This window comes from Lactococcus sp. KTH0-1S, assembly GCF_052544945.1.
Genome location: NZ_CP195165.1, coordinates 115,344 through 173,014 on the forward strand (window position 1 = coordinate 115,344; position 57,671 = coordinate 173,014).

53 protein-coding genes and 1 tRNA gene (2 of these 54 cut by a window edge) are annotated in these 57,671 nt (G+C 34.0%); 44 read left to right on the top strand and 10 right to left on the bottom strand.

The window, feature by feature from the left end:
* Positions 1-1,126 carry the 5' portion of an alpha-amylase family glycosyl hydrolase gene (locus ACRYLU_RS00610; protein ID WP_412005725.1) on the bottom strand. It extends 821 nt beyond the left edge of the window, so 1,126 of the gene's 1,947 nt are visible here — the first part of the coding sequence; the start codon lies at positions 1,124-1,126; its stop codon lies beyond the left edge, outside the window.
* Positions 1,127-1,252: 126 nt separating this feature from the next.
* Positions 1,253-1,573, bottom strand: coding sequence for a hypothetical protein (locus ACRYLU_RS00615; protein WP_038598561.1), 321 nt, complete (start codon positions 1,571-1,573; stop codon positions 1,253-1,255).
* Positions 1,574-2,044: 471 nt separating this feature from the next.
* Here ACRYLU_RS00615 and ACRYLU_RS00620 point away from each other — a divergent pair, with 471 nt between their 5' ends.
* The 15 genes from ACRYLU_RS00620 to ACRYLU_RS00690 all read left to right on the top strand — a co-directional run bounded on the left by ACRYLU_RS00620 (position 2,045) and on the right by ACRYLU_RS00690 (position 22,298).
* Positions 2,045-7,996, top strand: coding sequence for a SpaA isopeptide-forming pilin-related protein (locus ACRYLU_RS00620; protein ID WP_445081057.1), 5,952 nt, complete (start codon positions 2,045-2,047; stop codon positions 7,994-7,996).
* 116 nt (positions 7,997-8,112) lie between these two features.
* Complete coding sequence (locus ACRYLU_RS00625; protein ID WP_143466200.1) at positions 8,113-8,334, top strand: hypothetical protein; 222 nt, start codon at positions 8,113-8,115, stop codon at positions 8,332-8,334.
* Between the two features lie 2,768 nt (positions 8,335-11,102).
* Entirely contained in the window at positions 11,103-11,909 is an 807-nt protein-coding gene (locus ACRYLU_RS00630; RefSeq protein WP_445081058.1) for an SGNH/GDSL hydrolase family protein, read from the top strand.
* 39 nt (positions 11,910-11,948) lie between these two features.
* Positions 11,949-12,728 carry a Wzz/FepE/Etk N-terminal domain-containing protein gene (locus ACRYLU_RS00635; protein WP_058205563.1) on the top strand — a complete coding sequence of 260 codons (780 nt, stop codon included), beginning with the start codon at positions 11,949-11,951 and terminating at the stop codon, positions 12,726-12,728.
* A 9-nt stretch (positions 12,729-12,737) separates the two neighbouring features.
* On the top strand, positions 12,738-13,433 hold the full coding sequence (locus ACRYLU_RS00640; RefSeq protein ID WP_058217566.1) for a polysaccharide biosynthesis tyrosine autokinase: 696 nt from the start codon (positions 12,738-12,740) through the stop codon (positions 13,431-13,433).
* A 54-nt stretch (positions 13,434-13,487) separates the two neighbouring features.
* On the top strand, positions 13,488-14,252 hold the full coding sequence (locus ACRYLU_RS00645; protein WP_445081059.1) for a tyrosine-protein phosphatase: 765 nt from the start codon (positions 13,488-13,490) through the stop codon (positions 14,250-14,252).
* A 21-nt stretch (positions 14,253-14,273) separates the two neighbouring features.
* Positions 14,274-14,960 carry a sugar transferase gene (locus ACRYLU_RS00650; protein WP_445081060.1) on the top strand — a complete coding sequence of 229 codons (687 nt, stop codon included), beginning with the start codon at positions 14,274-14,276 and terminating at the stop codon, positions 14,958-14,960.
* 3 nt (positions 14,961-14,963) lie between these two features.
* Complete coding sequence (gene pssD / locus ACRYLU_RS00655) at positions 14,964-15,413, top strand: PssD/Cps14F family polysaccharide biosynthesis glycosyltransferase (RefSeq protein ID WP_313791863.1); 450 nt, start codon at positions 14,964-14,966, stop codon at positions 15,411-15,413.
* Positions 15,413-15,919, top strand: a complete 507-nt coding sequence (locus ACRYLU_RS00660; RefSeq protein WP_313791862.1) for a glycosyltransferase — start codon at positions 15,413-15,415, stop codon at positions 15,917-15,919. The genes pssD and ACRYLU_RS00660 overlap by 1 nt, the downstream gene beginning before the upstream one ends.
* A complete protein-coding gene (locus ACRYLU_RS00665; RefSeq protein WP_313791861.1) occupies positions 15,916-16,623 on the top strand; it encodes a glycosyltransferase family 32 protein in 708 nt (235 codons plus the stop codon). The genes ACRYLU_RS00660 and ACRYLU_RS00665 overlap by 4 nt, the downstream gene beginning before the upstream one ends.
* A 5-nt stretch (positions 16,624-16,628) precedes the next feature.
* Positions 16,629-17,723, top strand: a complete 1,095-nt coding sequence (locus tag ACRYLU_RS00670; RefSeq protein ID WP_313791860.1) for a hypothetical protein — start codon at positions 16,629-16,631, stop codon at positions 17,721-17,723.
* A complete protein-coding gene (locus tag ACRYLU_RS00675; protein WP_445081061.1) occupies positions 17,723-18,691 on the top strand; it encodes a glycosyltransferase family 2 protein in 969 nt (322 codons plus the stop codon). Before ACRYLU_RS00670 ends, ACRYLU_RS00675 begins: the two co-directional genes overlap by 1 nt.
* Positions 18,692-18,727: 36 nt before the next feature.
* The gene (locus ACRYLU_RS00680) at positions 18,728-19,834 is read left to right on the top strand and encodes a polysaccharide pyruvyl transferase family protein (protein WP_313791858.1); all 1,107 of its coding nucleotides are present in this window, start codon (positions 18,728-18,730) and stop codon (positions 19,832-19,834) included.
* Between the two features lie 23 nt (positions 19,835-19,857).
* A complete protein-coding gene (locus ACRYLU_RS00685; RefSeq protein ID WP_445081062.1) occupies positions 19,858-21,234 on the top strand; it encodes an oligosaccharide flippase family protein in 1,377 nt (458 codons plus the stop codon).
* A 149-nt stretch (positions 21,235-21,383) separates the two neighbouring features.
* The gene (locus tag ACRYLU_RS00690; RefSeq protein ID WP_445081063.1) at positions 21,384-22,298 is read left to right on the top strand and encodes a phosphodiester glycosidase family protein; all 915 of its coding nucleotides are present in this window, start codon (positions 21,384-21,386) and stop codon (positions 22,296-22,298) included.
* Positions 22,299-22,320: 22 nt separating this feature from the next.
* Here ACRYLU_RS00690 and ACRYLU_RS00695 read toward each other — a convergent pair whose 3' ends face one another.
* Positions 22,321-23,244 carry an LCP family glycopolymer transferase gene (locus ACRYLU_RS00695; protein WP_098393081.1) on the bottom strand — a complete coding sequence of 308 codons (924 nt, stop codon included), beginning with the start codon at positions 23,242-23,244 and terminating at the stop codon, positions 22,321-22,323.
* 522 nt (positions 23,245-23,766) lie between these two features.
* Here ACRYLU_RS00695 and ACRYLU_RS00700 point away from each other — a divergent pair.
* The gene (locus ACRYLU_RS00700) at positions 23,767-23,979 is read left to right on the top strand and encodes a hypothetical protein (protein WP_186758670.1); all 213 of its coding nucleotides are present in this window, start codon (positions 23,767-23,769) and stop codon (positions 23,977-23,979) included.
* 373 nt (positions 23,980-24,352) lie between these two features.
* Here the strand turns inward: ACRYLU_RS00700 and ACRYLU_RS00705 are convergent.
* Together ACRYLU_RS00705 and tgt are read right to left on the bottom strand one after the other, a co-directional pair.
* Positions 24,353-24,425 (bottom strand) — tRNA-Thr (locus ACRYLU_RS00705).
* Between the two features lie 62 nt (positions 24,426-24,487).
* Complete coding sequence (gene tgt, locus ACRYLU_RS00710) at positions 24,488-25,636, bottom strand: tRNA guanosine(34) transglycosylase Tgt (RefSeq protein WP_003129711.1); 1,149 nt, start codon at positions 25,634-25,636, stop codon at positions 24,488-24,490.
* A gap of 191 nt (positions 25,637-25,827) precedes the next feature.
* Between tgt and ACRYLU_RS00715 the strand changes: the two genes are divergently transcribed.
* A complete protein-coding gene (locus ACRYLU_RS00715; RefSeq protein WP_003129712.1) occupies positions 25,828-26,520 on the top strand; it encodes a DUF975 family protein in 693 nt (230 codons plus the stop codon).
* Positions 26,521-26,579: 59 nt separating this feature from the next.
* Here the strand turns inward: ACRYLU_RS00715 and ACRYLU_RS00720 are convergent, their stop codons facing one another.
* On the bottom strand, positions 26,580-27,761 hold the full coding sequence (locus ACRYLU_RS00720; protein ID WP_445081064.1) for an MFS transporter: 1,182 nt from the start codon (positions 27,759-27,761) through the stop codon (positions 26,580-26,582).
* Between the two features lie 176 nt (positions 27,762-27,937).
* On the bottom strand, positions 27,938-28,378 hold the full coding sequence (locus ACRYLU_RS00725) for a CoA-binding protein (RefSeq protein WP_445081065.1): 441 nt from the start codon (positions 28,376-28,378) through the stop codon (positions 27,938-27,940).
* A gap of 134 nt (positions 28,379-28,512) precedes the next feature.
* Between ACRYLU_RS00725 and ACRYLU_RS00730 the strand changes: the two genes are divergently transcribed.
* From ACRYLU_RS00730 to ACRYLU_RS00780, 11 genes are all read left to right on the top strand, one after another.
* Positions 28,513-29,304, top strand: coding sequence for a DNA/RNA non-specific endonuclease (locus ACRYLU_RS00730; protein WP_445081066.1), 792 nt, complete (start codon positions 28,513-28,515; stop codon positions 29,302-29,304).
* A gap of 164 nt (positions 29,305-29,468) precedes the next feature.
* Positions 29,469-29,678: a hypothetical protein gene (locus tag ACRYLU_RS00735; protein WP_010905160.1), complete on the top strand. Its 210-nt coding sequence runs from the start codon at positions 29,469-29,471 to the stop codon at positions 29,676-29,678.
* Between the two features lie 11 nt (positions 29,679-29,689).
* Positions 29,690-29,929, top strand: coding sequence for a hypothetical protein (locus tag ACRYLU_RS00740; protein ID WP_038598633.1), 240 nt, complete (start codon positions 29,690-29,692; stop codon positions 29,927-29,929).
* Positions 29,930-30,125: 196 nt separating this feature from the next.
* The gene (locus tag ACRYLU_RS00745) at positions 30,126-31,709 is read left to right on the top strand and encodes a glycosyltransferase (protein WP_445081067.1); all 1,584 of its coding nucleotides are present in this window, start codon (positions 30,126-30,128) and stop codon (positions 31,707-31,709) included.
* 73 nt (positions 31,710-31,782) lie between these two features.
* Positions 31,783-32,997 (top strand): pyridoxal phosphate-dependent aminotransferase, encoded by a 1,215-nt coding sequence (locus tag ACRYLU_RS00750; protein WP_038598638.1) that lies wholly within the window; start codon positions 31,783-31,785, stop codon positions 32,995-32,997.
* Positions 32,998-33,149: 152 nt separating this feature from the next.
* A complete protein-coding gene (codY, locus tag ACRYLU_RS00755) occupies positions 33,150-33,938 on the top strand; it encodes a GTP-sensing pleiotropic transcriptional regulator CodY (RefSeq protein WP_003129722.1) in 789 nt (262 codons plus the stop codon).
* A 702-nt stretch (positions 33,939-34,640) separates the two neighbouring features.
* The gene (gatC, locus tag ACRYLU_RS00760; RefSeq protein WP_010905163.1) at positions 34,641-34,946 is read left to right on the top strand and encodes an Asp-tRNA(Asn)/Glu-tRNA(Gln) amidotransferase subunit GatC; all 306 of its coding nucleotides are present in this window, start codon (positions 34,641-34,643) and stop codon (positions 34,944-34,946) included.
* On the top strand, positions 34,946-36,406 hold the full coding sequence (gene gatA / locus ACRYLU_RS00765) for an Asp-tRNA(Asn)/Glu-tRNA(Gln) amidotransferase subunit GatA (RefSeq protein WP_445081068.1): 1,461 nt from the start codon (positions 34,946-34,948) through the stop codon (positions 36,404-36,406). The genes gatC and gatA overlap by 1 nt, the downstream gene beginning before the upstream one ends.
* Positions 36,407-36,409: 3 nt before the next feature.
* A complete protein-coding gene (locus ACRYLU_RS00770) occupies positions 36,410-37,012 on the top strand; it encodes an NUDIX hydrolase (RefSeq protein ID WP_445081069.1) in 603 nt (200 codons plus the stop codon).
* A gap of 39 nt (positions 37,013-37,051) precedes the next feature.
* Positions 37,052-38,485 carry an Asp-tRNA(Asn)/Glu-tRNA(Gln) amidotransferase subunit GatB gene (gene gatB / locus ACRYLU_RS00775; RefSeq protein ID WP_038598642.1) on the top strand — a complete coding sequence of 478 codons (1,434 nt, stop codon included), beginning with the start codon at positions 37,052-37,054 and terminating at the stop codon, positions 38,483-38,485.
* Between the two features lie 123 nt (positions 38,486-38,608).
* A complete protein-coding gene (locus ACRYLU_RS00780) occupies positions 38,609-40,108 on the top strand; it encodes an amidase family protein (protein WP_445081070.1) in 1,500 nt (499 codons plus the stop codon).
* Between the two features lie 80 nt (positions 40,109-40,188).
* On the opposite strand, the gene ACRYLU_RS00785 is transcribed toward ACRYLU_RS00780, so the two are convergent.
* Both ACRYLU_RS00785 and ACRYLU_RS00790 read right to left on the bottom strand, forming a co-directional pair.
* On the bottom strand, positions 40,189-41,529 hold the full coding sequence (locus tag ACRYLU_RS00785; RefSeq protein ID WP_103054364.1) for an MATE family efflux transporter: 1,341 nt from the start codon (positions 41,527-41,529) through the stop codon (positions 40,189-40,191).
* A 179-nt stretch (positions 41,530-41,708) separates the two neighbouring features.
* Positions 41,709-41,906: a cold-shock protein gene (locus ACRYLU_RS00790; RefSeq protein ID WP_003129735.1), complete on the bottom strand. Its 198-nt coding sequence runs from the start codon at positions 41,904-41,906 to the stop codon at positions 41,709-41,711.
* 117 nt (positions 41,907-42,023) lie between these two features.
* On the opposite strand from ACRYLU_RS00790, the gene ACRYLU_RS00795 reads away from it, so the two are divergent.
* The 16 genes from ACRYLU_RS00795 to ACRYLU_RS00870 all read left to right on the top strand — a co-directional run bounded on the left by ACRYLU_RS00795 (position 42,024) and on the right by ACRYLU_RS00870 (position 57,584).
* Positions 42,024-42,557 (top strand): 5-formyltetrahydrofolate cyclo-ligase, encoded by a 534-nt coding sequence (locus ACRYLU_RS00795; RefSeq protein ID WP_003129736.1) that lies wholly within the window; start codon positions 42,024-42,026, stop codon positions 42,555-42,557.
* On the top strand, positions 42,547-43,239 hold the full coding sequence (locus tag ACRYLU_RS00800; RefSeq protein WP_058205544.1) for a rhomboid family protein: 693 nt from the start codon (positions 42,547-42,549) through the stop codon (positions 43,237-43,239). The genes ACRYLU_RS00795 and ACRYLU_RS00800 overlap by 11 nt, the downstream gene beginning before the upstream one ends.
* A 97-nt stretch (positions 43,240-43,336) precedes the next feature.
* The gene (locus ACRYLU_RS00805) at positions 43,337-43,768 is read left to right on the top strand and encodes a DUF3284 domain-containing protein (protein ID WP_445081071.1); all 432 of its coding nucleotides are present in this window, start codon (positions 43,337-43,339) and stop codon (positions 43,766-43,768) included.
* A 397-nt stretch (positions 43,769-44,165) separates the two neighbouring features.
* Positions 44,166-45,218: a GNAT family N-acetyltransferase gene (locus ACRYLU_RS00810; RefSeq protein WP_445081072.1), complete on the top strand. Its 1,053-nt coding sequence runs from the start codon at positions 44,166-44,168 to the stop codon at positions 45,216-45,218.
* Positions 45,219-45,556: 338 nt separating this feature from the next.
* Positions 45,557-46,651, top strand: coding sequence for a DUF871 domain-containing protein (locus ACRYLU_RS00815; protein WP_038598659.1), 1,095 nt, complete (start codon positions 45,557-45,559; stop codon positions 46,649-46,651).
* A 98-nt stretch (positions 46,652-46,749) separates the two neighbouring features.
* Positions 46,750-48,234 carry a PTS sugar transporter subunit IIC gene (locus ACRYLU_RS00820; protein WP_012897016.1) on the top strand — a complete coding sequence of 495 codons (1,485 nt, stop codon included), beginning with the start codon at positions 46,750-46,752 and terminating at the stop codon, positions 48,232-48,234.
* 125 nt (positions 48,235-48,359) lie between these two features.
* Positions 48,360-48,566 carry a hypothetical protein gene (locus ACRYLU_RS00825; RefSeq protein ID WP_010905174.1) on the top strand — a complete coding sequence of 69 codons (207 nt, stop codon included), beginning with the start codon at positions 48,360-48,362 and terminating at the stop codon, positions 48,564-48,566.
* Positions 48,563-48,757: a hypothetical protein gene (locus ACRYLU_RS00830; protein ID WP_445081073.1), complete on the top strand. Its 195-nt coding sequence runs from the start codon at positions 48,563-48,565 to the stop codon at positions 48,755-48,757. The genes ACRYLU_RS00825 and ACRYLU_RS00830 overlap by 4 nt, the downstream gene beginning before the upstream one ends.
* A 130-nt stretch (positions 48,758-48,887) precedes the next feature.
* Positions 48,888-50,324, top strand: a complete 1,437-nt coding sequence (locus tag ACRYLU_RS00835; protein WP_038598670.1) for a glycoside hydrolase family 1 protein — start codon at positions 48,888-48,890, stop codon at positions 50,322-50,324.
* Positions 50,325-50,387: 63 nt separating this feature from the next.
* The gene (locus tag ACRYLU_RS00840) at positions 50,388-50,840 is read left to right on the top strand and encodes a dUTP diphosphatase (protein ID WP_038598673.1); all 453 of its coding nucleotides are present in this window, start codon (positions 50,388-50,390) and stop codon (positions 50,838-50,840) included.
* Between the two features lie 251 nt (positions 50,841-51,091).
* The gene (locus ACRYLU_RS00845) at positions 51,092-52,435 is read left to right on the top strand and encodes a bifunctional metallophosphatase/5'-nucleotidase (RefSeq protein ID WP_038598676.1); all 1,344 of its coding nucleotides are present in this window, start codon (positions 51,092-51,094) and stop codon (positions 52,433-52,435) included.
* 14 nt (positions 52,436-52,449) lie between these two features.
* Positions 52,450-53,208: a YutD family protein gene (locus ACRYLU_RS00850; protein ID WP_015081911.1), complete on the top strand. Its 759-nt coding sequence runs from the start codon at positions 52,450-52,452 to the stop codon at positions 53,206-53,208.
* Between the two features lie 193 nt (positions 53,209-53,401).
* A complete protein-coding gene (rlmN, locus tag ACRYLU_RS00855; RefSeq protein ID WP_058205540.1) occupies positions 53,402-54,499 on the top strand; it encodes a 23S rRNA (adenine(2503)-C(2))-methyltransferase RlmN in 1,098 nt (365 codons plus the stop codon).
* Positions 54,500-54,742: 243 nt separating this feature from the next.
* On the top strand, positions 54,743-55,354 hold the full coding sequence (locus ACRYLU_RS00860) for a nitroreductase family protein (protein WP_038598686.1): 612 nt from the start codon (positions 54,743-54,745) through the stop codon (positions 55,352-55,354).
* 150 nt (positions 55,355-55,504) lie between these two features.
* Positions 55,505-56,485, top strand: coding sequence for a polyprenyl synthetase family protein (locus ACRYLU_RS00865; protein WP_012897024.1), 981 nt, complete (start codon positions 55,505-55,507; stop codon positions 56,483-56,485).
* Between the two features lie 193 nt (positions 56,486-56,678).
* Entirely contained in the window at positions 56,679-57,584 is a 906-nt protein-coding gene (locus ACRYLU_RS00870) for a prenyltransferase (RefSeq protein WP_445081074.1), read from the top strand.
* Between the two features lie 21 nt (positions 57,585-57,605).
* On the opposite strand, the gene ACRYLU_RS00875 is transcribed toward ACRYLU_RS00870, so the two are convergent.
* A protein-coding gene (locus ACRYLU_RS00875; protein ID WP_038598692.1) for a CPBP family intramembrane glutamic endopeptidase crosses the window boundary here: on the bottom strand, positions 57,606-57,671 show its final stretch. The gene runs 1,083 nt beyond the window's last position; 66 of the gene's 1,149 nt are visible here — the last part of the coding sequence; the start codon falls outside the window, past its right edge; its stop codon occupies positions 57,606-57,608.

Consider the following 57,671-nt stretch of genomic DNA (forward strand, 5'->3'; position numbering starts at 1 on the left):
TATCTTCAGCGATTGTTGTTACTGATGGATTGAATAAATGTGTTAATTCATTTGCCAACATCAAATAAGTCACCGCTTCGATATCTGTATTGAGCGAAAAATATTTGCTGTAATCAGTAAATGCAGTCCCTAAACCATGATCATGATAAAGCATTGAAGTCACACCATCAAAACGAAAACCATCAAAATGATAGGTATCCAACCAAAATTTAAGATTTGAAAGTAGAAAATGAATGACTTCATCTTTGCCATAATTAAAAAGTTTTGTCTTCCAAGCTGGATGATTTCCTCGTTCACCTTCATGAAAATACTGATTTTCTGTCCCATCAAAATAGTTGAGACCATCTTCGATATTTTTTACAGCATGTGAATGAACCACATCTAAAAGCACTCGTAAACCCATACCATGAGCTTGATCAATCAATTCCATCAAATCTTCTGGCTGACCAAAGCGACTAGAAATTGCAAAGAAATTGGAAACTTGATAACCAAAACTAGCATAGAGTGGATGTTCCATAATTGCCATCAGTTGAATAGTATTGTAACCAGCCTTTTTAATTCTTGGTAAGACATCGCGCGTGAATTCTTTATAAGAATTAATTTTATATTCTTCAGTTGAAATACCAATGTGTGCTTCATAAATCAAAGGAGCTTCTTTTAACTGAGGGGCTTTATTCTTCCAATCATATTTTGGTTGAACAATCACTCCATCCAATTCATGGCGCTCATTGGGGACAGCAAACATAATATAAGAGGGAACACGATAAACTGTTTCACCAGACGGTAAAAGCAGCTTAACCTTCACCTTAGAACCCACAGGTAGCATACCCGGAATTGAAATTTCCCAAGCCCCACCATAGGCCTGTTTCAACTCAAAATTGTTTTCCCAATTATTGAAATCTCCAACCAACCAAGCTCTTTTAGCATTTGGTGCCCATTCGCGAAAAGTCCAGTGTTTACTTTCTTGTTGGAAGCCAAAATACTTATAACCATTAGCAAAATCAACAAGCGAACCATCCGTTCCTAAAAGCCGTTTTTTTGTTCGAGCAAATTCAAAAAGCCGCAAAGACAAATCTTCTTTGAAAGGTTCCAAATAAGGGTCATAATCCAAAATATTTAGAGGCATAAGCTCTTCTCCTTTTTACTGAAAATCATTTCTAGCTCTATTTTATCACTTTTGCAAAGGTTTTCACAACGAAATTCCCATATAAAACAAAAAATATTTACTGACAGAATGGGTCAGTAAATATTTTTATTCATCATTAAAACCAAACCAAGGGTCTTCCTCACCCCCGAGTGCTTCTTGACCAAAAGAAAGTGTTTCTGGAATTTTGGGAGCATTAAAAATTTGCGAAGAAGTTGCTGGATTTTCTGTCAGTAGATTTTTTGGGTCAGCAACTTTTTCGTCATTAAAAAAATGAGCTTCTAGGCTTTGAATATAATCATAAAACTCTGTCAGTAAATCATGATAAGCTTTTAATTCACTTGTTTTATTTAAATTTTTATAATTAGCCTGAAACTCTCCCCAACGTTCAGCAATGTGCTTACTTTTCATAAAATCATTATAATCCATACGTGTTCCTCATTTCTTTCTCTTTATTATACCTTATTATTCTTAATGCTTAAGTGGTAATATTTATTATTTAAAATAAGCCTCAACTTAGAAGTGTGATGAAAAAATAATAAAATGAAAGCGAAATCTTACTCTTTCAAAAGGGGCTTATCTTATTTTTTTGTTACAAAAGTCGATTTAGAATCAAATTTTTAATTTTTATCGGTCTTTTTTCATTAATTATTTAAACATTTATGAAATGTTAAAAAAATGGTTAATGGCTTTATAGCGCCGTTATGTTGCAAAAAGGGCACAATAGGAACTGACGAAAATATAAACAAAAGTAAAATAATAGAATTTAATGTATGAAATTTATTACACATTTGTATTGTATTGTGTTATAATGTCCTAGAATCAGTAGTTTTTATAAGATAATGTAATCAATAAAATACATCGCTTACAAAACTGATTTAAAATCAAAAGGAGGACATTATGAAAAGCAGAAAAAAAGTTATTTCTATAATTTTAGGTTTAATACTGCTTTTGCAATATGTTATTACCCCAGTTGGAGCAATTGCAGGAGCAATAAATGAAGAAACAAATAATTCAGATATAACATTAAGTCAATTTAAAATAGATGAATCTGAAAGTAATGATGATTTAATGACATTTGATTTAAGTCTCAAGATTAATCAGTCAACATTGAAAAGTAAAACAGCCATTATTGACTTAGATAAATCAATTAAAATTAATGAACCAAATGATAGTAACAGAAAAAAGTCAACAGCATCTTATACTGCTGACGAAAATAGATTGACAATTGATCTTAGTTCACAAAATACAAGCGAAGTCAAAATCAATTTTTCAATCTCTAAAGAACTTTTGAAAAACTTTGAGCGATTAACAGCCAAGTTAAATGATAGCCAGGTTGATGTATTGTTGCCAAAAACGAGTTCGACTTCAGAAGTTCCAAGTCAGTCAACTTCCACTGTGACTCAAAATACTGTTACGCCTGAAATCAAAGAAAAAGAAAGCACTACGACTAAACATTCAGAGCAAGCTGAAAAATCTGTTGAAAATCAAGATATTCGTAAACTTCTAGAAGAATCAGGAATTTCACCAGCGACTATTATCGACTCAGCTAAGGTCATATATCTTGATAAAGAAGGAAAACCTTATCCAGATCAAACAGATGTTCCGATAGATGCAGAAGTTCAAATCGATTATACCTGGAGTATTCCAGAAGATATCTTACCATTGAAATCAGGAGATTATTTTGATTTTAAACTTCCTGATGGGGTAACAATTGAGCAAGCGACATCATCATTGGGAGATTATGGAACCTATACAGTTAATGCAGATGGAACCGTTCGTTTCGTCTTCAATGAAAAAGTTGAAAGCTATCATGATATCAAGGGTACCTTTCATTATGATGCACATTTCGATAAGACAATCGTTCCAGGAGAAGTTGTAATTGATACACCAACGGAGGAAAATTTTCCCCCTTCAGAAATCCATGTTCGGCCAAACTATGACCAAGCAATTGATAAATCAGGACATTTCGATAAAACTCCAAATCCTAGTAAAGTTATTTGGGAAATAAATATTAACCGTCCATTAAATACAATGGAAAATGCTACACTTACCGATCCAATGCCAGAAGGGACAACTTATGAATCCGTCGAAATTTACCCTGAGACAGTTGGAAAAAATGGAGAAATCATTTCCATTGATAAAGAACATCCTTTAGTAAAAGGTACAGATTATACTGTTGATTCAAATGGAAAAATTACTTTTATTGGTAAGTACGCTACCACCGAACAAGCGTTCAATGTTGTCTATACAACAACTATAGATGAAAGTAGCATTCCAGAAAAAGAGGGAAATGTAAGTTTTAAAAATACAGCGACATTAAATGATGGAAAAACAGATACCAATGCAAGTGCCTCTGTTACTGCACAATATAAAGGGCCAATTAAAAAAAATGGACCATTTACAACAGGGAACGATCAAATTTATAATTGGAATATAGAATACAATTATAATGAAAAAAATCATAAAGCTGGGGCATTTATTGAAGATACCATGAGTGATGCCATCGAGCTGGTGAACGGAAGTGTTAAACTTTATAAAATTACTTTTGATAGTAACGGAAAAGAAATTAAAGGTGCTCAATTAAAAGAAGGGGAAGATTATAAACTTGTACAAGACCCTGATAATCCTCAAAAATTTAAAATTGAGTTTATTACTGATATCGATTATGCAGTAAAAGTTGAATATCAAACGAAGGTTAAAGATATCGTAGATGGAAATGTCACTATTGATAACTCAGTAACAACTGATACAGGAGATAACAGCGAGTCAGGTGGTAATGCGACTCAACAAGGAATCGTTAAAAATATTGATGGAGCTATTGATTATGAGAATAGAGAAATTCCATGGAAAATAGATATTAATAGTGCAGGTTATTGGATGGAAAACTGGTCACTTGAAGACAAAATGTCTGAAGGATTGACTTTCCTTGAAAATACTTTCCAAATTATTGATAAAACTGCTGGAAATAAAGTACTCTCCCCAACAGAATATACACTGGTAAAAACAGCAACAGGCTTTTCAGTTTCCTTTAATTCCCCACTTAAGGAGGGAACAGATCATAAATATCAAATTAAATACAAAACAAAATTTGATACTAGTGTGATTGATAATGGGTCTGGTCATGAAGGAGATATCAAATTTGTAAATGATGCTTCAATGACTTGGAAGGATAAAAATGGTGGAGATCATACTAATAATGATCATAAAGAATTTAAACCAATACCTCCGTTCCAATATAATGGACAAAAATCTGGTTCATATAATGCAACCAGCAAAAAAATTACATGGACAATTGCAGCAAATTTCAATCAACAAGAATTAAGCAATGCCTCAATAATTGATCCAATTTCTGATGATCAAAACTATGTTTCTGGAAGTGCTAAAGTCTATGAAGCTACGATTAATAAAAATGGTACTTATACTTTAGGTGCTGAAGTTACTTCAGATATGGGAATAAAAATAATAGAAAGCAAGGGAAGTGTTAAGGTAGAACTACCAGATGGAAGCACAAAAGCCTATGTTCTAATATTTGAAACAAGTCTAGAAGGTAACCTCATCAATCAGAAGGAATACAAAAACAAAGCGACATTTACGAATAAGGACATTTCACATGATTTAAGTGCTAGTGTCACTCCTGCCCATCAAGGAGAATTCGTAACGAAAGATGGCTCACAGTCAAGTACAGATTCTAATTATGTAAATTGGAAACTGACAGTAAACGCCTCGCAATCTACCTTAAAAAATGTTGAAGTTACCGATAATCCTTCCTCAAATCAGTATATTGTAGCAAAAGATATTCTTATTTATGGAACAAGTATTGATGCCTCTGGTAATATTACTGAGAATAAAAATATTATACTTGAACAAGGCAAAGATTATTCTGTGGATATCCAAACTGATAATTCTAAAGGGGCTCAAACAGTTAAAATTAAATTTTTATCAGAAATTAACACAGCATATGTTGTAGAATATCGTGCATTAATTACCTCTGACAAATCTAATGATGTGGTAAGTAATCAAGCCCATATTACTGGAGACAACGAGAAAACAATAGAACAAGATGTTGAAAAAGACGTGCCCGTAATTAACCATAACGGAAGCGCAAACGGATCAAAAGGTTCAGTTACATTTGAAAAGGTTGGACCCCAAAAGGAAAAACTTGCAGGAGCACATCTACAACTATGGTCTATTGGAAAAGATGGTAAAAAAGATAAATTAATACGTGAAGGAGATACAGACGGCAATGGTGATTTAAAGCTGGGTAATCTTAGAGTGGGAGATTATCTTTTAATAGAAACGAAGGCTCCAACGGGATATACAATTGATGAAGAATTAGCGATTGGTAAAAAAGTAACAATTGCACAAGATGGAAAGAATTCTAATTTCCCACTTCAAGATATTCTAAATGATCCTACAAAAGTTGTTTTGAAAAAATTTGGGTTAACAATCAAAAATGGCGAAGAAGTAAAAAATCCTCTTCAAGGTGCAGAATTTGAAGTTTTGGATAGTACAGGACAAGTCGTTTCAGGTTATGAAAAAATTACCTCGGATAACTCAGGAAATGTAACGATTGAAAAACTATTGCCTGGTAAATATTCACTTGTCGAAATAAAAGCACCGACAGGTTATATTTTAGATCCTACGCCAGTCGAATTTGAACTCAAAGCCAATGAAGAAGGAATCATACCAGATATCAACTTGGAAAAAGTTAACTATCAAGGTTCAGCTCAACTGATTAAACATGATAATAATGGTCAAGCTCTTTCTGGAGCGGTCTTTAAAGTTGTTGATAAAGATGGAAAACCGATACAAACAGGTTTAACTTCCGGTAAAGATGGTAAAGTTATCGCTAATAATTTAGCTCCCGGTGAGTACTCATTTGTTGAAACACAGGCTCCTACAGGATATATTCTAAATACAAATCCTGTTCACTTTACAATTTCAGACAAAGAAGAAGGCCAACCAAAAGTTGTTAATGCCTCGGATAATTTTATCAATTATCAAGGATCAGCTGAATTAATTAAAGAAGATAGCCAAGGTCACCCACTTTCAGATGCAATCTTTAAAATTGTTGATAAAGCAGGAAATACTATACAGTCTAATTTAACATCTGGTAAAGATGGTAAGGTTACAGTTACAGGCTTGGCTCCAGGTGACTATTCATTTATCGAAACCCAAGCACCAACAGGATATATTCTTAACACAAATCCTGTTCACTTTACGATTTCAGACAAAGAAGAAGGTCAACCCAAAACAATTATAGCCTCAGATAGCTTTGTTAATTACCAAGGATCAGCCCAATTAATTAAACGAGATAGCCAAGGTCAGCCACTTTTAGGTGCAATTTTTAAAGTAGTCGATAACACTGGAAAACTAGTAAAAGAAGGTTTAACATCTGATAAAGCTGGTAAAGTAAATGTTACAGGCTTGGCTCCGGGTGACTATTCATTTATCGAAACACAGGCTCCGACCGGTTATGTTTTAAATACTAACCCTACTGATTTTAAAATCTTAGATGAAAGTGAAGGACAACCTCAACTTGTTGTGGCTTCAGATAACTTTATTAATTATCAAGGGTCAGCTGAATTGATTAAGCATGATATCAACGGTCAAGCTTTATCAGGTGCAATCTTTAAAGTGATTGATGCAGATGGAAAAACCATAAAAGAAGGTTTAACTTCTGATGAAACTGGTAAAGTATTAATTGAAGGTTTGGCTCCAGGTGACTATTCATTTGTTGAGACTAAAGCACCTAAAGGATATATTTTGAATACTCTGCCAGTTAACTTTAGCATCTCAGGTGAAGAAAAAGGTGAAGTAAAAGTAGTCATGGCTTCCGATAACTTTATTAATTATCAAGGATCAGCTGAGTTGATTAAACATGATAGTCAAGGTCAAGCTTTAGAAGGTGCAATCTTTAAAGTTGTTGATTCAAAAGGAAAAATAATCAAAGAAGATTTGGCTTCCGATAAAACTGGTAAAGTATTAATTGACAATTTGGCACCAGGAGATTATTCATTTGTTGAGACAAAAGCTCCAAGCGGCTATATCTTGAATACTTCAAAAGTTGATTTTACTATTTCAATAAAAGAAGAGGGTCAACCTAAAGTAGTCATGGCTTCCGATAATTTCATCAACTATCAAGGCTCTGCTGAATTAATTAAACATGACAGCCAAGGTCAAGCTTTAGAAGGCGCAGTCTTTAAAGTTATTGATTCAAAAGGAAAGAGTATCAAAGAGAACTTGGTTTCTGATAAAGAAGGAAAAGTTTTAATTGAAAATCTTGTACCAGGAGATTATTCATTTGTTGAGACAAAAGCTCCAAGTGGCTATATCTTGAATACTTCAAAAGTTGATTTTACTATTTCAACAAAAGAAAAGAATCAACCAAAAATAGTTATGGCTTCCGATAATTTTATCAATTATCAAGGCTCTGCTGAATTAATTAAGGTAGATGAGAATGGTAAAACTCTTTCAGGTGCAGTCTTTAATATTACTAATAGTGAAACTCATGAAGTAGTTATTAAGGGGATCAAAACTGATGCAAATGGAGTAATTAAGGCAAATCATCTAAAACCAGGTAAATACACTTTTGTTGAAACAAAGGCTCCAACAGGTTATCAATTAAGTCAAGAAACTAGAGCTTTTGAAATTAAAGCAAGCGCAGAAAACAAACCACAAGTTGTTAATACTGGAAAGTTCGTCAATAAAAAAATTCCAATTACACCTAAAAAACCAGAATTACCTAAGACAGGAGAGGAACGAAATACTTTCTTGCCTATAGTTGGTATCGGGCTATTAATGGTGGGTGCTGCTTTGTATGTACTTTTTAAAAGACGTAAAATGTAAAATTATATAAAAACATGGCTTTGGCCATGTTTTTAATTTGGAAAAAGTGGTAGTGACTTAATAGAAAAATATATAAGTTTATCATACTTCGGTTCGCAGTATTACAATAAGTAAAAATGGCTATGTTAGAACCACTCAAAAAAGCTCAAAATCAAGTAAATATTAAGCTTGTATTGACCAATGAAGAAAATTTTTTCTTTCATCATTATAGTTTACAAAATGCTATTCCAAATGTAACCACAGTAAATGAAGTAATGGAAAAGATGTTAAATGAGTTAAAAATTGAACCAATAATTACAAGAAAGGGTGCTAGATGCTACTATTCAGTTAAGATGTAGCTATTCAAGTTGTGGCAAAGTTCCTCCTGTTTCTATATTTGATGTAAAATAAAGGAAAAGATAGCACAAGTTAAATAGAAGGACCATTTTAAAAGCAAACAATTTCAAAAAATGTAAAAATTAGACCTGTGGGTTATTATATTATTGCTACAATTAGAATTTTTGTGGGTTTTAGGAGGCTTTGTATAATCATGAGTCTATTACACAATAAATTATTGCCAGGTTCATGAATATAATAAATTCTTTCTATTTATGGAAGAAGGATTAAATAGCACGAATTAAAGAGTAATACTTTATACTTTATCTTTTTGTTTATTATTTTTCGTAAAATGTAGGAATGCTAACTTACTTACAGGTGTGTCAAATTTGCCAATGAATTCAGAAATGATGGGATTAAAAATAAATTTAATTAATTCATTATTTAGTTTATCTTCTATCCCTCCCTACTTAAAATTCAACTTGGGAAAAGATTACTTTTCAAGAAATTTTAAAAGTTGGTTAATATCAATTTTTATGATTTTAAATTTAAATAAATTATTAAAAATACTCACCGATGCTATATCGTATGAGTATCATTTTTTCAACATAATCGTTATATAGACCTCGATAAAATTTCGCAATTCTTGCTTCTTCAAAATTATCAAGAGCTATATTTACATTTTGATTCCCTTTAGATTTACTCACAAAATTATGTATCCAGAAACCTTGAGTATGATTGTAAAGGTTTCTGGATACATATTGTCAATGATATTTAAATTTTTTAGACGGTTTAGAATGTATTCAGAATAATCTCTATATTTCTTTTGCGAAAGAATTGTAATAGCACGACATGAGACTCTTACAACATATAGCTGATGCTTTTAGAATTAAAAAATACTGTTCTTTCTCTAGAAGAGAGTCCATGATATGAATTTATAGCACGAGGGGAGAGATTGGGTGCTGTAAAATAGAAAACACAAAGTTTATTGTAATTCCATATCTTTGTATTATAGAGTTAACCATTAATTTCATATATTTCATCTTCTATTAAATTTTTAAATGAGGCCTTTGCAGCGAGAGAAACGTAATGGAACCCGAGTTCATCTGCGGATTTAACAATCGATTTTAATTCAATATTATCTCCAGCAAAGACTGATCTTTCTAAATTTCAAGAATCTGTCTTGTATCACTAAGTGAATATCCATTTAACATTTGTTCAAATTCATCCAGTCCAATGTGTATGAACTGAGGAGCAATTACAACTTTCTCAAAACCTATCATTGATTTCCCACCTTCGAATTTAGACAGAGTTGTTTTAGGAATTTCAACTGCTTTAAATTCAGAGAGAGAAATCTTTTTTGTTCTCTTATTCGTCGAAAAACTTCTCCATATTTTTTATAAATCAAATAGACTCCTTTTAATTTATTAATTTCAGAAAGTCGCAAGTTACTAATATACTAAATCGCATAGATTTAACTAGTATTTTTAAGTAATTTCAATATTTATTCCGATTTGTATCTTGTAGTCTTTAATCTATACTTTACTAAATTTTGAGAAAATCAAATAAGCTTAAATAAATCACTTTTAATTTATTGTACATTTTAATTCATGATTCACCGATAAAGATAAATATTTTAAAACTTTCTTGACGAGGTCCCTTCCTACACTATAAGTTTATAGCAAAATCAATTGTTTATCAATCTTTATTTATTGTTTAACAATAAATATTTAAAATTTAAAAATATTTATTGAAAAAAAGTATATTTTATTTATCAATTGTTTATCAAAAGACATCATTTGAGTTAAAGGGATACAAGCTTTTTTATAATTATTTATTTTGTTAGCTTTTTTATAGGTTATCAAGCAAAACATTGTTAATAAAAGAAAAACCTAGCGTCTAATATGAATAAGAATATTAGGAGATTTACTGAAGACTGAATACTGCAAACATACAAATAATAGTAACTTGAAAAATGAGAATCATAAAATATAAATATGTCTTATAAAAATTGTAATCTCACTTTTAGTGAAAATAGCAACTAAAATGATTTGCGAATTAGTCTCTTTAAACCTAATCTACTTGCCTAAGAAAAGATTTTGGGGTAAAAATAGATATTATTTGAATGACAAAAAATAAGAATTGTAACCAGTAAATCTTATATATATTTTATTTTATATTGGTGATATTCTCATAGAACTATGAATGAAATGAGCGTTTTATAAAAAAGTGATAGATATCAAAGATTTATTTATCAACCTAGGGTATTAATCTATACTGTCATTAATGATTTCTGTAACATAAATTTGTTTTTTAGAAAGAATATTGAAATATAGAAAATAATGAAATTATATGCATCAGGACTCCGCTTGATATATAAGAATTAATTTTATATACTGTATATATACATTCTTGTATGCTTTTGAATATATAAGTGTTCTAAAGAATAATATTGTGAATAAATATAAAGTTAGTATATGAATTTTATTACTTTTGGGATTCAATTCAGAAGATAGGATTTGAAGAAATAATATATCATACTTGTAAAAGTATATAAAAGTCGGTTGTTTTTTTTTGGGGAAATTTGAAAATCGTAAAAAGGTAAAGGTTATTCAAGGCATTTTATGAATAATGGAAATGATATACTTCACTGTTCATTATTATTGGTTTATCATCACATTTTGAAGCATACAAGAGAATTTGAGCCTATATCATAGTAATTGAATATACAACTATTTTTATAAAGCCTTAGCTAAGATATAAGCGATTTTAGACTGATAAAAAACAAATTATGTTACAAGATAATAATTTATGGGAGTTCTTATTATTTATGAGAAAAAAGGTAGGGGTAACAATTACTATACTTATAGGTATAGTAGTTTTAATCGGAGGTTTTTATAGTTATAATTCTAGGATAAATAATCTTTCAAAAGCTGATAAAGGCAAAGAAGTTGTAAAAAATAGCAGTGAAAAAATTTCGATAGACCTTACCTATAAAAAGCATTATAAAAATTTACCAAAATCAGTTCAAAATAAAATAGATGATGTTTTATCCAAAAATAAAGAAGTTACTTTAACTTGTATTTGGCAATCTGATTCAGTTATTTCTGAAAAATTTCAACAAAATTTACAAAAATATTATGGAAATAAGTTTTGGAATATCAAAAATATCACTTACAATGGTGAAACCAGTGAACAATTATTGACTGAAAAAGTTCAAAATCAAGTATTGGCGACTAATCCTGATGTTGTTTTATATGAAGCTCCACTTTTTAATGATAACCAAAACATTGAAGCAACAGCCTCACGGACTAGTAATGAGCAACTTATAACAAATTTGGCTAGTACAGGAGCAGAGGTGATAGTTCAACCCTCTCCACCGATTTATGGTGGTGTTGTGTACCCCGTACAAGAAGAACAATTTAAACAATCTTTATCTACAAAATATCCCTATATAGACTACTGGTCTAGTTACCCAGACAAAAATTCTGATGAAATGAAGGGGCTATTTGTTGATGATGGAGTTTATAGAACGCTAAATGATTCGGGGAATAAGATTTGGCTAGATTATATTACTAAATATTTTACAGCAAACTAATTAAGTTATAAATAACAACTATTAAATATTGGAGAAGACATGCAGGAGACACAAGAACAAACGATTGATTTAAGAGGGATTTTTAAAATTATTCGCAAAAGGTTAGGTTTAATATTATTTAGTGCTTTAATAGTCACAATATTAGGGGGGATTTACACATTTTTTATAGCCTCCCCAGTTTACACAGCCTCAACTCAACTTGTTGTTAAATTACCAAATTCGGATAATTCAGCAGCCTACGCTGGACAAGTGACCGGGAATATTCAAATGGCGAACACAATTAACCAAGTTATTGTTAGTCCAGTCATTTTAGATAAAGTTCAAAGTAATTTAAATCTATCTGATGACGCTTTCCAAAAACAAGTTACAGCAGCAAATCAAACAAATTCACAAGTTATTACGCTTACTGTTAAATATTCTAATCCTTACATTGCACAAAAGATTGCAGACGAGACTGCTAAAATATTTAGTTCAGACGCAGCGAAACTATTGAATGTTACTAACGTTAATATTCTATCCAAAGCAAAAGTTCAAACAACACCAATTAGTCCTAAACCTAAATTGTATTTAGCGATATCTGTTATAGCCGGACTAGTTTTAGGTTTAGCCATTGCTTTATTGAAGGAGTTATTTGATAACAAAATTAATAAAGAAGAAGATATTGAAGCTCTGGGGCTCACGGTTCTTGGTGTAACAACCTATGCTCAAATGAGTGATTTTAATAAGAATACAAATAAAAATGGCACGCAATCGGGAACTAAGTCAAGTCCGCCTAGCGACCATGAAGTAAATAGATCATCAAAAAGGAATAAAAGATAGGAGTTCAGGATGGCTAAAAATAAAAGAAGCATAGACAACAATCGTTATATTATTACCAGTGTCAATCCTCAATCACCTATTTCTGAACAATATCGTACGATTCGTACGACCATTGATTTTAAAATGGCGGATCAAGGGATTAAAAGTTTTCTAGTAACATCTTCAGAAGCAGCTGCAGGTAAATCAACCGCGAGTGCTAATATAGCTGTTGCTTTTGCACAACAAGGTAAAAAAGTACTTTTAATTGATGGTGATCTTCGTAAACCGACTGTTAACATTACTTTTAAAGTACAAAATAGAGTAGGGTTAACCAATATTTTAATGCATCAATCTTCGATTGAAGATGCCATACAAGGGACAAGACTTTCTGAAAATCTTACAATAATTACCTCTGGTCCAATTCCACCTAATCCATCGGAATTATTAGCATCTAGTGCAATGAAGAATTTGATTGACTCTGTGTCCGATTTCTTTGATGTTGTTTTGATTGATACTCCACCTCTCTCTGCAGTTACTGATGCTCAAATTTTGAGTAGTTATGTAGGAGGAGTGGTTCTTGTTGTACGTGCCTATGAAACAAAAAAAGAGAGTTTAGCAAAAACAAAAAAAATACTGGAACAAGTTAATGCAAATATATTAGGAGTTGTTTTGCATGGGGTAGACTCTTCTGACTCACCGTCGTATTACTACTACGGAGTAGAGTAATTGGAATAAATTTTAATCAAATAAAAGACAGAAATTTGTAGAAGAGGGGAGCAAATGATTGATATTCATTGCCATATTTTACCGGGGATAGATGATGGAGCTAAAACTTCTGGAGATACTCTGACAATGCTGAAATCAGCAATTGATGAAGGGATAACAACTATCACTGCAACTCCTCATCATAATCCTCAATTTAATAATGAATCACCGCTTATTTTGAAAAAAGTTAAGGAAGTTCAAAATATCATTGACGAACATCAATTACCAATTGAAGTTTTACCCGGACAAGAGGTGAGAATATATGGTGATTTATTAAAAGAATTTTCTGAAGGAAAGTTACTGACAGCAGCGGGCACTTCAAGTTATATATTGATTGAATTTCCATCAAACCATGTGCCAGCTTATGCTAAAGAACTTTTTTATAATATTCAATTGGAGGGACTTCAACCTATTTTGGTCCACCCTGAACGTAATAGTGGAATTATTGAGAACCCGGATATATTATTTGATTTTATTGAACAAGGAGTACTAAGTCAGATAACTGCTTCAAGTGTCACTGGTCATTTTGGTAAAAAAATACAAAAGCTGTCATTTAAAATGATAGAAAACCATCTGACGCATTTTGTTGCATCAGATGCGCATAATGTTACGTCACGTGCATTTAAGATGAAGGAAGCATTTGAAATGATTGAAGAAAGTTATGGTTCTGATGTATCACAAATGTTTCAAAATAATGCAGAGTCAGTGATTTTAAACGAAATTTTTTATCAAGAAAAACCAACAAAGATCAAAACAAAAAAATTTTTAGGATTATTTTAAAGGGATAAAATGGAGTAAATAATGGAAGTTTTTGAGGATGTCTCATCACCTGAACCGGAAGGGCATAATTTATTAGAATTAAAAAAATTTTCTCACAGAGAGATAATTATAAAAAGAGGGATTGATATTTTAGGGGGATTAGCGGGTTCAGGCTTATTTCTTATCGCGGCTGCATTGCTCTATGTCCCTTACAAAATGAGCTCGGAAAAAGATCAAGGGCCAATGTTCTATAAACAAAAACGCTATGGAAAAAACGGTAAAATTTTTTATATTTTAAAATTTAGAACAATGATTCTTAATGCTGAGCAGTATTTAGAGCTACATCCAGAAGTTAAATCCGCCTATCATGCCAATGGCAATAAACTAGAAAATGATCCCCGTGTGACGAAGATTGGTTCATTTATCAGACGACATTCAATTGATGAGTTACCACAATTTATCAATGTCCTTAAAGGGGATATGGCATTAGTCGGTCCAAGACCAATTCTGCTTTTTGAAGCGAAAGAATATGGGGAACGCCTCTCTTACTTACTCATGTGTAAACCTGGAATTACTGGTTATTGGACAACACATGGGCGAAGTAAAGTTTTTTTCCCTCAACGAGCAGATTTAGAACTCTATTATCTCCAGTACCATAGCACCAAAAACGATATCAAGCTTCTAGTACTCACAATTGTACAAAGTATTAAAGGATCGGACGCATATTAAAAAATGAAAGTAGCATTAGTAGGTTCCAGCGGTGGCCATTTGACACACCTGTATTTGTTAAAAAAGTTTTGGGAAAACGAAGATAGATTTTGGGTCACATTTGATAAAACAGATGCAAAATCTATATTGAAAGAAGAAAGATTTTATCCTTGTTATTATCCCACAAATAGAAATGTAAAAAACACAATAAAAAATACCATTCTTGCATTTAAAATACTTAGAAAAGAAAAACCAGATTTGATTATTTCGAGTGGTGCTGCGGTAGCCGTTCCTTTTTTTTGGTTAGGTAAACTATTCGGTGCAAAGACAGTCTATATTGAAATATTTGACCGGATCGATAAACCAACCTTAACAGGAAAATTAGTTTATCCAGTTACTGATAAGTTTATAGTCCAATGGGAAGAGTTAAAAAAAGTTTACCCTAAAGCAATTAATTTAGGAGGAATTTTCTAATGATTTTTGTAACTGTTGGAACTCACGAACAACCATTTAATCGACTCATTCAAAAAATTGATGAACTTGTACGCGATGGTGAAATCGAAGACGATGTATTCATGCAAATTGGGTACTCAACTTATGAACCCAAATATACTAAATGGGAAAAGGTTATTGGATATGAGACTATGGAAAGATGTATGAATGAAGCGAGTACGATTATTACTCATGGCGGACCATCTACCTATATGCAAGTATTACAACTAGGTAAAATTCCGATAGTTGTTCCACGGCAAATGAAATTTGATGAGCATATAAATGATCATCAACTTTGGGTAAGTAAACAGGTTGTGAAAAAGGGATACCCATTGATTTTGTGCGAAGATGTTGAAGACATTCTCGAAAATATTATTAGTTCCAAAATTTCAGATACCTTACAAAAAAATGTAAATCACAACACTGAATTTATAAAATTATTCAGTGCTGAAATTTACCAGCTATTTATAAAAAGTGAGAAGATATGATACCAAAAGTAATACACTATTGCTGGTTCGGAGGGCAACCTTTACCAGAATCTGCGCTAAAATGTATTGAAAGTTGGAGAAGGTTTTGTCCAGATTATGAAATAAAAAAATGGTCTGAGGAAAACTATGATGTAAATAAAATTCAATATATTAAGGAAGCATATCAAGAAAAAAAATTTGCTTTTGTAACAGATGTTGTTCGGCTCGATATAATTTGGAATGAAGGCGGTATATATCTTGACACGGATGTAGAGCTTATAAAATCTCTTGATGAATTGCTATATAATAGTCTATATTTAGGAATGGAAAGAGCTGGTAGAGTAAATACGGGTCTAGGGTTTGGAGCTGAAGTAAATCATCCAATTGTGAGAGCTAATTTAGAATTGTATACTAATATTCCTTTTTCAGGCAATGATAATATAACTTGTGTAACCCACACGACAAATCTTTTAAAAAAACATGGTCTAAAAAGCAACAATAAAATTCAACATTTAGACAATGCTGTAATTTTACCTACTGAATATTTATGCCCTCTAAGTTTCGAGACAAATAGATTAAAAATAACGGAAAATACTTACTCCATTCATCACTATGATATGAGTTGGAAAGATAAAAGAGATAAATTTTTAAGACTTAAAATACAACTTAGGAAATGGGTAGGGGATGATTTTTACGAGAAGGTCATTAAAAGAATTGGGAAATAATCATCATGAATAAAATAACAATGACAAGAGAGATGAGAGTGGTTGCCTTATGCGTCGCAATTTTAGATTATTTAAATAATACAGGATTAATTGCGTCTTTAATATACTCTTTTAGCATGGCGAGTGCAATCCTCTTATCATATATCTTATTCTGTAAAAAGAGAAAAGGATTTTCTTTAAAGGAGATTATTGTTCTACTAATTTCCTTTATTTTTGTAGTTTTAAATCGTGACCCTAGTAATTTCAGCCTAGGTTTAATGTGGATACTCTATTTTATGTTAAGTAAGTCGGAAATAGATTTAAAAAAAGTGATGAAAACATTTTTTGTTACCTCTAGTGTTTGTTTTATTTTGACAATAGTACTGTATTTAATGATGTCGCTTAATAAAAGCTCTGATATGATAATGTGGCGTGGAGATGCTTTTATAAACCGTATGAGTTTAGGGTTTATCCAACCGAATTTTGCAATGATGAGCTTTTTAGGTATAGCGATAGCCTTATTATATTTGAGGACTGAAAAACAAAGAATAACTATAATTTTTATTGCCATTGTAACTTTTATTATATTTTACTTTACTCAATCAAGAACTTCAGGATATATCTTATTTTTTATTTTGAGTATTTTATTTGTTAGTACTAAAAAAACTAAAAAGCAAGTTTCAAATTTTGAAAACAGGAGCATTACAGTTTTACCACTACTTCTTTTAATAATCTCTTATTCGTTGTTAAAGTCACCTATTAATCAATCCCTCAATAGTTTGCTTTCTGGTCGTATATCGCTTTATCAAGAGATTTATTCTACATTTGGTATACATTTGATAGGGAATAATGATGTTAAAAATACAATGTTAGATACAGCATATCTTCAAAGTTTGCTAGCAAAAGGAATTTTGTTTACATTGTTTTTATTTGTAACTTTCTTTTTCATATTTTTTCTTAAGAGAAAAACACAAACTAGGTTGCAAAGTTTAGTAATTATGATGTATTTTTTAATTGCATTTACAGAAACATCATTTTTTAGGTTTGTAATTTTATTTCCAGTATTAATAGTAATAATGGATCAGAAAGAGGCTAATAAAGTAATAGAAAAGGTGGCATAGTGAGTATTAATAAAACAGAGATTGAGGAATACAAAGTATCCGTTATAGTTCCTGTTTACAATGTAGAGGAGTATATAAGAGAGTGCATCAAATCTATTCAAGCTCAAACATATTCTAATCTTGAAATTATTGTTGTTAATGATGGAACAAAAGATAAATCAATTGAAATTATAAAAGATCTTATTGAAACGGACTCTAGAATACGAGTTATTTCACAACCAAATCAAGGACTATCCGCAGCTCGAAATACGGGGATCGAAAATGCGACTGGTAAGTATGTAGCTATGATTGATTCGGATGATAAAATTAAGCCAGATTTTATTAAACATTTATTTGATGTGGCAGATAGTCAAAATGCAGATATTGTTCGAGGATCATTCAGAGATTTTGAAGGTAACATACCCAGAGGATGGATTGCCGACTTTACAACAAACTCAAACTCAGGATTAAATGTATTAAATAAATTTTTAGACAACAACACATCATTTGCTGTATGGTCAAGCTTATATAGTACCCATTTCTTAAATACTCATAATTTGCGATTTACTCCAGGTATTTTACTTGAAGATGGTGACTTCACAACACGAGCATATTTACAAGCTAATAGGGTTTTTACAACAGATTATACGGATTATCAGTATAGAATTCGGCCTGGAAGTATTTTAACATCAAATAATGCGGCACGTATGTCAGAATCTGAAGAAATTGTAATTAGGGAATTTTTGAAAAAACTTTCAATCACAAAAAGTTCTAGAATTCGTAATGTTTTACAAAAAGCTATTTATTCATTTATGCGAGATTGGACTCGGATATTAACAAAGAATCATATAAAACTAAATAAAAATGTAACTTGTTTTGATGAAGCATTACAATCTACAAAATATATCAGAGCGGCTAGACCGTTTAAAGAGCGGCTTAAATTTAATACAAAAGTTGCAATTATTAAAATCAAAAAATTAAAAAAATAAAAAAATTACATATTTAGAAAGAAATCTATAGCAGGTATGATTAAATCAATTATCAAAAACAATCTATCAACTGAGACGTGGGCTGGTCTTAGTTCCAAAAAACGACACATGCAATCTCTTTTTAAACAATCAAAATTAGACCCAAATCTTAAAAATAAAAATAAAATTTTAATTATAGGTATAGCTGATTATGATAATTTAGGTGATCATGCTATTGCTCAAGCTCAAAGAGTATTCTTAGAAAAAGTTATTGCTCAAGGTCATAACCCTCAATATGAAATTGTAGAAGTCCCATCACATACACCTCTGCGTCATATAGAACGCATTATCAATAATGATGATGTTATCTTATTTACAGGTGGTGGGAATCTTGGAACAAAATATGGTTTTTTGAGTGACCTTTATTTACCGATTATTAAAAATCATCCTTCTAATAAAAAATTATTTTTCCCTCAATCATACACATTTAACGAAGAGGGAGATAGTGAAAAATTGATGAACACAATTAAATCAATTTTTTCAAAATCTGGAAAAAACCTAACAATCACAGCTCGTGAGTCTAAAAGCGAGAGCCTTTTCAAAGATACCTTCCCCGAGAATAATGTCATTATGACTCCTGATATTGTATTAAGCCTAAATCTTCGTAGCAAATCTAATGAAATAACTCATAAATCTAATGATATAACTTTGATGATGAGATCTGATTTGGAAAAGACAATGGATATAGAATTAGAAAAAATGTTAATATCTAAATTAGAATCTAAATTCAGTATTAATAATACGGATACTGTAACATCCTACGAAATTACTCCAGAAAATCGGTTGAAAGAACTCAACAAGAAATGGGACGAAATCAAACAAAGTAAAGTTGTTATCACAGACCGGCTTCACGGTATGATTTTCTCACAAATTGCAGGAATTCCATGTATCGTGTTCGATAACTATAATAGCAAAATAAAAATGACATGTGAAGATTGGCTCAAGGATGTAGATAATATTATCTTTGTTGATTCACGTAAAGAAATTAACATTGATGATTTCACAACTATGGTGTCAAACCTTATTGGCAAACCCGTTCCCCAATTTGATATTGCCACTAAATATGAACCCTTAGCTGAAACTTTAAAAACGTTTATTAAATAATATATTAACAATGAAAGATAATTTTGAAAACAATACTTAAATCTTTAGCTGGAAATACCTTCATATTTGCGATAGGAAATAGTGTCTCAATTTTGTTAACATTTGTCATGGTACCTTTTTATACCAAAATACTATCCCCTGCAGATTTTGGTATATCTGATATCCTAACAACTACAACTGCAATGTTAGTTCCTTTAGTATCATTAAATGTATTTTCAGCTATATTTAGATTTGCATTAGATGACGATAATCATATTGAAATATTCACGAATGGATTACTAATATCCTTGATTGGTGGATTTTTAAGTTTAGTAGTATCTGGAATTTTATCATTATTGGGGATTAAGTATTCCTTTTTAGTTGGTGTCTATTTAGGGATAACATTATTGTTAAATTTGTTTCAAAATTTCACACGTGGTATAAATAAGGTTAAAAGCTTTGCGATATCTGGAATAATCGCAACACTATCTAATGTATTATCAAACGTTATTTTAATGTGGGTATTTAAATTTGGATTAAATGGATACCTATACTCTTTAATAATTTCTGCATTGATTACAACAATTTTCCTATTTATAAATAATAAACTGTATACTTATATAAGTTTAAATAAAAAATCGTGGTCAAATACAAAAGATCTATTAATATATTCAATACCAATGATACCAAATAGTTTTGCGTGGTGGTTAACAAATGATGCTAATAAATTAATTATTTTGGCGTTTGTAGGCCCTAGTGCTAACGGTATCTTTGCAATTGCCAACAAGATTCCAACAATGGTAACTACCATATTCGGTATGTTTTCAAATGCTTGGCAAATGACAGCAGTAAAGGAAAAAGAAAAAAGCTACACTACTGAGCTATATTCGCTGACATTTAATTTAATGTTTGGAGGAATACTTATTATAAACGCAATTGTAGTGGTTTTAATACAATGGTTTATGGGATTCTATGTCTCAGATAAATTTTATAATGCTTGGAAGCTTGTTCCTATTCTGCTCATGACCTCTTTTTTTTCGAACATGTCTGCTTTTTTTGGTACAACATATCTTGTAGCCAAGAAAACAAAGGGATTATTTACAACAACGATTTGGGGGACTACTATAAATATAGCATTAAGCTTTGTATTAGTACCACTAATAGGAATAAATGGGGCTGCAATATCTGGAGCTGTAGGATTTTTTATTGTTAGTATTTTGAGACTGAAGCAAACTTCTGAATGGATCAAAATACAAATTGAATGGAAGTTACAGGGTATATTAATTTTAGGATATGTAACTTTAACAGTTTTTGAATATATTAATTTTAGCTTAATTATTATCAAAGTCAGTATTATAATGATCATGATGATTTTTTTACTTAGATATATTAAGCGAAATCAAAGTAGAAAAGGTCTATAAACTACAAATATCTTAAGAATGTCTTTTTTGAAAATTAAAACAAATACTTTGGTTAATATTATTAATGCTACAATAAAAAAATCAAAGTATAATTTGTTATTGTAAAGAATAGATAAAAGTTTTTTTAGTTATTCTAAGTATATTTATTAATGGAGGATATCGTGGTACGTAAAAAAAACAAAAAAAAAAATATTTGGACTATAATTATACCTATCTTAATTATTATTACCCTTATAGGAGCAGGGGCTTATGCCTTAAGAGATTCACTTATTCCTACTGATCATACGAAAACAAATAGTTCGGATCAACCGACCAAAACTTCAGCTTCCAACGGTTATGTAGAGCAAAAAGGTGAAGAAGCTGCCGTAGGTAGTACAGCACTTGTAGATGATACTGGTGTACCAGAGTGGGTTAAAGTTCCCTCAAAGGTAAATCTAGATAAATTTACTGATTTATCTACGAATAATATCACTATTTATCGAATTAACAATCCGGAAGTCTTAAAAACAGTTACCAATCGTACGGATCAACGGATGAAAATGTCAGAAGTTATAGCTAAGTATCCTAATGCTTTGATTATGAATGCTTCCGCATTTAATATGCAGACAGGACAAGTAGCTGGATTTCAAATTAATAATGGAAAGTTGATTCAAGACTGGAGTGCAGGTACAACGACTCAATATGCTTTTGTTATTAACAAAGATGGTTCGTGCAAAATTTATGATTCAAGTACACCTGCTTCAACTATTATTAAAAACGGAGGGCAACAAGCCTATGATTTTGGTACTGCAATTATCCGTGATGGTAAAATTCAACCAAGTGATGGCTCAGTAGATTGGAAGATCCATATTTTTATTGCGAATGATAAAGATAATAATCTCTATGCTATTTTGAGTGATACAAATGCAGGTTATGATAATATAATGAAATCAGTGTCAAATTTGAAGCTCCAAAATATGTTATTACTTGATAGTGGTGGCTCAAGTCAACTATCTGTCAATGGTAAAACGATTGTTGCTAGTCAAGATGATCGAGCCGTACCGGATTATATTGTAATGAAATAAAAAAAAGAACCTCTTGGTTCTTTTATTTTAGAGATTTTTCAAAAAGGGTTTTGACTGAGTCTAATTCTGTTTGAGAAACGACCTTAGCTCCATTTTCATCTGTTGTATGTAGATTGAGCTTGCTGGTATTCTTTAGAGCCTTATTGTAGCTCATAACGATCGTTTTAGCATCATTGAAACTTATATTGGTTTTAACAGTGTTTGAAAAAGCATAGAGAATTTCTCGATAGTAATTGAAACTTTCAAGTTTTTTCATATGAGCAATTTTTTGAATATTTCCGTAGAGTTCCATTGAGACATTTTGAATCCGGGTGATTGAAGCATCCAAATCAGTATCGTCAATTTGTGTCATATAGGCTTGGACTTGATCAGCAGTTTGTAAATTAACAGTTCCTTGTTTAAACTCATAACCTTCAGCATTGAATGCCTTTGGATTTTGCATGGTGATTCCACCAGTGGCCTGTACAAGTGATCCCATTTTATTAACATCAATCTGAATTACTTTGTTAATGGACACATTCAATAGGTCTTTAACCATCTGGAAAATTCCATCATCTCCATTCGTATTGTAAACTTCAGTGATTGTTTTTTGATTAGGCATTGTCGCAAAAACTGGGAAGTTCATGAAAGTAGTTTGATTTGTCTTTACATTCGTTGAAGCTAAAACAGTAGCATAAGCTGTATTTTTAGAATTATTTTTACCAGTTGCAATGATAAGTGTGGTGAATGTTTTAGACTTTTTTAAGTCGATACTTGTTGTTTTAGGGAAATTTTCATATGATGTTGAAAATGTTGATTCAATATTTCTATAAGCGGCGTAAGATATAGAGGCAATAGCAATAATGAGTAACAAAACAATTACAGAAATAACTTTTAGTACAGTATGTTTTTTCTTACGATGAGAATGCCTTCTATTCTTCAATGAATGCTTCTTTTTTTTGTTCATAATCTCTCCGTGTATTTATTATTCTCCTAGATTATATCATATTTTGTATGTAAAAAACCCTAAGCTTAAAGTAATGAGATATACAAATCAAATTTTTACCCGCTTAAAAGTTATGATTATAAGTTAGTATAATTATTTGATAATGATAAATAATTATTATTTTTTTTTGTGTGGTGAGCATTGTTAGTTTGTTTAGATTAAAACCACAGAGGTAAATAGTTTAACAAAGCTATGAATCTACAGTTACTTAATTACTCTTAAGTTTAAGGGCATGCTGAAACTCAAGTTATTATAGTCTGATTTAATAACATTAATTACGAATTTTTAGGTTGTTAATTCGGACAGAAAAGGGATAACTATTACGGGATACCAAGGATAAAATCAAATAAAGCGAATAACTATTATCAGAACTTCCGATAAAAGAAAATTATGTCGATGCCCTATCCCCTTGTATGAAGATTAGTTTGAAATGTTAAAAGATTATGTAGATGATATAATTGAAGATTCAAATTTATACATTTGGTGAAAAGTGATAAAGTGCCTGTTGATGATTTTAAACTATCGGTTTATGGATTAAGACACACAAGAGCTAGTTACCTTATTCATTCAGGAATACCTGTGGATATTTGCGCAAAAGTTTTGGGTCATACTGTACTACAACTTGAAAAAACTTATCGTCATTTGTTATATGAAAAGAGAGATGAAGGTTTTGAAGCGATTAGAAAAATATTGTGAGAGGGACAGTTTCAGGGGCAATTAAAAAGTATAAATAAAAAACCTTGTATATAAACGATACAAGGTTTTTTAACTATGCCGAGTGCAAGAAGTGGCAATATAAAATAATAATCTTTTAGTTTAATAATAGTATTTTAGATGATGTTATAAATTTATATTTGCTAAAATAACAAGGATAAATTTATAAAAAAACAAAAAAGTTATAAGAAATGTTATAAAGTTTAGAAAATGGGTAGAGAAATTGGAAATAACCATTTTTGAAATATAAAAACTTTAGTTTTAAAAAAAATCGAGGTTATAAGAATATGATAAAAAAAGTAAAAATCATAAAGGAAAAGCCTTATATATCAACGATACAAGGCTTTTAACTTAGTGCCGAGTATAGGAATCGAACCTACGACCCCTTCGTTACGAGTGAAGTGCTCTACCGACTGAGCTAACTCGGCACAAAATGAAAGTGGTTACCCACTTTTATTATGATACAACTTTTTAAACCTATTTTCAAGAACTAGAAGTCTTTGGCATTGGGTTGATTGTAGCCGTAACGCTCACAGAAATCTTCTCGAAATTCCAGAAGGTTATCATCCATAATGGCTCCGCGAACGTCTTTCATTAAATTAACAAGGAAGTGAAGATTGTGGTATGAACAAAGACGAAGGCCAAAAGTTTCATCGGCTTTGATTAAATGACGAAGGTAGGCGCGTGTATAGTTAGTGCATGTGTAGCAATCGCACATTGGGTCAAGTGGAGTAAAATCGTGTTCGTATTTAGCATTACGAATGTTAACTCGACCGAAATGAGTCATTAGAGTTCCATTACGAGCAATTCGTGTAGGAAGAACGCAGTCAAACATATCAACTCCACGGATAACTCCATCAATCAAGCTGTCTGGTGCACCAACACCCATTAGATAGCGGGGTTTGTCTTCTGGAAGCATTGGTGTTGTAAAGTCAAGGACAGCATTCATTTCTTTATGAGATTCACCAACGGCAAGGCCACCGATAGAATAACCAGCGAAATCCATTGAAGTCAAGTCTCTAGCTGATTGACGACGTAGATCTTCAAAACCAGCCCCTTGAACAATTCCGAAAAGTCCTTGGTCATTTGGACGACGATGAGCATTGAGGCCACGCTCAGCCCAACGCGAAGTTCTTTCAACAGAGGCTTTGACATAGTCATAGGGTTGGTAGAATGGTGGACATTCGTCAAAGGACATCATAATATCAGAGCCAAGATTATTTTGAATACTGATTGCTTTTTCGGGGTTAAGAAAAAGTTCACGTCCATCCAAATGACTCTTGAACTTAACGCCTTCTTCTGTGATATTTTTTTTGTTTTGAACTAGGCTGTAAACCTGGAAACCACCACTATCAGTCAGAATAGGTTGGTCCCAATTCATAAATTTGTGAAGACCGCCAGCTTCAGCGACAAGTTCATCTCCAGGGCGTAACCAGAGGTGATAAGTGTTTGAGAGAATAATCCCTGAGCCTAATGTTTTGAGTTCTTCAGGGCTCATTGTTTTAACGGTAGCTTGAGTACCTACGGGCATAAACATTGGAGTTGGGAAGGTACCATGTGGTGTGATGATTTCTCCTAATCTTGCTCCTGTATGTTTTTCTTTTTTTATTAATCTGTATTTTATTGCGTGTTCTGTCATAAGATTCCTTTATTTACTCGTAGAATTGAGTCTTCTTGTAGCTTAAAAAGCAAGCACTTATAAGTATAACAAAAATTAAATACTTTTTATAGATGATTTTTTGAAAATCGGGCGAAAGTCTTAGAGATTTTGCCTATTTATTGGTATAATTAAGTAAATATAATGTAAGACAAAGTATTGGGAGGTATTTTATGTCAAGATGGGAATTGAAAAATCAAGCCAAAGGAGCTTTAAAAGATAATTTTGGTTCAAAAATGTTACTCTTTATTATTCCAATTATTGCGGGGATTTTAGGTGGAGGAAATGGTGTAAAGCAGTCCATGGACTACAATACTTCTAATTTTGATAGTATTCCAGGTAGTGTTTGGATGGTGATTAGCTTTGCGACTTTGCTTATTGCTATTTTAATGATTGTTGTAGCCTTATTCGTTTCAGTAGTAACAGTTGGTGCAATTTTTAACTATATCAAAATTTTCCGTGGTGAACGAAATAATCCACAATTTAAAAATGTTTTTGGACCTTTCTATGATGGTTCAGCTGGCAAAATTATTCTTTTAAGTATTGTCAAAGGGGTGATTTTTGTTGCCTTGATGTTTATCCCAGTGATTGGTTGGGCATTTGCAATTTATTTGGGACTTGGTTGGTCACAAGCAACTTATGTTTTGTTTGATCAGTTAGAAGAAGGACGTTATAGCGGTGTTATGGGCGTTCTTAGCGAATCAGCAACAATGATGAAAGGTTTGCGTGGAAATTACTTCATTTTCAAATTGAGTTTCTTCTGGTGGTATGTTCTTTATGGTATCTCAGGTGGTTTAGCAGGATTCTGGACTACTCCTTATCTCAATATGGCTTCAATTGCTTATTACGAAAATATTGGTAAATAATAAAAAAGCTGTCAAAGTTACTGACAGCTTTTTTATTTACTGACAGAACAATCAGTAGCTTAATTTTCACGTTTGGCATGACGTCCATGAACGAAATGGTAAATGACAGCAATTAGAAGTGCAAGAATTGCTGAGGCAAAATAGAGATTACGATAGCCTAATAGAGGCATAAACATTCCTAAAATAAAGGGTCCAAAACCGACACCCATATCCATAAAGCCAAAAAAAGTAGAAGTTGTGATTCCTAAACGATGAGCTTCTGAATTACGGATGGCAATTGCTTGTCCAAAAGGCGAAAATGAGCCGTAGCCTAAACCGATAAATATGGCAGCAAGGAGCAACATCCAACCAGAATGAGCAAAACCAATCAGTAAAAGGCCAAGTGCAAAGAAGAGGTAGGTTGGATACATTACAAAGTTATCACCAAAGCCATCAAAGACACGACCAGTAATTGGACGAGAGAGAAGGACAGTGATAGCATAAACTAAGAAGAAAAATGAGGCAGCCTCTGAAAGGTGAATATTACGAGCATAAGCATCCATAAATGACAGAATACTTGAGTATGAAATACCTATGAGAAAGGCAATTAATGAAATTGGTAAAGCTTCTTTTTCAAAGTAATTTGACCAAGCGAATTTTTTATGGACTTTATTATCGACAGAATTAGAGCTGTCAGCAGTTTTTTCAACATGTATGAAGAAAATTCCGACTAAGGCAATAAATAAAAGTAAGGCAGAAAGCCAAATTAATGAATAAAAACCTGATGTCCGGTAAAGAAACATTGATAAAAAGGGACCAACTGCTGACGATAATGTGACAGAAAGCGCATAATAACCAATTCCTTCACCACGTCTTGAAGAAGGAACAATGGCACCAGCCAACGTTCCAGAAGCTGTTGCAGCAATACCAAATCCAAGTCCGTGTACAAGACGTAAAATTAATAGTAGAACGACACTATGCACAAAGAAATAAGCAAAGGTAAGCAAGAAATAAATGAGTGTTCCTATGTACAAAAGTTTTTTTGCACCAAGGCGTTTCATATTATTTCCAGCCCAAAGTCGAGCAATAAATCCGCCGACAATAAAAATTCCAGATAAAATACCAGCGATACTAGCAGAAGCGTGATAACGTCCCATAGCCATTGTACCAATAACAACAGTAGGGAGATAAAAAACAAGATAAAAAATAAAATTAAGTAACATATTAACAACGAAAGTTGTTGTCCAAAGTTTTTCTTTCATAAAGTTCCTTTCTTTGAGAAAAATTTATGAATGCGTAAACATCCGCCTAAAAAACAGATAAAACTCCCGCTTTTTAGACGAGAGTTTTGTGTTTGCGTAATTCAACTTTATTATTGTATCAAAAAAAATCGATAAAATGTTGCCGGGGAAACGTAATGGTCTATAGAATAACTTTTTTAGTCATTTTTTCCTAATCCTGAATAGGCATATTCGATTTTAATACAGCGATTCATCACAATTTTATTTCTTCCTGCTTCTCGAAGAATTTGTTCAGCTTCTTGAGATTGTAAGCCCAATTGCGCCCAGAAAATATCGGCGTCAGTTTCAATGAAGTCACGAGCAACATCCGCCAAAAACTCACTTCGACGAAAGATATCAACAATATCAATATGAAATGGAACTTCTTTGATAGAAGCGTAGACTTTTTCACCTAGTAATTCACGGCCAGCAAGTCTTGGATTGACTGGAATAACATGGTAGCCATTTTGTTGTAATCCTTGAGCAATTAAAAAAGATGAACGGTCTGTTTTATCGCTAATCCCAACGACAGCGATGGTTTTTGCATTTTTGAGATAATCAAACATTACCTCTTGTTCTGGATTTTCAAATTCGTACATTAGATTTCCTCCTCCTGCTTTGTTTTTATTATACAATATTAAGGAAAGTGGTGTGGTTTAAAAGCTTCTTTAAAATGATTATAAAAATTTTTCAGAATTGTAAAATCCTTGAAATTTTTTGCTATAATTAAGCTATGAATAAGAAACAAATAAAAACACTAACAAGCGTCATTGTAGTCATTATTGCACTGGCTGTAGGATATTTTGGTTCGGGACGTCTGCATTTAGGACAAGGAAATAGTTCGGCTACTGATAATAGTAGCCAAGTTTCCACAAAGTCACTGGCAAGTTCGGTTAAACAAGCACCTTTAGTTTTTAAAAATCAAAGGCAAATGGTCATGGCCAATACTGATGCTTTAGGTCGTGCAGTTGATTCACATATTCAACTGAAAGATTCTCAAGAACCTAAAGTCAAACGTGAACCCTTGACCTATAATCCAGTTGGTTGGCATAATTATAATTTTTATTATAAAAAATCAGATGGTTCGATTGGTAAAATGTGGCTAATGGCTCGTGGCCATTTAGTGGGTTATCAATTTTCAGGTATAAATAATGAAGCAAGAAATTTAGTGCCAGAAACGGCTTGGTTCAATGGTGGGAATTTCACTGGAACTGATGATGGAAATACAGCCAGTATGCTTTATTATGAAAATCGTTTGGACAGTTGGCTCGCTAATCATCCCAATTATTATTTAGATTACCAAGTGACCCCTCTCTACGAAGGAAATGAACTTTTGCCACGTCAAATTCGTTTGGCTTATGTTGGAATTGATAAAAATGGTCAAACCTTGTCTATCAAACTCGGTGGTGGTCGTGAAAAGTCAGGAAAGGGTGGAGCAACTGTTGTTGTCCTTGACAATGTCGCTCCAAATGCAAAAATTAATTATGCTGACGGGACCGCAGTTAACACAGTCAGCCCTAAATAGTTACTGACAGAACGTTCTGTCAGTAAAATAAAGCTCTGTCAGTAAAAAAATGCTTGAAAAATCAGTCAAAAGACTGAGAATTCGGGCTTTTTTTCTTGCTATAATTAATATATAAATACAAATTCATGAGTGATGAGAATTTGTTAATTATCGGAGGAAAGAGAATGTTTTTACTACTTATATTATTTTTAGCTATGTTACTTTTTATAAAAGGATTCTTTAAAATTGTTTTACCTGCTTTGATTATATTAATGATTTTGAAATTTTTGTTCGGTGGTTTAATGCTCTTACTTAGTCCGCATTTTTGGGGGACTTTGCTCGTAATTAGCATTATTGTATGGCTTGTGAGAGCCAGCCGTAGTCGTTACTACTAAAAGGAGAAAAAATGTTTATAGGATTTTTATCAGGTTTGATTGTAATGGGGGCTTTGCTATCAATTTTGTTAGTGCTTTTGGGAGTGGTGGCATTGAGAGTTTTTCTACGCTATATCTTGCCCATTTTACTTATTTTACTGATTATTCGTTTGATTATTTCAGGGATTGTACTTTTGTTTAACCCACACTTCTGGTTATTCATTGCTGTTGTCGCTTTGGTCCTTTGGATTCTTGGTAAAATTAGGAATTAAGTCGTTTATAAATAATATTGACTTATAGAAATTACTGACCTTTTTGTCAGTATTTTTTTGCATATAATTTTATAATCATTTTTAACTTTATTGAGTGTTTTCCAAAAATTTGATATAATTTTTTTACAACTGTGTATTTGAAACAAGCATTTTGTTTATAAAAAAGATTTCCGCTAAGGAAACATCGGAGGACGTCATGTCAAATGAATACAGATCCCGCTCGTCACGTCATGAGCGGAGAAGCTCTCGTTGGGCAAACAAAGATTCTGATGTCGTGGAAGCGGCAGCGAATCAAGCAATTAAGCATTTAGAAGAAGAACCCGAAAGCCAAAACGCCGAGCTAACTTCAAAGCAAAAACAGACGCATGAAAAAACACTCAGAATTTCTTTAGCAGTCTATGGATTACTTACGGGTCTGTCAGTGATTTTAGCATTAACTTTTTATGCATTTCCTTTGTGGAAACCAGTAGCCACAGCCAGCCAATCACAAAACCTTTATTCAGGATTTGCGATGCATCATGGTTTAGTTCCCTTCAATGATTTTTATGGGGCTGGAGGCTCAGCTTTTTACCTCATTAATTGGTTAGGGAATATTGGTGGGACGACTTGGCTTTTATGGCTTTTTGAAATTATTGCTTTACTAATCAGTGGAATTTTAGTTTACCGCTTAGTGGGTCAACAAACGAAAAATCAAACGGCATCACTAACTGTATCGGTTTTTACCTTAGTTATTATTGCAGGTTTGGCAAGAGGAGGAGATAGTCCAACGCTCTTTGCTCTTCCTTTTGCCTTATGGGCGGCACGATTTTTGAGTTCTTATTTTCAAGATAGCTCTACAGATAGGGGATTTATACGTTTTGGGATGGCTGGTGCTTTTTCCCTAGTCATTTCTCCTGTCATGTCAGTTTTCTTTATTTTATCTGCTATTGCACTCATTATTCATAATGTGGGTAGCCGTAAAATTGGACGTGGCTTTTACCAAATGCTGGCAACAATTTTGGGAGTCTTATTAGTAGGTTACTCAGTCGCTTATTATTCTCTTGAAGAACAAACAATCTATACTTCTATTGAACAGTCCATTTTGATTCCTTTTACTCATTTTGGTCCAGGGAGTGATTTATTATTAACTCTTGCAAAAGCTTTAGTTCTCACTCTTATTTTCGGAATTGTTGCAGGTTTCGTCCAAGGAGTTTTACAACTTAAAAAGGGTGGACCAGCTAGAGTTTGGTACGTCATGATGCTTATTGGAATTGTTGGATTGACAACAATGATTGTTTTTGCTCAGACTTTTGATAGCTCTAATCTTTTGGCTGTCCTGCCATTTACAGTAGTCTTTGCAGGTCTTGGGCTGACAGATAGTGATCAAATTTTGTTGAAATATCTTCAAAATCGTTTGTTTGCTCCGATTTTGGCAATACTTTTTGTCATTTTTACACCGATTAGTTATCATTTTATGAATCGATCTGTTGCTTCTGAAGAGCAAAACGTGTCACAATATATCGAGACAAATGCTAAAGGTTCTGACCGAGTTTACGTTGTTGCTGATGGTAAAAATATTAATAATTTGACAAAAACAATTTCAACTTTAGATAATGTTCCAGCAAATTATCCAATTAAGTTTAGTCAAAGCTATGATCTGAAAGTGGAAAAACTCTCAGACAAGTTTGTTGTGTTGCAAGCTGGCATAGAAGTTCCAACTAGTTTGAAAAAAGTTTTAGACAAAAATTATAAAGTGACTAACTATTCTGGCAAATATTTCCAAGTTTATGAAAAGAAATAGATGAAGAAAAAATTAGCAGAATCTGTTTGTAAGTTTTGAAAATCAAAACTTCATAATATTACGGAGGTCAATAATGAGAAAATTTGAAAAATCGCATAAACTTGATAATGTCAGCTATGATATTCGGGGTCCAGTATTGGATGAAGCACAAAGAATGCGAGCGAATGGTGAAAAAATTCTTCGATTGAATACAGGAAATCCAGCTGAATTTGGCTTTCTTGCTCCTGATGAAGTCATTAGTGACTTGATTCAACATGCTGTGGATAGCGAAGGATATTCAGATTCTAAAGGAATTTTCTCGGCTCGTAAAGCGATTATGCAGTACTGTCAGCTCAAAGGTTTTCCTAATCTTGATATCAATGATATTTTCACAGGTAATGGGGTTTCTGAATTGATTGTTATGGCCATGCAGGGACTTTTGGACACAGGGGATGAGGTTTTGATTCCTATGCCTGATTATCCACTTTGGACGGCTTCTGTCAGCTTAGCTGGAGGAACAGCTGTTCATTACCTCTGTGATGAACAGGCCGGTTGGTTCCCCGACATTGATGATATTCGCTCAAAAATCACAAGTAATACAAAAGCTATTGTTTTGATTAATCCTAATAATCCAACGGGTGCGCTGTATTCTAAAGATTTATTACTTGAAATTGTTCAAGTGGCTAGAGAAAATAATTTAATTATTTTCTCAGACGAAATTTATGACCGATTGGTTATGGATGGAGCAGTTCATGTTCCGATTGCTAGCTTGGCACCAGATCTTTTTGTGGTCACAATGAATGGACTCTCAAAATCACACCGCATTGCAGGATTCCGTGTGGGGTGGATGGTTCTGTCAGGTGAAAAATCGCATGTCAAGGGTTATATTGAAGGTTTGAATATGCTGGCTTCAATGCGACTTTGTTCCAATGTTTTAGCTCAATCAGTCGTACAAACTTCACTTGGTGGCACTCAATCGGTTGATAAATTGCTGTTGCCGGGTGGACGAGTTTATGAACAAAGAGAGTTCATTTATAAAGCCATCAATGATATTCCAGGATTATCTGCGGTCAAACCTCAAGCAGCTTTCTATATTTTCCCTAAAATTGATAGAGAAATGTATAAAATTGATAATGATGAACAATTTGTCTTGGACTTTTTGAAGCAGGAAAAAATCCTGCTTGTTCATGGTCGAGGATTTAATTGGGAAGAGCCAGACCATTTCCGAATTGTTTATCTGCCTCGTGTGGATGAATTAGCGGAAATACAAGAAAAAATGGAACGTTTCCTTTGGCAATATCGTAAATAATAAATAGAAAAAGATGTATGAATAATTCGTATATCTTTTTTTGTTGAGAGTAATTTTCTGACAATTTTTATTGTTTTTCATGCTTTTTTATGTTATACTGATTATGAAAAATTTTGTATAAAAACAAGAATATAAAAAAATAGGAGAACAAAGTGGCTACATTACTTGAAAAAACACGTAAAATCACCGCGATTTTGCAAGATGGAGTGACCGATTTGCAACAAGAGTTGCCATATAACAGTATGACTGAACGCTTGGCAAACGTCATTGATTGCAATGCATGTGTGATTAATACGAAGGGCGAGTTGCTTGGTTACTCATTGCCTTATAATACAAACAATGACCGTGTTGACCAATTTTTCTATGATCGTAAATTGCCTGATGAATATGTTCGTGCGGCAGTACGTATCTACGATACAATGGCAAACGTTCCTGTTGACCGTCCATTAGCAATCTTCCCAGAAGAAAGCCTTGGCGATTTTCCAAAAGGTGTGACAACTTTAGCGCCTATTTATGGTTCTGGAATGCGTTTGGGAACATTTATCATGTGGCGTGAAGACGGCGAATTCACTGATGATGATTTGGTCTTAGTTGAACTTGCAACAACAGTAATTGGTGTTCAACTCTCAAATCTTAAACTTGAACAAATGGAAGAAAATATCCGTAAAGATACCATGGCAACTATGGCTGTTAACACACTTTCATATTCAGAAATGAAAGCTGTTAAAGCAATCATTGAAGAGCTTGATGGTGAAGAAGGGCATGTTATCGCTTCTGTCATTGCTGACAAGATTGGGATTACACGTTCAGTCATCGTTAACGCTTTGCGTAAACTCGAATCTGCTGGTGTAATTGAATCACGTTCACTTGGTATGAAAGGAACTTATCTTAAAGTTCTTAATACTGGTTTGTTTGATAAACTTGCAGGACGTAATTTCTAAAAGCCAGGGTCTTAGCACTTTAGCGCTTAGACTTCGGCTTCACAAACAGCTCCTATCGCAGATGGGAGCTTTTCGTGCTTTATAAGAGTTTCAAACAAATTTTTATTAGTTTAGAACATGAAAATTACCAGCGAAGCCATGTAAGGGTCTTAGCGCTTTAGCGCTTAGACCTCGGCTTCACAAAAAGCTTCTATCGTAGATGGGAGCTTTTTGTGCTTTATAAGAGTTTCAAACAAATTTTTATTAGTTTAGAACGTGAAAATTACTAGTGAATTCATGTTAGCACTTCGCCCTTTTATCATTCGCTTGTGACTCGCGTTGGTGCTTTATAAGCCTTTTAATCAAAATGCTATCAGGTGTTTAGGTCAGAAGGTTGAACTTGCTGACAGAAACCACATACATGGTTAGAGTACTATTTAGTTTCACAAACAGCTCCTATCTCAGATGGGAGCTGTTTGTGTCTTATAAAGATTATCGATTATCGATTTATAATTACTGACGAAATTATCTGTCAGCAATTTTTAAAATTTTATCAGAGATAAATTTTTCTGTCAGTAATTTTGCTTTCTATTTTTACTGACAAAAAGTTCTGTCAGTAAAAAAATGACTGTTAAATGGTTTAAAATCACTGACAGACTGTTAAAATGCCGATTTTTTGTTATAATTAACAAGAATAAACTCTAAAAAATGGAGATTGAAAATATGAGTCAAATTACAGAGGAACAAGTCAAGCACGTGGCGCTTTTGTCAAAGCTTGAATTCTCGGAAAATGAAGTAAAATCATTTACCGATACTTTTGGAAAAATCATTGATATGGTTGAAATGTTAGATGAAGTTGATGGTGAAGGTGTCCCATTTACTATGAATGTGGCAGATAATCTCAACTTCATGCGTGAAGATGTGGCAGAAAAAGGACTTGACCGTGAAAAACTCATGGCAGCCGTTCCTGAAAAAGAAGACGGCTTTATCAAAGTTCCAGCAATGCTTTCTGATGGAGGAGATGCTTAATGTCGTATAATAACAAATCAATCAAAGAGCTTCATGAGCTACTTGTAAATAAAGAAATTTCTGCTCTTGAACTGACAAAAGCAACGCTTTCTGATATTTCTGCACGTGAACCAAAAATTGATGCTTTTTTGAAAATTACAGAAGAAAAAGCTTTGCAAGATGCTGCCGTAATTGATGCTCGTGGGATTAATCCAGACGTTGTGACTGACGGAATCTCAATTGCTGTCAAAGATAATATTGTTACAGAAGGAATTGAAACAACAGCTGCCTCAAAAATTCTTGGAGGTTGGATTCCACCTTATAATGCAACGGTTGCGAATAAATTGAGCGAATCTGGGTTAATTACAATTGGTAAACTCAATATGGATGAGTTTGCGATGGGTGGTTCTGGTGAAAATTCTTCAGTTAAGCCAACCAAAAACGCTTGGGATCAAACAAAAGTACCTGGTGGTTCTTCATCTGGTTCTGCGGCTTCAGTTGCTTCTGGTCAAGTTCGTTTATCATTGGGTTCAGATACTGGTGGCTCAATTCGCCAACCTGCCGCATTCAATGGGATTGTTGGTTTGAAACCAACTTATGGTCGTGTGAGTCGTTTTGGTTTAATTGCTTTTGCTTCATCATTAGACCAAATCGGTCCATTGGCGCCAACAGTCGAAGAAAATGCTCAACTTTTGAATGTCATTTCTGGCTTTGATAAAAATGATAGCACATCATCAAATGTTGCAATTCCTGACTTTACAAGTAAAATTGGTCAAGACATTAAAGGAATGAAGATTGCTTTGCCTAAAGAATATTTTGGTGAAGGAATTGATGAAAAAGTAAAAGAACAAATTTTGGCAGCAGCTAAACATTTGGAAAAATTGGGTGCCATTGTTGAAGAAGTTAGTCTTCCTCACAGTAAATACGGTGTTGCAGTTTATTATATTATTGCCTCTTCTGAAGCCAGCTCAAATCTTCAACGTTTTGATGGTATTCGTTACGGTTATCGTGCACAAGACATCAAAAATCTTGAAGATTTGTATGTAAAATCACGTTCTGAAGGATTTGGTCCAGAAGTTCAACGTCGAATTATGTTAGGAACTTTCAGTCTTTCAGCAGGTTCTTATGATAAACATTTCAAAAAAGCAGGGCAAGTTCGTACTTTAATCATCAATGATTTTGCAAAAGTTTTTGAAAAATATGATTTAATCTTAGGCCCAACAACTCCGACACCAGCTTGGGACTTGGGAGCACGTGTTGATGATCCACTTTCAATGTATTTGGCGGATTTATTGACAATTCCAGTCAATCTAGCTGGCCTTCCAGGAATTTCAATTCCTGCTGGTTTTGCCGATGGACTACCTGTGGGAATGCAATTAATTGGTAAACGTTACGATGAAGAAACGATTTATCAAGTAGCGGCTGCTTTTGAAGCAACTACTGATTTCCACAAAAAACAACCGATTATTTTTGGAAAATAAAAAATGGAATTTGACGAATTAATCAAGCGATTAAATGCAGTTGCTGATGCAGGACTTTTTTACGGGAAAGATGTCTTTGAGATTGAACGTTATCATGAAATCAAAGCGATTTTACCTCAACTTTTAAAGCATTCAACTACCTTGGCTAAAGAGGAGCTGACAGATCTCTTTCGTCCAAATAATTCTTATCCGACACCGATGATTGATGTGCGGGCTTTTATTCAAAATGAAGAAAAAGAGATACTCTTTGTTCGGGATAAAATGCAGGGAGACTGGGCCTTACCAGGTGGATATGGTGAGATTGGATTTACACCAAGTGAAAATCTACTTAAGGAGTTGAAAGAGGAAGCTGGAGTTTCTGGAGAGATTGAGCGCTTATTAGCGATTTTCGATACGGATAAATGGCAACCGCAAGGAAAGCAATATTATAAATTTGTTTTTAAGTGTAAAGCTTTATCCATTGATTTTTTGGAAAATAGTGAAACTTCAGAAACGAAATTTATAAAACGATCAGAGCTGACAAACTTGTCAGTAAAAAGAACGACCATGTCACAACTTAGTTTGCTTGAAAAATTGTCAAAAACCGGAAAACAATATATTGACTAGGATAATTTGACTTTCTTAAAGAAAGTATCGGAGAAAATAATGAACTTTGAAACAGTAATTGGGCTTGAAGTCCACGTTGAGTTAAGTACAAACTCAAAAATTTTCAGTCCCGCCTCAACAAAATTTGGTGGAGACCCTAATACAAATACAAATGTGATTGACTGGTCACTTCCTGGTGTTTTACCAGTAATGAATAAAGGGGTAATTGATAGCGGAATTAAAGCGGCTCTTGCGTTGAATATGGATATTCATAAATCAATGCATTTTGACCGCAAAAATTATTTCTATCCTGATAATCCCAAAGCTTACCAAATTTCACAATTTGATGAGCCAATTGGTTACAATGGTTCCATTGAAATTGAACTTGAAGATGGCCATAAAGCGACGATTCGCATTGAACGTGCTCATTTAGAAGAAGATGCTGGGAAAAATACGCACGGAACGGATGGTTATTCTTATGTCGATTTGAATCGTCAAGGAGTACCATTGATTGAGATTGTCTCAGAAGCTGACATGCGCACTCCTGAGGAAGCTTATGCTTATCTGACAGCACTTAAAGAAGCCATTCTTTACACAGGAATTTCTGATGTGAAGATGGAAGAAGGTTCAATGCGTTGTGATGCCAATGTTTCGCTCCGTCCTTATGGTCAAGAAGCTTTTGGTGTGAAGACAGAAGTTAAAAACATGAACTCATTTAGCAATGTCAAAAAAGCTTTGGACTTTGAAGTCGACAGGCAAGCTAAGATTTTGCGCGCTGGTGGCGAAATTCGTCAAGAAACGCGTCGTTTTAATGACAAAACGGGTGAAACAATTTTGATGCGTGTTAAAGAAGGCGCTTCTGATTACCGTTACTTCCCAGAGCCAGATGTCCCTCGTTTTGAAATTTCTGACGAATGGATTGAGCAAATGCGTGAGAGCCTTCCAATGACGGCTAAAGCAAGACGTGCGCATTATATTAATGATTTAGCTTTATCTGATTATGATGCTCGTCAATTGACCGCAACTAAAGAAGTTTCTGATTTCTTTGATCAAGCGATTAAATTTGATACTGACCCTAAATTGGTGTCAAACTGGTTGCAAGGGGAAGTGGCTCAATATTTGAATAGTGAGAAAAAAGAACTTCATGAGATTGGCTTGACTCCAGAAAATCTGACAGAAATGATTCGTTTGATTTCAGATGGAACAATTTCTTCAAAAATTGCTAAAAAAGTCTTTATTGAATTAGCAAAAAATGGTGGTTCTGCCGAAGAATTTGTCAAGAAAGCTGGTTTGGTTCAAATTTCTGACCCTGCAGTGCTTTTGCCAATCATTCATGAGGTATTTGCTAAGAATGAACAATCTGTAGCCGATTATCGTGGTGGGAAGCAAAATGCGGCGAAAGCTTTGGTTGGTCAATTGATGAAAGCAACTAAAGGACAAGCTAACCCAACGGTTGCGCAAAAACTTTTGTATCAAGAATTAGATAACTTATAATAAATATAAATATCCGTCCTAATTTGGAACGGATATTTTTTATTATGCTTGATAAGTATGATAAAATGTTGGCAGAATGAGTTTGTCAGCAAATATATAAAACTCAGCTTTTAAAGGAGAATCATGCTTGAAATTAAAGATGCAACTTATTGGGCGGAGCAATTAAAATCAGGAAATCTTTCTGCCAAAGCGTTATTAGAAATGACAAATGACAAGATTCAAAAGCTCAATCCGCTCTGCAATGCGATTGTTGCTTATGATTTAGAAAAGGCAAAAGCTGATTTAGCTTTAACGAGTCAAGGTTTTTTTGCTGGTCTTCCTTTTGCTTTGAAAATGTTGGGACAAACTCATAAAGGATTGCCTGATACGGCTAGCTCTCAGCTCTTTTCAGAGAATGTGGCATCAGAGGATGACAACTATGTTAAAAGACTCTTAGAAGCTGGTTTCACGCCATTTGGACAAACGAATTCTCCAGAGTTTGGCTTTAAAAACATTTCTGATTCAAAACTCTACGGAGATACACGAAATGTCTGGAATGAAGCTTATTATTCGGGAGGGTCTTCTGGCGGAGCGGCGTCTGCCGTGGCTTCTGGGATGTTTGCAATTGCTGGAGCTTCAGATGGCGGTGGGTCGATTCGGATTCCAGCCTCATTTTCGGGCTTGATTGGACTTAAAATGACGAGAGGGCGGATGCCACAAGGGCCTGATTCTTACCGAGGATGGCAAGGAGCATCGATTTCTGGAGCTCTTACTGTGTCTGTGCGAGATACGGCTCGTTTTGTGCTTGAAATGCAGACCCTACAAGAAGCAGCACCTTATCAGGCAAAATTGTTGGACGAAAAAGAACTTATAGCGCTCACTAAAAGTACTGACCAAGCTGTCAGCAATAAGTTATCAAGAAAATTGAAAATTGCTTATTCACTCCAAAGCCCGATTTCTGGAATTGAATTATCAAAAGACGCCATAAATGCAAGCCTAAAGGCAGTAGAGTTTTTAGAGCGTCAAGGTCATGAATTGACAGAAGTTGATTTTCCTATAGAAGCTCGTCCTTTGATTCAGTCTTATTATCGCATGAATGCGGCTGAAACAGTGGCCATGTTAGAACCTTGGGAACGGGCTGCCAGACGAAAATTGACGAGCCAAGATGTTGAACTTTTGACTTATGCGCTTTTAGAAGCCGGAAGAAAAGCTCCAGTGTCTTCTTATATCAATGCTTTAGCTCAGTGGGATATTGCGGCTAGAGATTTTACTGACAAAATTTATAAAGATTATGATTTATTTTTGACGGCAACAACTGCTAAAACAGCCCCTAAAATTGGTCAGGAATTAATGACAGCGGAAGTGTTAAAAGAAATGTCAGAAATTAGCCAATATGAATTTGAACAACAAATAGAGATTATTGAAGCCGCTTTTGAGCGTTCATTAGCTTTTACACCTTATAATTTCATCAGTAATTTAACGGGTCAGCCTGCGCTTTCTCTGCCCGTTTATGTTAATGAAGAAACGAATCTGCCACTTGGAATTCAACTTTGGGGACCAAAAAATTCTGAAATTGAATTACTGAAAGTTGCTAAAGAATTTGAAGAAGCGGGTCAATTTATTTTACCCAAAGCTTATCAATAAGTTTAACGATATTTTACTGACAGAAAGTGTAAACCAAATCTGTCAGTAAATTTAAAAGAAAAACCGCCTAAGTGGCGGTTTTATGCTAAATCCTGATTTTGTCTAAAACGTTTAATCATGCGGATGGTTGTTGGAATTAAGATAGAAGTTGAACCCAGCCAAGCGGCAGGATTACTTGAGATAATTACCGTATAATTGAGTAAAAGAACACCAATGATAGCGACTCCTGCTCGCATGAAAAGCTCTGCAAAGCCACACAATGTTGGAATCTTGGCATTACCTAAGCCTTGAATTGTTGAGCGGGTAACGAATAAAATAGCTAACAACCAATAGAAACTTCCGTTCACAAGATAATAATGACTCGACATCTCAATAACAGCTGTTTGACTACTTGAAATGAAAGCAGTGGTGAAATAGAAGTGAGCAAGGTTTAAGATAATGGCAAAGATAATTGACCAACCGACAGCAATTGTAAGAGCCCGTGTTAAGCCTTGATTAATTCGTTTGTACTGTTTAGCCCCATAATTTTGTGCTCCAAAGGTTGCCATGGCAAGGCCGATTGAAATCATCGGGAGCATCGCAAATTGGTCAATCTTAGAAACGATGGCTTGGGTAGCGACAGCATTTGTTCCCATTTTATTCAAAGCGACTTGAAGCGTGATAGAGCCGATGGCAATGATACTTGATTGAAAGCCCATTGGAATACCAAGTCTAGCATGGTGGACAATTTCGGCACGATCTAGCCGCCATAAATTTTTTGAAATTTGAAATTCGGGAACTTTTCGTTTGATGTGCCAAAAAAGAAATAATACCGAAATTATTTGGGCTAAAATTGTTGCTCCACTTGCCCCAGCAATTCCTAATTTTAAGACTAAAATAGCAAAATATTCAAAAGCAATATTTAAAATTGAGGCAGCTATCAAAGCATATAATGGCGTTTTAGAATCGCCCAAAGCCCTTAGAGCATTAGACAGATAAGCGTAGAGATTAGTGGCAATCATTCCGCCTAACATAATGCTTAGAAAGGTCTTGGCACCTTCAAAAATTTGGCTTGGTGTCTGCATGACTTGAAGCAATGGGCCCACAAAAATAAGGGACAATATGCTGAGCAAAATAGAAATCGCAATTGTAAAGTAGAGGCCCGTGACATAGGATTTTTTTATGGCTAACTCATCTTTTGCCCCGAAACGTTGGGCCGTTAAAATGGTCAAACCAGCGGTCATTCCTTGAGCAAAACCGACAATTAAAAAGTTGATGGAGCCTGTCGCTCCAACAGAAGCCAAAGCATCTTTTCCCAAGGTTTGACCGACAATTAGAGTATCTGCCGTGTTATAGAGGACCTGAAAAAAGTTACCCATAAGTAAGGGCAAAGTAAATGCAATAAGTCCTGTTAAAATATTTCCTTTAGTTAAATCTTTCATTTTTTCCCTAAACAAACTAAGTTGATTTCTTTATTTTAGCCCATTTTAGTCGTTTTTACAATAGTATTTTTGATAAAATATAAATTATTTGTAAAGGCTTACGAAAAATAGTCTGTCAGTAAAATTGACAATAAAAAATCACTGACAAAACTGTCAGTGATTTTTATTTAAAGCTGTAATTATTTTTGGATGTTAACAGCTTGAGGTCCACGAGGGCCATCTTCAACGTCAAAAGTAACTTTTTGACCTTCGTCAAGTGTTTTGAATCCGTCAGTTTGGATAGCTGAGAAGTGAGCGAAAACATCGTTTCCTTCTTCAGTAGTGATAAAGCCGAAGCCTTTAGTTGCGTTAAACCATTTAACAGTTCCTTGTGCCATTTTTGGTACTTCCTTATTTATAAATTTGTAAATCTAATTTCTTGAATAGGAATGAACCCAAAAGCACAGAACTAATCGTAAAACAAAAACTTACACTTTCATGTTATCATAGTTAATATGGAAAGTAAAGCAGAAAATCGTAAAAAAATATTACAAATGTTAAAAAATTTTTCAGACTACGAGAAAAGGCGTCAGAATAAGGATGTTTTAAAGCAGTTAACCGCTTCCTCAAAATGGAAATCTGCAAAAAAAATAGCGCTTTATATGTCAATGCCAATTGAATTTAATTTGACAGAACTTTTCGACCAATCTGACGACAAAGAAATTTTGATTCCTAAATGCTTACCTGAGCGTCAAATGATTTTTGCCAAGTATGATAAAGAAAATCTTGTTCGCTCAAAATTTGGCTTGCTTGAGCCAAAATCTGAAATTGCAGTTGAGCCTGATTTTATCCTTGTTCCAGGCTTAATTTGGAATGATGAGGGTTATCGAATCGGTTTTGGTGGTGGTTATTATGACCGGTATTTGGCTAATTTTGAGGGAACAACGGCCTCTGTACTTTATGATTTTCAAAAAATGGATTTTGAGGCAGAAAGCCATGACATCGCAGTACAAGAACTTTTTATAGGGAGAAAAAATAATGAATTTTAATGAAATTAAACGAGATTTTACACGTTACAAGGCAACTTATATCTTATCAATTATCACACTCTTAGTTTGGTTATGGCAATTTTTTACTTACGGAATATCGGCAACTTCAGCAATCAACTTGTTCAATAGTGGAGCCATACTTGGTCAAGTTATGCTGTTTGACCCAAGCCAAATGTGGCGTTTGTTTACGGCACTCTTTATCCATATTGGTTGGGCACACGTTTTATTAAATGTGGCGACGCTCTTTTTCATCGGTCGGCAAATTGAAAATGTTTTTGGTTGGCTACGTTTTACTCTGATTTATCTTTTGTCAGGAATTTTTGGTAATGCCATGGTTTTTCTTTTGACACCTAGAGTGGTTTCGGCAGGGGCATCCACTTCTATATTTGGCCTCTTTGCGGCAGTTGTTGGTTTAGCATTTTTTACAAAACATCCATTTTTACAACAAATCGGTCGAATGTTTACTGTGTTGATTGTTGCTAACTTGGTTATGAATCTCTTTTCTTTAGGAAATGTAAGCATTTGGGCACATATTGGCGGGGCAATTGGTGGACTGCTTTTGTCAGCAATTTTTGCGCCTAAAGCTTTCATTCCATCTATTCCCCAACAATACCGTATTTTTGCAACAGGCGCCTTTGTTATTCTCTTGGTTCTCTTTATCGGTTTACCATTTTTCAAGTAAAAATTTGTTTTGCTTTTGAAAACATGAAAGTGCTTGCAAAGAATCTTTAATCTTGTTAGAATAAACTTAGTTAAAAAACTTGCTGAGGGAGAAAAAAATGAGAATTGATAAAATAGTTGATGCCCCGAGAGAATTTATCTTTGAAAAAATAATTGATTCGTGTCTATTTGACATTGAAAAAAATACAGGGAAACGTCCGAAAGTTAGAAGTTTAAATGGTTATGAATACAGTAAGAGCTTTGGGAAAAACCAAAGAGGAAGTATTAAAATTACAGAACTGACAGAACCAAGCATTTACGCTTTTACGACTAAAACAAATCGCAATACTTTTAGTACTCGCTGGGAATTGCATAAAATTGATGACCGAAGCACTCAGGTGGTCATTGAAGAGAACCAAACATCAAATGGTTTTATTCAGATGATTAACGACAAAGCTGTTGGTTTTTTCTTGGGACGTTTTAAAAAGCGCCAAATGGTTGCTGTTTTGGATAATGTCAATCGAGCTTACAATGGCGGTAGTGCAAGATAAGTAAAGTGTCAGACAATGAAAATTTCAAGACTTTCAGATTTACAAAGAAATAAGTTGTTTTCATGCGCTTTATTTTCAGTGATAAGCTAGTCGGAAAGATTATAATACTAAACTGAATTTTCAGTTTTACTGTTTGACTTTACTGACAGAATCAGCCTTGAATGAGAATTTTGAAATGGAAAGAATTAAAAAGTACTGATTGCTCTAAAGAACAAGATGCTGAAAGCTGTCAGTAATTTTGGGCTAAATATTTGGTCTCGAAGAAAATGAAATTAAAATTTTGATTTGAAACAGCCAATTTTGGCTGTTTTTTTATTGGACAATTAGAAAAAATTTAAAAAGAAAACGTTAACAAAAATGTTTTCTTATTCTTACAGATTTGTGTTAAAATGAAATTATGAATGCGAATACAAAAAATAATAAAGAATTTTTAGATTTGGCAACTTATGCCTTTCATAAGCCTAAAACAAAGGAACGGGCAAAATCTTTTGACAAATTACTTGAATTTTCAACTCCTTATGGCCACTACGAAAATCAAAAACTCACGTCAATGGTGATTGACTCACACTTTAATGTTTATTGGAAAAATCAAGAAGTCAAAACTTCTGGAATTGGTTATGTTGCCAGTTATCCTGAGTTTCGAGGCAATGGAGCCATTCGACAATTAATGACCAAAAGTTTGCGAGATAATTATGAAAAAGGAGTGATTTTTTCATATCTGGCACCATTTTCATATGCTTTTTATGAAAAATTTGGTTATCATTATGCTTTTAATCAAAAACATTATCGACTAGCAGCTCAAGATTTTCCTAAAGGTAAGAGAAGTGCGGGCGAAATTAGTCGAGAAAAGTTTGAGTTTGATGATGAAAATGCTAGTGAATTTTCTGTCAGTAAAAATACAGCCCTTTTTAAAGTACTGACAGAAGTTCATCAAAAGGCTGATAATCAAGGCTCGCTTGCTCGCTCTCCAGAACTTTGGTCTTACTTTTTCAGTTTTAAATCACAACCTCACTGTGCGATTTATCGCGAAAATGGTAAGGCTTTAGGCTATCTTCTTTATGAATTTTCAGAAATGACATTTGTTATCAAAGAACTGATAACTTTGACTAACGAGGCAAAACAAGCACTTTGTCGTTTTATTTCAAGCCATGCCGGTTCATTTTCGGAAATTAGTTGGCAAGCGCCCTCAGATATTCTCCTTGAAGAAGAACTGACAGAGCCACAGCGAGCAGAAATTAAGCTTGTTCCTTATATGCAGGCACGGATTGTTAACTTACAGGAATTTTTAAAAGTACACGGTCAGCCCGATTTTTCAGTTGAAATTACTGACGAAATTATTCCTGAAAACAATATCAGTCTTGGAGAAGGAAAAAGAGAAAAAATGACCATTGGCCAATTTACGGCAAAAATTTTAAAAGAGAATCAGGCGATTCTTCGTGAATACTTTTAAAAAAGTTACTGACAGCTTTGTCAGTAACTTTTTTGGTTAACCTTAAGAAATATAAAAATTAAAAAATTAGAATATTGTTGGAGGTGGAATTTGTTTATTACATTGGTATTACGTGCATTAATTGGTATAGGTCAATTTATCTTATTTTAAAGATTTTAACTGAAGAAAGCGTTAAACCTATCTAAAATTGAGAATTTATCGTTAATGTTTCAATTTAAGAAACATGTTTTTTTTGGGAAGATATCGCTTGCAAAAACGAAATGAAAGCCTTATCATAGACTTATGGTTTATTTCAGAAAGAAAAAAAGAAATAAACAAATAAGAAAAAGGAGAAAAAAATGGGAAAATTAGGGGTGTCTATCTATCCAGAACGATCCAACTTTGAGGCGGATAAAGCTTATCTTGATTTAGCGCATCAATATGGATTTAAGCGCGTCTTTACTTCTTTACTTGAAATTGATGGAGATAAAGAAGAGGTTCTTGCAGCTTTCAAAAAAGTTGTCGATTACGCCAATCAGTTAGGAATGGAAGTCATGGTGGATATCAATCCAGGTCTCTTTACACAACTTAACATTAGTTATGATGACCTCAGCTTTTTCCATGAAATGGGTGCAGATGGAGTTCGACTTGACATAGGATTCACAGGAGCCGAAGAAGCCAGAATGACCCGAAATCCTTACGGAATCAAAATTGAAATCAACATGAGTCAGGGAACAACCTATGTTGATTCAATAATGGATTACTCACCTGATACTGAAAAACTGTTGGGAAGTCACAATTTCTACCCACATCGTTACACAGGATTGGAATTTAACCATTATCTCAAATGTACAGAAAAATTCAAGGGCTATAATTTAAACACCATGGCCTTTGTCAATTCGCAAGCAGCAACATTTGGTCCTTGGCCAACTCAAGATGGCCTTTGTACTCTTGAAGACCATAGAAGCCTTGAAATTGCGACACAAGTTAAACATTACAAACTCCTCGGTGGAATTGATGATGTCACTATTGCCAACGCTTATGCGAGCGAAGAAGAACTTAAAGCGATGAGCCAAGCATTTAACGCAAGCATGCCTGAGATTAAAGTCGTTCCACGTGAAACAATCAGTGAAAATGAACGCAAATGTCTTTTTGAAGCGACACATAGCTACCGTGGTGATAAATCAGCTTACATGCTCCGTTCAACAATGACAAGAATCACTTATAAAGACCTTGAATTCCCCGCTCACGATACTGATAAAATTCAACGTGGCGATGTCATTATTGACAACGAAGGCTATGGTCAATATAAAGGTGAAACTCAAATCGCCTTACGTGAAATGGAAAATGATGGTCGAGTCAATGTGGTTGGACGTATCGCAGATGATGAATTATTCCTACTCGATTTCCTAAAACCATGGAGCTCATTTAAACTTATCGAGAGCAAAAAATAATCGATAATCTATGCCTGTCAGTACTGACAGAACCTTAATTATGTTCAAAAAGTTTTTTTGAAAGTTTATTTATTATTATATTATAAAGGAGGAATTCCATGAACGGAATTACTGCGTGGATGGAGAAATATCTCGTCCCTGTTGCGGCAAAGATTGGGTCTCAAAAACACCTAGTTGCGCTGCGTGACTCATTTATCGGTATGTTGCCAGCAACACTTGCTGGTGCCTTAGCTGCCATGATTTCAGCTATCGTGACAACATTCCCGTCAGCTATCCAACAAATGATGTTGGGAGCAACAGCATTCTCAAAATTAGCACCAGAGAAAGTCTGGACACTTGCTAATACACCAATCATTGGTGATTTGAACAATATTTCAGCCCTTGTTAACCAAGGAACACTGACAGTTATTGGTCTTATCTTTGCCTTTTCTTGGGGTTACAATTTGGCCCGTGCTTACGGAGTCAATGACCTCGCTGGTGGTATCGTATCAGTTGCAACCTTATTTGCAGGTTTGCCAAACCAAATGGGTAAATTTACAGCAGCCCTTGGTACAGGTAAAGCTGGTGTAGCAGCAACTGACAAGCTTAATGGCGTTCTTGGTGATCAAGGACTTGCCGCTTGGAAACCACTCTTTGCCTCAGCTCACCTCGATGCTGGAGCTTACTTCACAGTTATTATTATGGGTGCCCTTGCAGTTATTATTTATGCAAAACTCATGCTTGCTGACATCACAATTAAGATGCCAGAATCAGTTCCACCTGCAGTAGCAAAAGCTTTCTTAGCAATCATTCCTACAATTGCAGCACTTTATATCGTTGGTCTAATTTACTACATCATTGGTAAATTGACAAATGACTCTGTCATTAACTTGATTACCCACTATATCGCAGAGCCATTCCAAATTCTGTCACAAAATATCTTCTCAGTACTGATTGTTACACTCTTTGTTTCAGTCTTCTGGTTCTTCGGACTTCACGGACCAAACGTTTTGGCACCAGTACTCGATGGTATCTGGGGACCTCTTGGACTTAATAACCAAGCTCTCTACTTCCAAGTTCACTCACAAGGTATCCGTGACTTGATTGCTAAAGGTGCGGTTGATAAAGCACATGCCATTAATGGTGACTACGTTAACCTTTGGGTACGTGGTTCATGGGACGCCTTTGCATGGTTTGGTGGATCAGGTGGTACAATTACACTTGTTATTGCAATCATCCTCTTCTCTAAACGTAAAGACTACAAGATTGTTGGACGTCTCGGACTTGCACCTGGTATCTTCAACATCAACGAACCAGTCCTCTTCGGTCTGCCAGTTGTCTTGAATGCAATCTTCTTTATTCCATTTGCAGTCGCTCCATTGATTTCTGTAATCATTGCCTACACTGCAACAGCCCTTCACTTGGTTGACCCAGTTGTCAATGCTGTGCCATGGGTAACACCACCAATTATGAATGCCTTCATGGCAACCGGTTTTGACTGGCGGGCAATTGTCCTTACAATTATCAACTTGATCATTACCTTTGTTATCTGGGTACCATTCGTTATCGCAGCTAACAAGTTGGAAGAAACTGAACTCGACTAAATTTGAAATTAATGGTAGAGCAAGTGAGAAAACTTGCTCTACACATTTTTTGTTAAATCTGGTAAGATTTAGAATATAAACCTTATCAGATGTGATAAAAAAACACTCATAGAGGAGGAAATACTATGATACTCGTAAATTCTGCAATGATGCAAAAAGAAATTATTCAACTTTTAGAAGAAAATGGCTTTAAACATACAAAAAAACAAGGATTAAAACTTTTCTTTGAAACACCAACAGATGACGCAACGACTGACGCAGCAATGGCTAAACAGCTAATTAAAGGAAGCTCATTTGGAGCAGCTGTCTTCTTTAATGTGAGTGTTGTATGAGTACCTGGGGCATCGCTTTTATCAGTTTAGGGCTATTGCTTGTGGCTTATCAAAACTGGCTTGGTTTAGCAATCGTTTTAATTGGCTTGGCAATGATTCTTATTGGACGCAGCCAAAAAAAGAAAGCCAACAAAATAGAAGCAGAAAATCAACAAGCGCATAAAGATATAAAAATAAAATCAAGAAAATAAAGTTGTCTTTTAAGACAACTTTTTTAGGATAATCACGTAAAAATAAAAAAACAAATTCCAAAAGATAAAACAAAATAAAACGGTTACAAATGTTATAATATAGACTATAAACAAGTAATGGGGGAATAAAATGGAGCACAAAAAATTAAAAGCATTTCCAAATGATTTTCTATGGGGTTCAGCTTCGGCAGCCTATCAAGTTGAGGGAGCACCTTTTGAAGATGGCAAAAAAGCCAGCGTCTGGGATAATTTTGTCCGTATTCCAGGTAAGACTTTTAAAGGAACAAATGGGGATGTCGCTGTTGATCATTATCATCGCTATAAAGAAGATGTGGCTTTAATGAAAGAGTTGGGCCTTAAATCCTACCGTTTTTCAATTGCTTGGACGCGGATTTTACCTGACGGTCGTGGTGAAGTCAATCAAGCGGGCTTAAAATTCTATGAAGATTTGATTGATGAGTTGATTGCTAATGAGATTGAACCAATTGTCACGATTTATCACTGGGATTTGCCCCAAGCCTTAGAAGATTTATATGGTGGTTGGGAATCACGAGAAATTATTGCAGATTTTGTTAACTATGCTGAAGTTTTGTTTAAAGCTTTCAAAGGTAAAGTAAAATATTGGGTATCGCTTAATGAACAAAATATTTTTACAAGTCAAGGTTGGTCACTCGCGACTCACCCACCTGGAAAAAGAGATATGAAACTTTTTTATCAGGTCAATCATATTGCTAATCTGGCAAATGCTGCGGTAATCAATAAATTTCATGAACTTGAAATGGATGGACAAATTGGTCCTTCGTTTGCCTATACGCCACAATATGCTAAAGATTCTGACCCACTCAATGTTTTAGCGGCTGAAAATGCAGAAGAGCTTTATAGTCATTTTTGGATGGATGTTTATCTTTACGGAGAATACCCAATTGCGGCAATGGCTTATTTACGTGAAAATGGGCTAGCACCTGAATTTGAAGCAGGGGATGCTGAACTCTTGAAATCAGCTAAACCTGATTTTCTAGGTATTAATTATTACCAGACAGCTACTAACGCATGGAATCCAGTTGACGGAGGAGTTGGAGTCGGTTCCTTTAATACAAGTGGTAAAAAAGGAACAACCAAAGAATCAGGAATTCCAGGCCTCCATAAAAAAATTCAAAATCCTTTTATTGACCGAACAAATTGGGATTGGGAAATTGACCCTGAAGGCCTGAGAATTGCACTTCGTCGTATCACTTCTCGTTATCGTATTCCAGTGATGATTACAGAAAATGGCTTGGGCGAATATGATAAAGTTGAAGACGGAAAAATTCATGATGATTATCGAATCAAATATCTAGAAAGTCATGTTAAAGCAATCAAAGAAGCGATGACGGATGGAGCAAAAGTCATTGGTTATCACACATGGTCTTATACTGACCTCCTTTCTTGGTTAAATGGCTACCAAAAACGTTATGGTTTTGTTTATGTTGACCAAGATGAAACAATGGAGGGTTCATTGAAACGGATACCGAAGGATTCTTATTACTGGTATCAACATCTCATCGAAACAAATGCTGAAGAAGTCTAAATGAAAAGCGCTCTCTGAGTGCTTTTTTTATGATATAATAGAAAAAAACAAATGAGGTAAGAGATGAAAATTCGTGGATTTGAAGTGGTAACTAAATATAAAAATGCTGGAATTAATATACCAAAGCGTTCAACTGAACATTCAGCAGGTTATGACATTGAAGCAGCTGAAACCGTTAGTTTTGCGCCAGGGGAAATTAAATTAATTCCAACAGGCTTGAAGGCCTATATGCAGTCAGATGAAGTACTTTATATGTATGACCGTTCATCAAATCCTCGTAAAAAAGGATTGGTTTTAATCAATTCAGTAGGTGTTATTGACAAGGATTACTATAATAATCCTGATAATGAAGGGCATATGTTCATGCAGATGCGTAATTTCACTGATGAAGAAGTCCTAGTTGAAAAAGGGGAGCGCGTGGTTCAGGGAGTCTTCATGCCTTTCTTGGTCGCTGATGGCGATGAAAATCAAGAAAAAGAAGAACGGACTGGTGGTTTTGGGTCAACAGGAGCCTAATCCAAATTAAAGTAATTTAAGAAGCGCAATAGCGCTTTTTATTTTTGCGAACAGAAGCTTTTAAAGCCTATTCTTATTACCTGTGTTATAAATCTTATGTTTGTCACAAGCAAACTGTGAGAGCATCTGGAGATGCTTTATTGCTCTGAGGAAGAACTATAGCTATCTTAAGTTTCACTTGCTTATAAATTAGGCGAAAGCTAGTAAGACGAAATATTGTTTAGCCTTAGTAGCTATGCTATAATAGTATTATGAATAAACTGCGTATCCTCCATTTGAATGATTTACACTCTCACTTGGAACGTTTCCCTGTGATTGAGCGTTTTTTTGCGGAAAAATCACATGAAGAAGTTGAAAGTTTGTCTTTCGACTTGGGTGACAATGTGGATCGGGTTCATCCTTTGACGGAGGCAACAGAGGGACAATTTAATGTTGAATTGATGAATCGTTTAGATTTGACGGCGGCGACAATAGGTAATAATGAGGGACTAGGACTGACACATGAGATGCTTTCTCATCTCTATGATGAAGCTAATTTTCCTGTTCTCTTGTCAAATTTGGCGACAAATTTTGCACAATCTGAGCCTTTGATAGTCACGACTTCATTTGGCTTACGAATTGGATTAATTGGTTTGACAGCCCCTTATGTTCTTGCTTATCCACAGGCGGGCTGGGAATTGTCAGACCCTTTTGTGGTTTTAGATGAACTTTTACCAAAACTGGATTGTGATTTTACCATTTTACTTTCTCATTTGGGTAAGAATGTTGATGAGCAAATTGCAAAGGATTATGATGAGGTTGACTTGATTATTGGAGCTCATACACATCATTTATTTGAACATGGTGCTCAAGTTAATCAAACCCTTCTTGCAGCTGCTGGACGCTATGGCGAATATGTGGGGCAAATTGATTTAACTTTTAATGAAAATAATCAATTAGTTGATGCACAAATTGAAGCGACAGCAACCAATACGCTTCCTCAAAGAAAATCGGATTTGGTAGAAACCAATGGTTGGGAACTGAGAGGGCATAAACTCTTAGAAGGAACAGTCGTTGCTGATTTACCTGAAGCCTTACCTAATGTTTTACCGGATTTCAAAGCAAGTCATTATTTGGCAAAAATCTTTGCGGATTATGGAAATACAAAACTTTGTCTCATGAATTCCGGCTTGTTGGTGACGGATGAATTACCAAATCATTTAACTTTAGATGATTTACATGAATTTTTACCCCATTCGATTCGTTTAGTTCGTTTCACATTTACAGGTGAAGAACTTAGACAAGTTTTGCTTGAAATTATGGATGTTTCGGATTTCCTTGCCACCCAAAAAATTCAAGGAATGGGTTTTCGTGGAAAAACATTTGGTTCTCTTATATTTCATGGAATTGAGCCACACGAAGGTAATTTTTACATAAAAAATTCGGAAAATCAGTCACTTGAAAAAATTTCTGATGAAGAGAGTTATCAAATTGTTTTACCTGACCAATATTTGTTTGCTTGGTATTTTCCTTTATTGAAAAAATTGGGAAAATCAGAAATTTTATTCCCTTATTTCTTACGAGAAATTGTAGCAGAACATTTTAAAAATAAATAGAAATAGAAAAATTAATGGCTAAAGTAATAGACGAAAGTAAGTTAAATTATAATAAATATCCTGGCGAACATGTTATGGCAGTAGGGGAAGTTGTTCAAGTTGGACAACGAACTTTTCATATTGTTCATAATTATCGTGAGGCTTTTGATGCGGAAAAATTAGAACAACGCTTTTCTGATGTTTTAGATAAGTATGATTATATTGTGGGAGATTGGGGCTTTGAGCAACTGCGTTTGAAGGGTTTTTTCTCAACCAGTCGTAGAAAAATGTTGGCAGACAATAAAATTGATCATCTTGAAGATTATGTCAATGAATATTGTAATTACGGTTGTGCTTATTTTGTTTTACGGCGGATTCGGACAAAAGATGAAGCCTTTGTTTCTGAGAAACTTTTTACCGAAAAAGAGTTGAAGCAAGGATTTGATAAGCCACGTCGTAAGAGAAATCGTAATCGCAATCGGGCGCGTGATGAGCAGAAAGTTAATGCTAAAGAAGACAAACGTTCAGAAAATTCATCAGAAGCTCGTAAAGATTTTAAAATTCGTGAAAAATCTACTGACAGAAAACCAAAAGTTACTGACAAAAATAAAAAAGTTTCTGTCAGTAAAAAATCTCAAGAGAGAAAAACAGACAATAAAAAACAAAATCCAGCTAAAGATTCTGATAAAAAATTTACAATGAAAAAACGGAATCCTCGTAAAAAAGTTGAGCAAACAGAGACTAAAAAGCAAGAGAATCAAGGCTTTGTCATTCGTAATCGTAAAAAGGATTGAGGATTTTGTAAAAGTTATTTGACGGTCAGCCAACTTGTCAAAGACTAAAAATTATCGTAGAATTAACATTTATGGACTTCTAAGTGATTTAGTTTTTCATAAATAAATGATAATAATTTAAATTGATTTTATGAGTGTATTCAAGGGATATGAAAAATTGCACGATTAAAATTTGAGATACTTAAGGAAAATAATGACAGAGAATATAATAACAGAAACGCGTCCTTCAATTTATGGATTGACACGTGACCAATTAATTGAATGGGCAATTGAAAATGGAGAAAAGAAATTCCGAGCAACTCAGGTTTGGGATTGGCTTTACCGTAAACGTGTTCAATCTTTTGAAGAAATGAGCAATTTATCAGCTGCTTTTATTGATAAACTTAATGAGCATTTTATTTTGAATCCATTAGAACAAGTTGTTGTTCAAGAATCTGCTGACGGAACAGTGAAATATCTATTTATGCTCCCTGACAAGATGATGATTGAAACAGTTTTGATGCGTCAATCTTATGGTTTGTCTGTTTGTGTGACAACTCAAGTAGGTTGTAATATGGGTTGTACTTTCTGTGCTTCTGGGATTTTGAAAAAAGAACGTGATGTGACTGCTGGGGAAATTGTCAGCCAAATCATGCTCGTTCAAAAATACTTTGATGAACGTGGTTTAGATGAACGTGTTTCACACGTGGTAGTTATGGGAATTGGTGAACCTTTTGATAATTACGAACATCTAATGAACTTCTTGCGTGTTATTAATGATGATAATGGACTGGCAATTGGGGCCCGTCACATCACAGTTTCGACTTGTGGATTTATGCCAGCAAAAATTAAAGAATTTGCGCATGAAAATCTACAAATTAATTTAGCAATTTCACTTCATGCTCCAAATAATGAGTTGCGGACTTCATTGATGCGTATTACTCGTAATGCACCACTTGAAAAACTTTTTGATGCGATTGACTATTATACAGAAACAACCAATCGACGTGTGACTTACGAATATATTATGCTTTCTGGTGAAAATGACAGTCCAGAAATTGCTCAACAGTTGGCTGACTTGATAAAACCTAGAAATAAATTGTCTTATGTTAACTTGATTCCTTACAATCCAGTTGCGGAACATATTAAATATGAACGTTCAACAAAAGATAATACGGCAAAATTTTATGATGTTTTGAAGAAAAATGGCATTAACTGTGTCGTTCGTCAAGAACATGGAACAGATATTGATGCAGCTTGTGGACAATTACGTTCAAAACAAATTAAGAAAAATAAGGCTAAATTAGCCTAATAAAAAACTGCTGACCAGGCAGTTTTTTTATTTCCGCTTTTGTCAGTAAAATATTTCGGAAATAACTTATATTTAATAAAAAAATAAATATAATGAATAAATATGCTATGCAAAAGTGGAAAAAATTTGCTAAAATATAAACAAAGAAAAAACGGGTGTCTGCTCTACTAGACTTGGAAATTGATGCAAACAATTTCAGAGAAACTATTCAGCTACATCTCATAAGAGGAATAGAGGAGTATCATGGATTACGTAAAGCTCAATAAATCACGACACAAAGTAAAAAACTTTGACGGTAAAAAAATTCCCACAGTGGATGTTAAACAAATTATTTCTGCAGCAAGTTTAGCTCCTTCTGCCCACAATATTCAAAGTTGGCATTTTGTCATTGTAGAATCAGAAGAAAAACGGGAAGCATTACTTTCTGAAGTTGATCCTGGCAATCACGAACAAATCAAACAAGCTGGTGCAGTCATTGTCCTCTTTAGCGATACAGATTTAGTTGAACGTTCTCGTGAGATTGCTAGATTAGGAGCTGGAGAATTGGATGATGAACAACTTCTGCGCTTCAATAGTCGTTATCCACAAATGTATGAAGGATTTGAAGAACTTCATGAAAGTAATTATCTTTCTATCAATATTGGTTTGGTTACAATGAATCTTGTTTTGGCTATTAAAAATTACGGTTATGAAAGCAACATCATCATGGGCTTTAATCGAACTCAAAAAGTGAATGAACTTTTAGAAGTTGAAAAACGTTATCGCCCAGAACTAATTATTCCGCTTGGAAATTCAGAAGATAAAGGAAAACCAAGTTACCGCCTACCTCAAAGTCAAATTATGGAAATTCGATAAAAAAAGGAGTTCATCTGAACTTCTTTTTACTTATGAAAAAAAGCCATTATGTTCGCAACATTGGGTCTATTTTGCTAAAATGGAGTAAGATATTTGATAAGTCATTATCAAAAGAAATGAATGAATTATCGAGAGGAAAGAGAAAAAACATTGCTCACATTTTGGCAGGATTATCCCGAAATTCAGAATAAATTAAAGGATGTTCAAGCGCTCATGATTGAGCGTTTAAAAATTAATAATCAAGAGATAGAAGCAGCACTAGAGAAATTTGCATCACGTGGCGGGAAAATGGTTCGTCCTGCACTTTTTTTGCTGTTCGCTGGGATTGTCCCTAATGGCTCTAAAGATGAAGAGAAGCTCATTAAAATCGCTGCATCATTAGAGATGCTTCATTCAGCAACATTGATTCACGATGATATTATCGATGACTCCCCTTTAAGACGTGGTTTACCGTCAATAGAGTCACAATTTGGCAAAGATGTAGCTGTTTATGCTGGAGATTTTGTTTATACTGTTTATTTTGAATTATTGATTGAAACCATGAATGGGACAAGTTTTGTCGCTAAAAATGCTCAATCAATGAAAAAAATTCTTCAGGGTGAATTGACTCAAATGCAATCTGCTTTTGACAAAAATAATACAGCGAGACGCTATATGAAAGCAATTAGCGGAAAAACAGCTGAATTACTGAGTCTTAGCTGTTTAGAAGGTGTTTATTTTGCTGGCGGGGATAAAAAATTACAACATTCTGCCCGTAAAATTGGTCGAGCAATTGGTCTTGCTTTTCAAGTTTATGATGACATTTTAAATTTTACAGTAGGACTTGATGAAGCTGATAAACCTATTTTGACAGATTTCCGTCAAGGGATTTATACATTACCTTTACTCTTGGCTCGTGAAGTAAATGATGAAGCGATTGCTCCTTATTTAGAAGCGCCAGAAAATTTGTCAAGACAAGAATGTTTAGATTTAGCAGAATTAGTGACAGAATCAGGTGGGATAGCAGGAGCGCTCCTTGTTGCTGGAAGATTAACAGAACTGGCTTTGAATGAAATTCGGAAATTACCAGAATCGCCAAATCGGCAGATTTTAGAAGAAGCAACACAAATTTTATTGGAAAGAAATTATTGAAAACCTGTCACTGACAGGCTTTTTCATAGAAAATTTTACTGACAGCTATTAGAAAATTTTTCTGTCAGTAACTTTTGAGATAAAGCTTTTAAAGCTAGTATTTCTCTAGTTTGATTTTAAAAGATTTGATTTAAAATGTGATAAAATAAGAAATAGTTTTTATAGACGAATTGATAAATAAAAAGAGGAAATAATGAATTTTAAAATATTTGCTGAACTAATTGAATTGAAAGCTAAAACTGCTTCAATTTTTCCATTTTTACTAGGGCTTGCTTACTCGCTTTACCATTATCAGTCAGTCAATTTGTCAGCACTTGCCATTTATTTTGTGGCAATGTTTATGTTCAACTGTTTTGTTGATATTTGGGACAACTATAATGATTATCATAAAGCAGTAGATACAGATGATTATCAAAAAAATACAAATATTATCGGACGCGAGAACTTATCAATGGGACTCATCAAAAGTTTATTGGCCTTTTTCTTTTTTGGTAGTCTGATTTTAGGAATTGTTGTCGCTTTAATGACTGGTTGGGCAGTCTTTTGGTTGGGAATACTCTGCTATGCTGTTGGAGTTTTCTATGCTGGAGGGCCAAAACCACTCTCATCACTTCCACTTGGTGAACTTTTATCAGGTTTGACAATGGGTTATGTCATTTTTCTGATTTGCCTTTATATCAATAGTTCTCAGAATTTTGTTTGGTCATTTGCGAATCTGGCAACCACTTTCTTGATTGCTTTACCTAATACATTATTGATTGCAAATCTGATGTTAGCCAATAACACCTGCGATTTAGAAGAAGATGAAGCCAATCACCGCTACACAATCGTGCATTATATTGGGAAAAAGGCAGCACTTATTTGGTGGATTACAGCTTTAATTTTGGCTTTTGTTGCCATTGTTGTTGCTGTAATTTTAGGATTACTTTCTCCAATTATGCTTTTGATTCTGTTAATTGCACCATTGATGATAAAATTTGCTCGACCATATTTGCAAAAACAAGTAAAAAAAGAAACATTTATTTCATCGGTTAAAATCTTAATGGTTTTTCAACTTGTACAAGTCCTACTATTCTTTGTTAGTTTAATTAAATTTTAAAAAAGAAAAACTCCAAATGAATTAATTTGGAGTTTTATTATTGATTGTTTTAGATTGATTTGTTTTTTCAGTTAGTGGTCTTGCACC

Coding starts and splice junctions, on each gene's coding strand:
- ACRYLU_RS00850 (WP_015081911.1), top strand. CDS start 52,450: ATGGCTAAAGTAATAGACGAAAGTAAGTTAAATTATAATAAATATCCT.
- ACRYLU_RS00660 (WP_313791862.1), top strand. CDS start 15,413: ATGATTTTTGTAACTGTTGGAACTCACGAACAACCATTTAATCGACTC.
- ACRYLU_RS00870 (WP_445081074.1), top strand. CDS start 56,679: ATGAATTTTAAAATATTTGCTGAACTAATTGAATTGAAAGCTAAAACT.
- ACRYLU_RS00780 (WP_445081070.1), top strand. CDS start 38,609: ATGCTTGAAATTAAAGATGCAACTTATTGGGCGGAGCAATTAAAATCA.
- ACRYLU_RS00750 (WP_038598638.1), top strand. CDS start 31,783: ATGAGAAAATTTGAAAAATCGCATAAACTTGATAATGTCAGCTATGAT.
- ACRYLU_RS00690 (WP_445081063.1), top strand. CDS start 21,384: ATGGAGGATATCGTGGTACGTAAAAAAAACAAAAAAAAAAATATTTGG.
- pssD (WP_313791863.1), top strand. CDS start 14,964: ATGAAAGTAGCATTAGTAGGTTCCAGCGGTGGCCATTTGACACACCTG.
- gatC (WP_010905163.1), top strand. CDS start 34,641: ATGAGTCAAATTACAGAGGAACAAGTCAAGCACGTGGCGCTTTTGTCA.
- ACRYLU_RS00840 (WP_038598673.1), top strand. CDS start 50,388: ATGAAAATTCGTGGATTTGAAGTGGTAACTAAATATAAAAATGCTGGA.
- ACRYLU_RS00630 (WP_445081058.1), top strand. CDS start 11,103: ATGTTACAAGATAATAATTTATGGGAGTTCTTATTATTTATGAGAAAA.
- ACRYLU_RS00810 (WP_445081072.1), top strand. CDS start 44,166: ATGAATGCGAATACAAAAAATAATAAAGAATTTTTAGATTTGGCAACT.
- ACRYLU_RS00815 (WP_038598659.1), top strand. CDS start 45,557: ATGGGAAAATTAGGGGTGTCTATCTATCCAGAACGATCCAACTTTGAG.
- ACRYLU_RS00670 (WP_313791860.1), top strand. CDS start 16,629: ATGAATAAAATAACAATGACAAGAGAGATGAGAGTGGTTGCCTTATGC.
- ACRYLU_RS00695 (WP_098393081.1), bottom strand. CDS start 23,244: ATGAACAAAAAAAAGAAGCATTCATTGAAGAATAGAAGGCATTCTCAT.
- gatB (WP_038598642.1), top strand. CDS start 37,052: ATGAACTTTGAAACAGTAATTGGGCTTGAAGTCCACGTTGAGTTAAGT.
- ACRYLU_RS00745 (WP_445081067.1), top strand. CDS start 30,126: ATGTCAAATGAATACAGATCCCGCTCGTCACGTCATGAGCGGAGAAGC.
- ACRYLU_RS00715 (WP_003129712.1), top strand. CDS start 25,828: ATGTCAAGATGGGAATTGAAAAATCAAGCCAAAGGAGCTTTAAAAGAT.
- ACRYLU_RS00680 (WP_313791858.1), top strand. CDS start 18,728: ATGATTAAATCAATTATCAAAAACAATCTATCAACTGAGACGTGGGCT.
- ACRYLU_RS00620 (WP_445081057.1), top strand. CDS start 2,045: ATGAAAAGCAGAAAAAAAGTTATTTCTATAATTTTAGGTTTAATACTG.
- ACRYLU_RS00740 (WP_038598633.1), top strand. CDS start 29,690: ATGTTTATAGGATTTTTATCAGGTTTGATTGTAATGGGGGCTTTGCTA.
- ACRYLU_RS00805 (WP_445081071.1), top strand. CDS start 43,337: ATGAGAATTGATAAAATAGTTGATGCCCCGAGAGAATTTATCTTTGAA.
- ACRYLU_RS00615 (WP_038598561.1), bottom strand. CDS start 1,573: ATGGATTATAATGATTTTATGAAAAGTAAGCACATTGCTGAACGTTGG.
- ACRYLU_RS00825 (WP_010905174.1), top strand. CDS start 48,360: ATGATACTCGTAAATTCTGCAATGATGCAAAAAGAAATTATTCAACTT.
- tgt (WP_003129711.1), bottom strand. CDS start 25,636: ATGACAGAACACGCAATAAAATACAGATTAATAAAAAAAGAAAAACAT.
- ACRYLU_RS00625 (WP_143466200.1), top strand. CDS start 8,113: ATGGCTATGTTAGAACCACTCAAAAAAGCTCAAAATCAAGTAAATATT.
- ACRYLU_RS00665 (WP_313791861.1), top strand. CDS start 15,916: ATGATACCAAAAGTAATACACTATTGCTGGTTCGGAGGGCAACCTTTA.
- ACRYLU_RS00650 (WP_445081060.1), top strand. CDS start 14,274: ATGGAAGTTTTTGAGGATGTCTCATCACCTGAACCGGAAGGGCATAAT.
- ACRYLU_RS00820 (WP_012897016.1), top strand. CDS start 46,750: ATGAACGGAATTACTGCGTGGATGGAGAAATATCTCGTCCCTGTTGCG.
- ACRYLU_RS00835 (WP_038598670.1), top strand. CDS start 48,888: ATGGAGCACAAAAAATTAAAAGCATTTCCAAATGATTTTCTATGGGGT.
- ACRYLU_RS00725 (WP_445081065.1), bottom strand. CDS start 28,378: ATGTACGAATTTGAAAATCCAGAACAAGAGGTAATGTTTGATTATCTC.
- ACRYLU_RS00770 (WP_445081069.1), top strand. CDS start 36,410: ATGGAATTTGACGAATTAATCAAGCGATTAAATGCAGTTGCTGATGCA.
- ACRYLU_RS00830 (WP_445081073.1), top strand. CDS start 48,563: ATGAGTACCTGGGGCATCGCTTTTATCAGTTTAGGGCTATTGCTTGTG.
- ACRYLU_RS00795 (WP_003129736.1), top strand. CDS start 42,024: ATGGAAAGTAAAGCAGAAAATCGTAAAAAAATATTACAAATGTTAAAA.
- ACRYLU_RS00860 (WP_038598686.1), top strand. CDS start 54,743: ATGGATTACGTAAAGCTCAATAAATCACGACACAAAGTAAAAAACTTT.
- gatA (WP_445081068.1), top strand. CDS start 34,946: ATGTCGTATAATAACAAATCAATCAAAGAGCTTCATGAGCTACTTGTA.
- ACRYLU_RS00720 (WP_445081064.1), bottom strand. CDS start 27,761: ATGAAAGAAAAACTTTGGACAACAACTTTCGTTGTTAATATGTTACTT.
- ACRYLU_RS00735 (WP_010905160.1), top strand. CDS start 29,469: ATGTTTTTACTACTTATATTATTTTTAGCTATGTTACTTTTTATAAAA.
- ACRYLU_RS00635 (WP_058205563.1), top strand. CDS start 11,949: ATGCAGGAGACACAAGAACAAACGATTGATTTAAGAGGGATTTTTAAA.
- ACRYLU_RS00640 (WP_058217566.1), top strand. CDS start 12,738: ATGGCTAAAAATAAAAGAAGCATAGACAACAATCGTTATATTATTACC.
- ACRYLU_RS00845 (WP_038598676.1), top strand. CDS start 51,092: ATGAATAAACTGCGTATCCTCCATTTGAATGATTTACACTCTCACTTG.
- rlmN (WP_058205540.1), top strand. CDS start 53,402: ATGACAGAGAATATAATAACAGAAACGCGTCCTTCAATTTATGGATTG.
- ACRYLU_RS00800 (WP_058205544.1), top strand. CDS start 42,547: ATGAATTTTAATGAAATTAAACGAGATTTTACACGTTACAAGGCAACT.
- ACRYLU_RS00785 (WP_103054364.1), bottom strand. CDS start 41,529: ATGAAAGATTTAACTAAAGGAAATATTTTAACAGGACTTATTGCATTT.
- ACRYLU_RS00730 (WP_445081066.1), top strand. CDS start 28,513: ATGAATAAGAAACAAATAAAAACACTAACAAGCGTCATTGTAGTCATT.
- ACRYLU_RS00645 (WP_445081059.1), top strand. CDS start 13,488: ATGATTGATATTCATTGCCATATTTTACCGGGGATAGATGATGGAGCT.
- ACRYLU_RS00790 (WP_003129735.1), bottom strand. CDS start 41,906: ATGGCACAAGGAACTGTTAAATGGTTTAACGCAACTAAAGGCTTCGGC.